This window comes from Chitinophaga rupis (assembly GCF_900109685.1).
Taxonomy (GTDB): Bacteria; Bacteroidota; Bacteroidia; order Chitinophagales; family Chitinophagaceae; genus Chitinophaga; species Chitinophaga rupis.
In genome coordinates this window covers 1,038,084-1,095,754 of the sequence record NZ_FOBB01000001.1, presented here as the reverse complement: position 1 = coordinate 1,095,754, position 57,671 = coordinate 1,038,084, and the positions used below count along the sequence as shown (strand labels likewise).

Below are 57,671 nucleotides of genomic sequence, written 5' to 3'. Positions count from 1 at the left end.
CTGACGCCATTTAATATGCAGCTGCCGCTCCCCTGTTTTATTCATTAACCCGTGCCAGATGGCGTTTTCAAGGAAAGGCTGTATCAGCATGCCGGGCACATAATATTCGCCGGGGTTAATATCTTCATCTACCTCCATAGTATAGGTAAAGGCATGGTCTGTACGCAGGCATTCTATTTTCAGGTAGTACTGCAGCAGGTCCATTTCATCCCGCAGGGAAATAAAATTCTTTTCCGCATGCATTAACACCATGCGCAGCAGGCGTGCAAAGCTGGAAATATAATCTTCGGCCTTTTGCATTTGCCCGGTAAGCAGGCAGTTATATACCCCGTTCAAGCAGTTGAACAGGAAGTGGGGATTCATTTGTGATTTAAGGGTTACCAGCCGGAACTCAGCCAGCTGCCGGTGCAGCTGCTGCACCTCGGCCTCCTGCAGCTGTGCCTTTTGCTCCGCCAATGTTTTGCCTATTTTAATGGCGCCAATGGCGGCTATTTTTTCCAGCACACGCAGGTGCAGGGGCCTGTAAAAGCCGGGGCGGTGATGTTCGGAATCTATTACGCCTATCACCTTTCCTTCATAACAAATGGGTACAGCTATTTCAGACAGGCGGCGTTTATCGTCCTGTATATAACGGGCATCCTTACTGGTGTTGAATATAATTTCCGGTTTACCGGTAATGGCCACAGTACCGGTTATGCCCTGGCCTACGGGAATTTCAAGCGGCTCTTTTATTTCAAAACGTACAGGGTTCTTGGGGCCATAGGCGGCTTTTTGCACCAGCACCTGCCGGTCTGCATCCAGCAGGTATATGACACAATCTTCAAACTGTAAGTGGCGGATGCAGTTCTTGGCGATATCCCACAGGATATCGTCGATCGTATTTTTTCCAAAAAGGGAGGTTGCAAAATAAGTAACCGTTGCTTCTGCCTGATATTTTCGTTTATACCTTAGCAGTAGTAGGACGAGGATAACAATACACACCAGTAGCGCAATTACTGCTCCAATGTTGCCCGCGACAGTCATAGTGGGTATTTGTACCCTAAAAGGTAAGATTTTTTTGGCAAATGTGAATTCTCTTATCTTTGTTGCCCTATGGAGCAGATAGTACAGCAAATAACGGCCTACACACAGGAAATACAGGCCTTTGAACCTAAAACGGCAGATGAGCTGGAACAATACCGCATTAAGTTCCTTGGAACAAAAGGGATTGTAAAAGCCATGTTCGGGGAAATGAAGCAGGTACCCAATGAACGTAAAAAGGAGTTCGGGCAGGTATTGAACAGCTTTAAGCAGATAGCGGAAGAACGCTATACGCAGTTTGAGCACTTAAAGGATGGCGCCGGCCAAACGCAGGCTGCGGTGGACTTTAGCCTGCCTGCAGAAGCGCACCGCCTGGGTACCCGCCACCCTATCAGCATTGTACGCAATAAGATCATCAACATATTTGCACGGCTGGGTTATACAGTAGCCGAAGGCCCGGAAATTGAAGACGACTGGCACAACTTTACGGCGCTGAACCTGCCGGAAAACCACCCGGCGCGTGATATGCAGGATACCTTTTACATCAGCAAGAATCCCGACTGGCTGCTGCGTACCCATACTTCCAGCGTGCAGGTACGCACCATGGAGGCCGGTAAGCTGCCCATACGCGTAATATGCCCGGGCCGGGTGTACCGTAATGAAACCATCAGCGCCCGCGCACACTGCTTCTTTCACCAGGCAGAGGGTTTGTACATTGATGAAAATGTATCTTTTGCCGATCTGAAACAAACGCTGTATCACTTTGTGAAGGAGCTGTTTGGCGAGGAGGTGCGCATCCGCTTCCGCCCTTCTTACTTCCCGTTCACAGAGCCCAGCGCAGAAATGGATATTTCCTGCATTATCTGCGGGGGCGAAGGCTGCTCCGTATGTAAGCATACCGGCTGGGTTGAGATATTGGGCTGTGGTATGGTGCATCCCAAAGTGCTGGAAAACTGCGGCATTGATCCTGAAAAATATACCGGCTTTGCTTTTGGAATGGGTATAGAACGTATTACCATGCTGAAGTACCAGATCAAAGACCTTCGATTATTCTCCGAAAATGATACCCGCTTCCTGGAACAGTTCACGGGCGCGGTATAGCTATAGATAATAAAAGAAAAGGTGAAAGCATGCTTTCACCTTTTCTTTTTTTGACCTTACACCCCCTTCTTCATGATCGCTCTCCACGAAATTAAAACCATTGCCGTGTGCGGCGCCGGTACTATGGGCGCCGGTATAGCACAGGTGGCGGCTGCCAGCGGGTACCAAACGCTTTTGTTTGATATACAGCCTGCCATGCTGGACAAAGCAAAGGCACAGATAACCCAAAACCTGGATACTGCAGTAGCGAAAGGCAAACTCACTGCTGCGGATAAAACCGCTACGCTGCAACGCCTGCAATTTACCTCCCGGCTGCAGGATTGCGTGGCAGCAGTGATCATAGAAGCCATTGCAGAGCAAATAGAAGCTAAAACAGGACTGTTTAACCAGCTGGCGGAACTTAACCACAGCGATGCCATTTTTGCCAGTAATACCTCCTCATTATCCGTTTCCCGTATAGCTGCAGGCGTTATAAATCCATCGCGGGTAGTGGGTATGCATTTCTTTAACCCGGCTCCGCTTATGAAGCTGGTAGAGGTGGTAACCGCAGCAAACACCAACCCTGAAACAGCAGCGCTGGTGTATGAGCTGGCCAAAAGCATGGGCAAAACACCGGTGCATGTAAAAGACGCCCCGGGTTTTATTGTGAACCGGGTGGCCCGGCATTATTACCTGGAGGCCATGAAAGCTGCTGAGCAGGAGCTGGCAGACTTTGCTACCATTGACCGTTTGCTGGAAAGCACAGGTTTCCGTATGGGGCCTTTTGCATTGATGGACCTGATAGGGAATGATGTGAACCTGGCAGTAACCCGATCCTTATACAACGCTTTTGATCAGGCGCCGCGTTTTGCCCCCAATGAGCTGCAGGCCAGCAGAGTGGCGAAGGGAGAGCTGGGGCGGAAGAGCGGAAAGGGGTTTTATAATTATGAGAGATAGCCGGGGAATCAATTACGACCCGCCGAAAACGGCGCATAGCCAGCCCCGCCAAACAGGAAATGCCATTGAAAATAATTATGAATAATTACGAATTGGGTGCATGAGGCATGTACTTCAGTGAAGTATTGCTTTTCCATTGCGAATTTGTTATTTCGTTAGGCAGGATGGTCGGGATAGGGATTATGTATGGGGTAGCTGGGATGCTTATTAGTAAAGGATTTACTGGAAATGGTTTACAAGGTCTAATAATGATTGATCATATAAAATGCCTGAAATCGCTGCATTTAATTCGTAATTCGTAATTGATAATTCGTAATTCTTACTTTTGCGCTCATGATCTTAGTTACCGGCGGAACAGGTTTTTTAGGCAGTAATCTATTACGGGCACTGGTAAAGGCCGGCAAGCCCGTACGCGCTTTATACCGCCAGCAGATACCCGAAACATTACAGGATATACAATCACAGATAACATGGTTCCAGGGCGATGTGCTGGATGTTATAAGCCTGGAAGAAGCCATGCAGGGTATTACACAGGTATACCATTGTGCCGCCGTAGTATCTTTTCTGCCTGCTGCACACCGCAGCATGATGCAGATAAATATTGAAGGTACCGCTAACATAGTGAACCTTGCCCTGGATGCCGGTGTGCAAAAGCTGGTGCATGTGAGCTCTGTTGCTGCCCTGGGCCGTACAAAAGAGGGCGTGCCGGTAAGTGAGGAAAGCGAGTGGGTGGAAAGCCGTAGTAACTCCCAATACGCGGTTAGCAAATACCGCAGTGAAATGGAAGTATGGCGCGGCGTAGCAGAAGGATTACCGGCAGCTATTGTAAACCCATCCATTATCCTGGGCAGCAGCTACTGGCACGATGGTTCCGGTGCGCTGTTTAAGAATGCCTGGAAAGAATTTCCCTTTTATACCAAAGGCATTAACGGCTATGTGGATGTGGAAGATGTGGTGAAGGTAATGTGCGCGCTAATGGATAGTGATATCAGCGGGGAACGTTACCTGCTTTCTTCAGAGAACTGGAGCTATTACGATCTTTTTGCTGAAATGGCTGCACAACTGGGTAAAAAACCGCCGCATATCAATGTGCAGCCCTGGCTGGCGGAAGTGGTGTGGCGTATGGAGAAAGTGAAAGGCTTGTTCTCCGGCAGTAAACCCCTGGTTACAAAAGAAACCGCCCGTACCGCCCAAATGAAAATATACTATAACACGGATAAGATCTTACAGGCATTACCGGAATTCCGGTTCACCCCGTTAAAACAAACCATTGCCCGTGTTTGTAAAGACTTTTTACAAGACGCAGCCGCGGGTAAGCTATCTAAATAACAAGGCGCCTATTGCGGCTGCCAGCACCTTTTCCGTATCGGCCTTCACACGCTTGCTTACCCATACCCGGGGCTGCTCTCCCGGCATCACCGCCGCTACTGCATTGCCCTTTATATGGAACTCATAACACACCTTCTCATAAGAGTTTACAATACCAAAACGGTTATGCGCAGTAACACGGATCTCTGTATCCGGTGAGCGCAGTATGCCAATGGGTTTATTATCATTCAGCTCCAGGTAATGCGGGTTTTTTAACAGCAGCTCCCAGCGTACCAGCGGGTTACTTTGGGTACCGTTAATAAGAATGTAAAAAAGCGGATTGGTGGGAGGCGTTTTTTCCAGCCAGTCGGGTAAAGCACGGCCGGAGAAACTAACGCGCGGCGTGCTTAAAGCCTGTACCAGTATTTGCTCGCTGCTGTCTTTTACCAGGAAATTAAAAGGGTTCTCAACGTTCTTAAAAGTAATGTTGGTGGCGCTGGCCACACTGTTCTTACGGGCGGTAGTGGTATAAGCGCCGTAATGGAATGTTTTGGCAGAGAACCAGCCATCGCTGATCTCTACCTTCCACTCCTGGTCATCAGTATAAAGATCCTGCGCAGCAGCGGGTGTTGTTGTATTAACAGGGCTGGCAAAGCATAGAACAGCAGCAACAAAGCTCTGTAAAAGGGATATATGCATGATATTAGCGGTTGGCTATTATTGGGCTATTAGCTTTTAGCTATTAGCCGTTAGCTGCTAAAAGCTAAAAGCTATTTATTCATTACTTTTTCCCACAGTTCAGGGATACGTTTTATCCAGTTCAGCTCTTTCATTTTATTGCGGGCATCTTCTACCGGTGAGCCAAAGTATGTTTTACCACCTTCCAGTGAGCTGGGTACGCCTGATTGTGCCAGCACTACGGCATCTTTACCGATCACCAGGTCTTTGGATACGCCTACCTGTCCCCAGAGGATCACGTTATCTTCTATACGGGCTTTGCCACCAATGCCTACCTGTGCGGCGAACAGGCAGTTGCGGCCTATTACGGTACCATGGCCAATGTGTATCATGTTATCCAGCTTGGTGCCCTGGCCTATGATGGTATCACCGCTTACACCTTTGTCAATGGTGCAGCCGGCGCCTATTTCCACATCACTTTCAATAATAACCCGGCCGCAGCTTTCCATTTTATCATACATCACGGCGCGTTCCTTCCTTTTTTTAAAGTAAAACGCATCGGCGCCAATAACGGTACCTGCATGAATGATCACGTTATCGCCAATAACAGTATGGTCATAAATAGTAACGTTGGGATGTATGAGGCAATTGCTGCCTATACGCACATGATTACCAATGAATACGTTAGGTTGTATGATGGTGTCTTCACCTATTACGGCGGTATCGCTGATGGGTTTGGAGGAGGGTTCAAACGGACGGAAATGTTTTACCAGGGATACATAGGCACTAAACGGATCGTCGGTAACCAACAGCGCCTTACCTGCCGGGCAGGCTACTTTTTTATTGATGATGATAATGGTGGCTGCAGAATTAAGGGCTTTATCATAGTACTTCTCAAAGTCCACAAATGATATATCTCCTTCCTGTACTTTATGGATCTCATTGATACCGGAGGCCATCAGCTGATGGTTGCCTTCCAGCGCTGCGCCTATCATAGCGGCTATCTCTGTAACGGCAACAGGTGCTTCAAACTTCATAGCATATTGAATTAGTGAGTGATTTTAGGTGAGCAAAGTTAGGTGAAAGTTTGATGCAGATGAAAGGAAGTAAGAAGTACTTCTTTACTTCCATCTTCGTTCAGCAGACTGTTGTTATCCACACTTTTTTTAGTGGTGTGAATAAAATTTTTTGTAAAATTTTTCTTTTGTCATAAAATTCTTTTTAATATTGTGTAGGGAATTTTGTTTCCCTGTACTTACTAACCCATTCACATAACAAGAAAGTCTGATTGTTCGCACGGTCAGACTTTTTTTATTGCCTTTAAAACCCGCTACTACCCAGCGTTTCAGCTTACAGCCATTTTTATCATCTTCAAAAGCATCATCTCCTTACATTGCTTTTTATCCTTTTCATCCGGGTATCATGCACAACAAGCAAAGGGCTGTTTTTTGCTTTTTGGACCTTTAAAGCCCTGCTTTACCCAAAATTTTTTTGTGTAAGCGCATTAAAAATGCGGCGATGATCCATAAAACATCCTTTAACGCATAAAAAAGCAGTAACCCCGGCTTAAAAAGCGGTGAAAAAGAAAGGAAATTATAACGTTGCGGGATACACGTAGTATAAATGAAAACCCTTGTTAATCCTGAAGATTAGCGGCTTTTATAAGGTGGTTCATTTGCAGCAGGCGTATTTTTTTGCCTTCCAGTTCTATGAGGCCGTCTTTCTTAAATTCGGAGAGTAAGCGGATGGCAGATTCTGTAGCGGTACCTACCAGGTTGGCAATTTCTTCTCTTGAAAGGCGAACGTTCAGGGTTTGTCCGTCGCTTTCTACGCCATAGGTTTCATGAATGAATAACAGGGTTTCCGCTAAGCGTTCCCTTACCGGTTTCTGAGCCAGGTGGGTGATCTTTAATTCAGCTTTGCGCAGTTCGCTGGATAGGATGCGCATCATTTCAAAAGAAAGGCCGGGATCTTTTTGCAGTACGTTCAGGAACAGGTCTTTGGGGATAAAACATACCTGTGCATCTTCCAGCGCTACCGCGGTAGCGGTATACCGTTCGCCGCTTAATAAGGCTTTATAACCCATAATATCCCCTTCTTTTACCAGGCGTATGATCTGTTCGCGGCCGTCGTCGCCGCTATGGGTGAGTTTTATTTTTCCGGAGTTAATGCAGTAGATACCAAATGAGTGAGCGCCTTCCTGGAAAATGACCTGTCCTTTTTTGTATAATGAGCATACACGGGCTTCATCAATAGCCGTGATATTTTCTCCCTCCGCTTTGCAAAAGATAGAACCAAAGCGGGCTTGACAATGTTGACAGGTGATCTGTTTAAGAGGTGTGCCCATATGTGATGCTGCAAAATTACTAATTTGCAGGGCGTTCACCAAAGACCATTATCAGCTGTTGTTGTACTATTACGTTATTTATAAGCCTTACCAGGTACTTACACAGTTCAGTAAGGAAGCAAACAAAGCCTGCCTGGCTGATTATTTTGCCGTACCTAAAGATGTGTATCCTGTTGGGCGGCTGGATTATGATAGTGAAGGACTATTGATATTAACCAACGATAAAACGTTGAACCACCGTTTATTAAATCCGCGTTTTGCACATGAAAGAGAATATTGGGTGCAGGTAGACGGCGCCATTACACCTGCTGCAATAACGCAGCTGCAGCAGGGCGTGACAATTAACATTGATGGTAAACCCTATAACACCCAACGCTGCAAAGCAGCTTTATTTGAAACTCCGCCGCCGGTACCGGAACGTAACCCGCCTATACGCTTCCGTAAAGAAATACCGGCTCCCTGGATACAGCTAATGCTTAAAGAAGGCAAGAACCGGCAGGTGCGTAAAATGACGGCGGCTGTTGGTTTCCCGACGTTGAGGCTTATCCGTTACCGGATAGCCGGTCTTACCCTTGACGGCCTGCAGCCCGGAGATATGCTGCAGCTGGAACGGGAAGCGGTGTACAATGCCCTGTTTAAATAAGCCATTGGCCGTTGGCTTTTAGCTGTTAGCAGGAGCCATTAGCTAAGGGCTAAAAGCTAATCGCTAACAGCTAAAAGCTAATCGCTAACAGCTATCCTTTGCGCTTTCCACTAATTTAGCTAGGTTTGTTACCAACAAACATTCCATATGCTGAAATCAATGACCGGGTTTGGAAGGGCAGAAAGCACGCGCGGAGAGACTATTATAACCGTTGAGATAAAATCTTTGAACGGTAAACAGTTTGAGGTGAATCTGAAATTATCCCCCTTATTAAGGCCGTACGAGTTTGACATCCGCAACCAGCTGCAGCAAACCTTGCAGCGCGGCACGCTGGATGCTACCATCAACATACGTCAGAACGGCGCTACCCGGCCGGTTATGGTAAATACGGAGCTGGCCAAGTTCTACTATCAATCCATTACCACCCTGGCAACAGAGCTGAACCTGCCGCAGGATGATATGCTGAATGTGCTGATGAAGCTACCGGAAGTAATAACCCCGGCCACTGAACAGATTGCAGAAGAGGAATGGCTGGCCATTCAGAAGGTATTAAGATCCGCACTGGAAGAACTGGATACCCACCGCCAGAATGAAGGCACCGTACTGGAGGCCGACCTGCTGCTGCGGATAGAGAATATAGAAAGCTATTGTGTAAAGGTACGGGAGCTGGACCCCCTGCGTAAAGACCGTATACGCCAGCGTTTGGAACAGCTGCTGTCAGACTATGTAGGTAAGGAGAATGTGGATGCCAACCGTTTGGAGCAGGAGCTGATCTTTTATTTAGAGAAGCTGGATATCTCTGAGGAGCTAGTGCGCCTGGAAAACCACTGCCGTTACTTTAAGGAGATACTGCGTGAAGCAGATATGGCCAAGGGTAAAAAACTGGGTTTTGTGCTGCAGGAAGTAGGACGTGAAATAAACACCACCGGCTCTAAAGCCAACGATGCCGGCATACAGCAATGGGTGGTATTAATGAAAGACGAACTGGAAAAGGCCAAAGAACAAGTATTAAATGTACTATAGTCAACTTATGAAACAAATGGGGGCAGCCATTGTAATGGGCTGCCTGGGACTGGCATCCTGCCTGCCGGTTAAAATGGATGCCTATGAAAAGAACCAGGAAATACCGGGGCACCAGTGGAGCTATCAATACAAGCCAGTATTTGAAGTAACCATTAAACCGGAAGACACAGCCTACCTGTATAACATTTATGTAAACATCCGCCACCAGGATGCTTACCCCTACAGCAATATATGGGTGCTGGTAAATACCCAGCTCCCGGGCGACAGCAGCCTGCAGCAACCCCGCCGGGTAGAGCTGCCGCTGGCAGATGCCTCCGGCAAATGGTTAGGCAGCGGGCTGGATGATATTTATGAGCACCGCATTCCTATCCAGCAACAGGCCATCCTGAACAAGCCCGGCACCTATCGTTTTACATTTGAACAAAATATGCGGCAAAATCCGCTGCCTTATGTGATGAATGTGGGACTGCGGATAGAGAAAGCCGGCGCACGGCCATGAGACGTTTCTTACATAAACTACAGGATCAGAAGGTAACTTCCTTCATTTACCTTTTTGTATTGGCCTATACCATACTGGCACTGGTATGGTGGGGCGTGCTGCTGTACCTGCAGGGCAGGCAGATCACCGGTTTTGAGCGGCGCAACCTTGAGCTGCGTATTGATAACGTGGCGCACCCCGTGGAATACCAGATGGAGCTGCAGCGCATAGAAAAGGATGAGCGCATGCGCACCTTTAAATTCTTTGGAGAAGGGGGCACCTTCCTGGGTATTATACTGGTAGGCGCCTTTTTTGTATACCGCTCCATATGGAAACATATGAAGCTTACCCAGCAGCAGCAGAATTTTATGATGGCGGTAACACACGAGCTAAAATCGCCCATAGCTGCTGCAAAACTAAACCTGGAGACCATTCGCAAACACAAGCTGGATGAGGAAAAGCGGCAAAAGCTGGTAGAGAATACCATTAAAGAGACCGACCGCCTGGACCAGCTGTGCAACAATATACTGTTAGCCTCCCAGCTGGAAGCAGACCGTTATAAGCTGTTCAGGGAGCCGCTGGATTTTTCAGCCCTGCTGGATGGTAATATCAAAGAGCTGCAGGCGCGCATTACTACCCACACCATTGTAGCTGATATACAGCCCCGTATATGGGTGGAAGGCGATAAATTCATGCTGCAGATGGTATTGAGCAACTTAGTTGAAAATGCGGTAAAATATGTGCCCAAGCAAAGCGTCATCAAGGTACGTTTACACGAAAACGGACATGTATTAAAGTGGCAGGTATCTGACCAGGGGCCGGGCATACCGGTGGAAGAGCGGAAGCGGGTGTTCCTGAAGTTTTACCGTATTGGCAATGAAAATACCCGTAAGGCAAAGGGCTCCGGCCTGGGCCTGTTCCTTACCCAAAAGATCATGGAACAGCATGGGGCTACCATACAGGTAAAGGATAATACCCCTTCAGGCGCCTGCTTTGAGATCAGCTGGCCGTTATATTCCGTGCAAACGGCGTAAATTTGCACCACGGTTTTCAATTCCGACAATCTGTAAAGCGGAAGATGTAACTTAGAAGGATATGAAAGAAGCAACGAAAGCATCTATACTATTGGTAGAAGATGAGGAAAACCTCCAGGAAGCGCTGAAGCTGAACCTGGAGCTGGAAGGTTATGAGGTAACAGCAGCAGATAATGGCACCACTGCGCTAAAGGCAGTGAAGAACGAATATTTTGACCTCATTATACTGGATATTATGCTGCCGGAAATGGATGGCATAGCCGTGTGTGAGAACATCCGTATACAAAATAATGATGTGCCCATCCTGTTCCTGAGCGCCCGCAACAGCAGTGCCGACCGCGTGCTGGGCCTTAAAAAAGGGGGGGATGATTATATGACCAAACCCTTTAACCTGGAAGAGCTGCTGTTAAGGGTGGAAAAGCTGATCGTAAAGAACAAGCGTATACAGGATAAGGATAGTGTGCCCAACGTTTACCGCTTTGGCAATAACACCATTGATTTTGCTGCGCAGGAATGCATAGGGAAGGATGGGAAAAGCTATGAGCTGAGTAAAAAAGAGACCATGCTCCTGAAGCTGCTGATAGAGAACAAGGGGGAGGTAGTAACCCGCGAAAAGATACTGCAGGTAGTATGGGGCTATAACGTGTACCCCACCACCCGCACCATTGATAACTTTATCCTGAACTTCCGCAAATACTTTGAGGAAGACAGCCGTAACTCCAAATACTTCCACTCTGTAAGAGGCGTTGGTTACAAGTTTACGGAACAGTAATTTACCCCGAACCACTTATAATAGTTTTCCCTCCAATTGCAATATAAATACTGCCTTGTAGTAATTGGCACTTTACATTGAGTGCGATTTAGTAGATATTTAATAGGTGTACCAGCTACACTTTGCTATTGATCCTTTTGTAAACCTTATTAGTGTTACTGCAATCCGGGCATATGTTTTCAGCGGGCGATTGGAACTATTGGTTATTCTTCTTATTAAGCATAGCGCTTATCTGCTGCTTATTTTACCGCCGCGAAAGAAGTATCAGGCGTAACTCCACCAGGGAAATAGACCGGCGGCAATCTATGGTGAATCTTGAGCTGCATGCCTTTCAGGCGCAGATGGATCCCCATTTCATCTTCAACAGTTTAAACGCAATTCACCATTACATCCTCAGCACCAGCACGGATATGGCCTCCCTGTACCTGACGCGCTTTTCAAAGCTTATGCGCCTCATGATAGCTAATTTTAACAAAGAATGGATTAGCCTGGAGGAAGATGTGGAAGCCCTGGAGCTGTACATTCAGCTGGAGCAGCTGCGTTTTGAACCGCAGTTCGTGTATAAGCTGCACCTTTCACCGGAAGTAAGCCACCAGTTCACCCTGGTACCCCCTATGATCATACAGCCTTATGTGCAGCAGGCCATCTGGCACCGCATACTACAGCGTCCGCAAAAAAGCGGCGGCCGGCTGGAAGTATTTATTGGCCGCCACCAGGACCAGCTATTTATACAGGTAGAGGATAATGGCGTGCGCGGGGAGCTGCAGCCCGCCTCCTATGCAGCCACGCAGCTGAGCCGCAACGTAGCCATTGCGGCGGAGCGCCTGCAGATAATGAGTGAAAAGTACCACATACACGCCCAGGTAACAGAGCAGGATATTTATGACGAGCCTTCCCAAACCAGTGTTAGCCGTATTACTATTAACCTTCAGCATATTACCAGCCGCCACCAGCAGGCCGGGTGAGCATAGCCACCGGCTGCAGTTAAAAACGCGGTTTACATTTTATTTTCGTAATTTTTAGGTGGGACAGATCCGTAACTGAAGACTAGGCCAACTAACTATCCATCACTATTGCCAATTGCCACCAATGCGTGCCATTATTGTGGATGACGAAAAACACTGTCGTGATGTGTTAATGCTGCTCCTTAGCCGGCATTGCCCGGATATTACCATTGATGCTGTTTGCGTTGACGGGCCAACTGCGCTGGAAGCCATTGAAAGGCAGCCCCCGGAGTTGTTGTTCCTGGATGTGGAAATGCCCGGAATGAATGGTTTTGAGCTGCTGGAAGCCTGCCCTGCCACACCTTTTTCCGTGATCTTTACTACGGCATATGATCAATACGCCATCCGCGCCATTCGCCACAGCGCGCTGGATTATCTTTTAAAACCTATTGATAAGGATGAGCTGTTAAGGGCCGTGGAAAAAGCGGCTGCCCGCCAGCTGCTCCTTACCGGCACCAAGCTTCAGCACCTGTTACAGTTCCTGCATGAGCACCTGCAGGCTAATGAACGCCTGGCCCTGCCCACACTGGAAGGCCTGCGCATGGTGCTGCCCAAAGATGTAATGTACTGTATGGCGGAGGGCGCCTATACCCGGCTGCTGCTGCAGGATGGCCAAAACCCGCCGCTGATATGCCGCACGTTAAAAGAAGTGGAAGCGGTGCTGAAGGACAAAGGATTTTTCAGGGTGCATCACAGCTACCTCATTAACCTTTCCTTTATGGATAAATATATTAAGGGAGACGGAGGAGAGATCATTATGAGCGATGGCGCCAGCATACCGGTATCGCGGCAGCGCAAGCAGGAGTTTATGGCGCGGATCGAGAAGTTATAAACGTTTCACCTCATCGCAGGCTATCCACCCGGTTTTACCATCTGCCAGCTGCACTTTGCAGTAATCCGCAGTGGCATCCAATACCTGCACTTTCATACCTTCATTCAGCTCAAACAGGTCTTTGCCGTTCTGGTCCGGCGCTGCTTTGGCCTTTATGCCGCTGTTCATAACAATGCCGGTATGGTGGCTATGCAGGCTGCTGTAGGTGTAAATGGCCATGAACAGGTATGCAACAAACACTACACCTATAACGCTAACCCCCATACGAACGATACGATTATTAAAACGCGCTGCCAGCAAATAAGCCAGCACCCCGCCGATCAGCAGCCAGAATAACACCAGGCTGCCAACTGCCCAGCCATTGGGTGTATGCAGGTGCTCCCACTGCTGCCACCATTTCTGGAAGAACAGTAAAGGCAGTTCATCGGTAAAGCCCTGTACGCGCTGGTTAGCCAGGTCCAGATTATGAATAACGGATTCATTATACGGGTTAAGCTGTAATGCTTTTTCGTAGTTGTAAATAGCCTGACCGGTGCGGTTGCTTTTGTAGTAGGCGTTGCCTGCGTTGAAGTACAGATCCTCCAGCGGATAACCTTCATTGATCAGCTGCTGATATATGCCGGCAGCCTCTGTGTATTTATTTTGCTGGTACAGGGTATTGGCTTTTTCAAACCGCTGCTGCGGCGTAAGATCCTGCGCCTGCAGGGTATTATAACCCAGCAGCAATAAAAGGATTATATAGCGTACCGGTCTCATACTACTTGTTGCTTCGTTTTCAATTGCTCCTCCAGCTGGCTGATCACTTTTACAGCCTGCTGGTAAGTGCCCTGCATTTTATCGTTGCTTTGTGCCGGTGCATACAGCGCCATTTCACAGTTATCCAGCAGGTCAAAAAGCTGCAGGGTATTCTCCCCGTTGATCCGGCGGCCGGCCAGCTTGTTTTGTACCAGCTGTTTATTCAGATCGGCAAAGGGAATTTCCAGCTTATGGCTCAGGTAACCCCATACGGCGCGGGAAGTTTCTTCATAAAAAGCGCGGTCCTTACCTTCTTTCAGGTAACGGGCAGCCAGCTCCAAACGTTTCAGCGCTGCCTTGTTGGCATAGCGGTGTTTAAGCAGGGCGGCATTATTTTGCTGGTAGTGCTGGCGGCGGCGGTATAAAATGCCTGCTATCAATGCTATAATGGGTATCAGCAATAACAGGTAGTACCATACGCTGCCGAGTAAAAAGCCGGCATCTTTGCTCCAGCGCTGCGGCGCCAGGTGCACAGGTATCAGCACATTTTTATCAACGCTGAAATCTTCCTTATCACGTTTATTCTGTTTGCCCGGCGTTACTTTAATATTAAACGCCTGCGACTTAATGGTTTTATAGGCATGCGCTACGGGATCAAAGTACGAGAACTCAACCGGCGGAATGGTTTGGTCGCCTGCTTCCAGCGGCATTAGCGCAAACTCAAACTGCCGGCTTCCGGAAAGCGGGTTACTGTTCTTTTCAATATTGTCGGTAACCTTGGGATCGTATTTTTCAAAGCTGCCGGGGATCTCAACCTTCGGCTGGTTCAGCAGGTTCACATTACCCTGGCCGGAGATATTCACTTTTAAGGTCAGCGCATCATCGGTAGTAAGCGTGGTTTTATCAATGGTGGCGCTCATGTTAAAGTGCCCTACCGCGCCGTTGTAGCTGGGCGGGCGGGTATCAACCGGTAATGGTTTTACCGTGATCTTTACCGGGGTGCTCTGGATCTTGTACGGCACATCTTCATAAGATACTTCGGGCCGGTTAAAGAAATCATCAAAGAACGGATCATTAAAGGGATCTTTAAAACCGGGATCATTGAAGAAATCTTCAAACGGGTCCCTGGACCGCTTGCGGTTATCGTGTGAAAGCTTTACCAGGCGTACCTGGTTATCCACTTCTACCGGGTCCAGCTCCAGGTTACCGGATTGTAAGGGGAACAGCAGCGTTTTACGGATGGTGAAAACTTTGAACAGCTGCCCGTTTATACGTTCCGTAGTGGCCTGCGGCGGGTTAGGCAGCTCAATATCTTTAGCAGAAAAACCTTTGAATGCCGGTACGCGTGTTACGCTGGAATTAGTGGGCAGGCGGGTATACAGTTTATACGTAGCCGTTAGCTGCTCGCCTTCGTACAGGTTGGTTTTATCTACATCTACTTTCAGAAAAATATTTTTACGCAGCTTGGCATCCACATCTTCGCCCTTACGCAAAATGCCTTCGGCCACATCCTCATCCGGGCCGCGGTGGCTGGGTTGGAAGCCGGGTGGCTGTTGTGTGGGTGCCTGCGGTGGCGCAGCGTTGTGATTAACACTTTTGATCACCTCAATAGTAACAGGATTGGAATGTACCACATTCCCATTTACCCGGGCCATAGCGCCGGATAAGGTAAAGTTACCGGTACGTTTGGGCTGCAGTACATAGATCAGCGCTATGTATTCAGAGCGGCGGCCGTTGTAAATGGATTGACCCTGTACCTGGGAGGGGCCCTGCATTACTTCAAAATCTGTAAACGCCGGTGGTGTAAAGCTGGCTACATTGGATGCATTTTCCAGCATGAACTGTATCTGGAAAGGTTCATCCTGCGCAACACGGGTGCTGCTTACATTGGTAGTAAAACGGAATTCCTGGGCCGTAGCGCAAGCTATAACGCCCAAACAAAAAAAGAGGGACAGTGCCCACTTCCTTATTTTAACCTGACAGACCATATCTCGTTGACAAATTTAACCAAAGCCTATGCTGTGGAGCTGATTTCGCCGTTAAAAGTTAGTTAAAAAAATAATAAAATATGATAGTAGAAACTGTAACCAGCAAGGATTTGGATAATGTGCTGATGTGTTAATATGCTAATGTGCTGGTTTTTGTTGCTTACGTTTTGCATATAACCGCAGATACTAGCACTTTAGCATATCGACACATTATCTCATTATTAACTAATATCCCCCAGCATAGGCCGTAGCACAATTTCTTCCACAACTGTTTGAGCGGCCAGCGTATAGGCTGCCCATACAACGTTGGCAATATCCTCCGGCGGCATCAGGCGGTCCGGCGGCGCTTCAAAACCCTCCCAGGAGGCAGTAAGCGTGGGGCCGGGGCTGAGGGCGGTTACTTTAATGTTATGCGGTTTCAGCTCTTCCCGCAGGTTTTTGGAAAAGCCTAACAAGGCAAATTTAGTAATGCTATACGCGCCGCCGTTAGGGTAGGCTTTGTAGCTGGCAGTGGAGGTAAGGTTAAAAATGTGGCCTTTACGCTGCTCCATCATAGCTGGTAACAGCTGGCGGGTAAGGTGGTAGGCGCTGTACACATTGGTAGCCATCAGGTTTTCAAGCAGGCCCTCTTCCTCCTGGTGCAGGGCGCCAGGTATAAAAAGACCGGCATTATTTACCAGTATATCCACTACCGGGAAAGCTGCTTTTACTTTGGCTGCAAAGCTCAGCACCTGCTGTTTATCACTCATATCCACCGGCAGGGCCAGCACCTGTACATTAGGCGCCAGCTGGCGGATGTGTGCGGCCGTAGCCTCCAATGTGGCGGCATTGCGGGCGCAGAGTGCTATATTAAAACCTTCTTTGGCCAGCCTTTCGGCTATGGCTTTACCTATTCCTTTGCTGGCTCCCGTAATAACTGCGTTCATATTCAGAGGGATTGAAAACGGGAAAATAAGAAAAAAAATGTGCAGATAGGCAGATGTGCAAATATGGAGAGGTGTGAATGTGCAGATGAAATTGCCGCAGGGAAGCTTTGTTCAATTACGTATCTGCCTATTTGCACATTTATACATCTGCCCATTCCTTCGTAACTTTGCGCCGTGATGAAGTATAAGCATATTTTCTTTGACCTGGACCATACACTGTGGGATTTTGAGACCAACTCCTACCAGACTTTAGAGGAACTCTACCATATGTTTAACCTGGGCGCTCGCGGGGTGCCTTCTTTTGAAGCGTTTTACGACAGCTATGTTATTCATAATGAGATACTCTGGGACCGTTTCCGCAAAGGGCTCATTAACCGCAATGACCTGCGCTACAAACGTTTTAGCAGAACGCTGCTGGACTTTAAGATCGGGGATGAAAAACTGTCTAATTCCCTCAGCGAAAAATTTTTGGAAGTACTGCCGTTTAAAACTGCTTTATTCCCTTACACCGTGGAAGTATTGGAATACCTGACGGCTAAGAACTACCCCCTGCACATGATCACCAACGGGTTTGAGGATACCCAGCTGCTGAAAATGCGCAATGCCAAAATTGATCATTTCTTTACGCATATTATTACTTCGGAAGTAGCGGGCAGCCTGAAACCTTACCGGGAAATATTTGATTACGCTATTACCAAAGCCGCTACCAGCGCTACGGAGAGCGTGATGATAGGGGATGCGCTGGAGCTGGATATTATAGGGGCTCACAATGCGGGTATGGATCAGATCTATTTTAATGCAAAAGTTCCGGCTACTACTATGCAGCCTACGTATTGTATTTCCTGCCTGAGTGAGCTGAAAACAATTTTATAAGGCGGTGGAAGAAAAGGGAGTATTTTGCTTGCATAACCGCATGGGATATGTTTTTGTTATCGATTGCGATAAGCAATAGTATTGGTTGCATAGGCTTGGGGGTAGTCTTTAGCAATATCATATAAACGGTTGCTGAGAAAACAGCCAGACCAAAGAGTACGGCGAAGGCTTTGAGGATCACATAAACGACAACAAACCACTACCAGGTAATCGAATAAATAAGAGGGTGTATCAAAAATAAATAAAGGGTCTAAGAATCGCCTAAACGGCCATAGGCCTCCATCAGGTACCTGAATAAAAACAGGGTGTATCAAAAGTATGATACACCCTGTTTTTATTTTATGCCGTATGTGATTACTTACCTGCTGGTTTGGCTGCAGTTGCCGGTTTGGCCGGTTTAGCAGCAGCAGCGCGCAGGCTGGCGGTTTTTGAAGGTTGCATGCAGCAGGCCTTTTTCCCGGCAGTTTGCTCTTTTTTGCTACAGGCCTTGCTGTCTTTATTACAGCAGCTCTTATCCTTTGCTTTGTCCTGGGCCAGGGCTGCACCGCTTAAGAGCAGGGCTGCAGCCAGGGTGAAAAAAGTTTGTTTCATGCTAAATATTTTTAGGTAGCGGTGGTTGTGTTTATACCAGCTGTGCAATAATGGATTGTCCGCCCTTTACTACCTGGTCCAGCTGCACTTTTACGGGGGTGCCTACGGGCAGGTAAATATCCACGCGGGAACCGAACTTGATAAAGCCCAGCTCTTCATTTTGTTTTACCTGCTGGCCTGCCTTCAGGTAGTTTACAATACGGCGGGCCAGGGCGCCGGCAATCTGGCGTACCAGGATATCTGTTTTGCCATTGCCTATAACCACGGTGTGGCGCTCATTTTCCGTAGAAGATTTCGGATGCCAGGCCACCAGGTATTTACCGGCATGGTATTGAGATAATTTCACCTCCCCGCTGATGGGGTTGCGGTTTACGTGTACATTGGCAGGGCTCATGAAAATAGATACCTGCAGGCGTTTATCTTTAAAATATTCGGGTTCAAAAGTTTCTTCGATCACCACTACTTTACCGTCACAGGGAGAGATCACCAGCGTTTCATCCTGCGCCATATCCCGGGCGGGGATGCGGAAAAAGGAAATAATGAACAGGAACAGGATCAGGGATACAATAAAAAAGCCCCAGGTGAGGGAGGGTACCTGTCCCAGGAAATAGAATACGGCCACATTGAGCAATGCCAGCACCAAAGCGGTTAGTACAATAGTGCCCAATCCTTCGCGATGGATCTTCATGTTGTATTTATTGGTTTATTAGTTTAATTGGTAATGCGAAGGTAGAATTAATTACGAATTATCAATTACGAATTACGAATTAGGTAGTGCAAGCGTAAATGTATTAAGCACTTATGCAGGAAACCGCATGGTGATGTGAATTGCATTGTTGTACTTATTGCCCTGAATTGCTCAATTCGTAATTCACATCATAAAGCTGTGCACATAGATCCAGGCAAACGGCGTAGCCAGCAGCAGGGAATCAAAGCGGTCCAGGAAGCCGCCGTGCCCCGGCATAATATTACCGGAATCTTTTACGCCGGCCATGCGTTTCAGCTTGGATTCCAGCAGATCGCCGGCTGTGCCGAAAATAGCGGCAATACCTGCTAAGGCCAGCCAGTGCTGCAGATCCAGCCACTGCTGCCCCCAGTAATGGCCAAAAATGCCGGCAACAGCTACACAAAGTATCATGCCGCCCACAGAGCCCTCTGTAGTTTTCTTAGGGGAAATGGAAGGGAAAAAAGGTGTGCGCCCTATAAGGGAGCCTATAATGTAGGCCATGGTATCATTGATCCAGATGAAGCAGATCAGCAGCAGGGGTATCAGCCAGCCGGGCTGTCCGCCGGTGGTATGGCCAATAAAGGTGATCATGCTGCTGCTCAGGCGCAGGTCTACCAGCAGGCCAAAGGATACGCTGATATATAGCAGGCCCAGGGCGGAGTAGCCAATGTTCTTCAGTGAAAAGTCCTTGCCCAGCAATATTTCGCCCATGGGCAGTACCAGCAGGAAAATAACGGCTGTCCACCAGCCCAGGAATCCCAGGGAGGCAAGGGTGGTGACAAAGGCCTCGCCGGTAAAGGCCATTACAATGGCGCAGCTGGCTACCAGCACGCCGTAGCGGTGCCAGGCAGATACTTCGTTATAATCCTTATCTATGAGGCGAATGAGTTTAAAGTACTCCTGTATGGCAAAAAAATTAACCAGGAAAAAGAGCAGGAAGAAGGTAAAGGGAGTCCATAAAATGCCGCCCAGCATTACTGCCACAAAAACCAGTGCGGAGGCGGTACGGGTAAAAAAAGTCTTCATTCAGTGTTTATTTTGAAATTGCAGAAGTATGAAATAATATGGCTACATCTTACTTCCTGCAGCTTACTTCGTTTCGTTCGTCTGCTGACAATGCGTATAGTTTACATCCTGCTTTTTACTTGGTTTCATTCATCAATTCCAGCGCCTGCGTTACCTGCGAGGTGTGTACATAAATTTCCGCCTGCCCGGGCAGCGCCTGTGTGTAAGATGAATCCTGCCGGTTCAGGAGCACGGCATTCACCCCGTTCTCCAGCAGCATGCCTTTTACCATTTCCGCCTCAAAGGGCCGGTCTGTTGAAAATATTTTAATCCAGTCTTTTTCCATCACTCAAATTTTCAGGTTGTGAGTTTTCAGCTTGTGGTGGCAATTTAGTGCGTTTGTACAACACCCACAAAAGCGACAGGGTTACCAGGGCGCTAATGAGGGCCACATACCAGCTAGTGGTGCCGCTTTTGGAAGGATCATCAGAGATCACCTTTACCTGGTACAGGTAAGCGGCAAATACCTGGATCCCATTTACCAGGAAGTGCCCCAGTATAGACAGCCACAGGTTTCCGCTCAGGTAATAAATGGCGCCCAGTAAAAAACCCAGCAGCACACGCGGCACAAATCCCAGCAGCTGCATATGCACGGCGCTGAATAAAATAGCCGTGATCAATACGCCCAGCCAGGGCAGGCGTACCAGCTGTATAACCAGGCGTTGCATAACCCCGCGAAAGAACACTTCTTCTGCAATGGCAGGCAGCACGGCTATCAGCAGCAGGTTTACGATCAGGTCTTTTACCGTGGGCATTTGCAGCAGGCGTTCTATCAGCAGGTCGGCCTGTTCTTCCATTTGCCGTATGGAGGCTGGTACGTTCCAGTGCTGGTTCCATTCCGCCGTCAAATCTACAGCCCACAAGGAACAATACATAATCAAAAGCGCTAATACTATAGGCAGGGCTTTAGGGCTTTTGTTCATACCCAGCCATGTGGCAGGCTGTGGATCGGAGAGGTAGCCGAACAATAACCCAGGCACTAAATAAACCACCAAAGTGTACAGAAATTGTACTAATTTCAGATAGCCGATAACTTTAGGACCCGTGGCGTTGCCACCTTGTAATTGATCTACAGTATAACCGCTCAGGGCAGGGAAGCCAGTATACAGGAAGGTACCATAAAGCAGCATAAAGCCGATAAAGATCCCGATAAAGGTCACGAATTGTAAAGAAGGGGAAGACTGTTTTAGATAGCCGGTCATAAACGGTAACTGTGTTAATTTTGCGTAAATTTACAGCGCCAAAACCAGTTGGCAATAGCTTTTACTCAACCTGCATACATCCTGCTGCAACTATACAATGTAATAAAAAAAATGGCGAAGATTGGTAATATAAATTTAGAGGAGTTCCCTTTACTGCTGGCACCCATGGAAGATGTAAGCGACCCACCTTTCCGTGCTGTATGTAAAGAGAACGGGGCTGACCTGATGTACACGGAATTTATTTCTTCGGAGGGGCTTATCCGTGATGCTATTAAAAGCCGGCAAAAGCTGGATATTTTCGATTACGAGCGGCCTATAGGCATACAGATCTTCGGGGGCGATGAAGAGCCCATGGCGATGGCGGCCCAGATTGCTGCCGCTACTAACCCCGACCTGGTGGACATTAACTACGGCTGCCCGGTAAAAAAAGTAACCTGCAAGGGCGCCGGCGCCGGTATTTTGAAAGATGTGCCCAAAATGATAAAGCTGACCGCTGCCGTGGTAAAAGCCACCTCGCTGCCGGTAACAGTAAAAACCCGTTTGGGCTGGGACGATGATACGCGTAATATTGAGGAAGTAGCAGAGCGACTGCAGGATGTGGGCATACAGGCCCTTACCATCCACGGCCGCACCCGCACACAAATGTACAAAGGCAATGCCGACTGGAGCCTGATCGGAAAAGTAAAGAACAACCCCCGCATACGTATCCCTATATTTGGTAACGGTGACATATGTACGCCGGAGCAGGCTGTAAGCGCCCGGGAAAAGTACGGGGTAGATGGGATCATGATAGGAAGGGCAGCCATTGGTTACCCCTGGATCTTTAACGAGATCAAGCATTTTATGAAAACCGGTGAACATTTACCGCCCCCAACTGTTTTGGAAAGAGTAAGGGTATGTAAAAAGCACTTGCACCATTCCATTGCCTGGAAAGGAGAGATTGTAGGTATATTGGAAATGCGCCGTCATTACACAAACTACCTGAAAGGATTACCGCATATAAAAGATTTCAGGCAACAATTAGTAACTTACAAGTCACCGGCAGAATTGGAACAGGTTTTAGATGCTATAGCCGCACAATACAAAGATCATGTTTTTGAGAGGGTCGCATCCCCGGTAGCGGACAGCCAATACCTGCCGGCAAACAATGAAAGCATAGATTGTAACGTTTACGGTTAAACCCCAATTTCATTTATTTAAAAATTACTTTCACATGGCCACAATTAAAAACCTTAAAAACGAAGTCTGGAAAGACTTGCAGATCAAAAACAAATCTGCCTTGCGAAAAAGATATGCTGTGTCTAATATGGGGAGAGTGATCAGTTACCATGAAGAAATTGAAGATGGGAAGCTATTATCCGGTTCTACCGTTGAGGGATATACGGTATTGAATGTAAAGCCGGCAGATAGCTACCAGTCCCTGTACCTGCACCGCGAAGTAGCCAAACTGTTCGCTAAAAGGCCGGGACGATCCCACCGATACGTTATTCACCTGGATTACGATAAGAAGAACAATAAAGCCTCCAACCTCCGCTGGGCCACCAAAGAGGAAATGGAAGAGCATCAGCAGAACAGCCCCGCCAAGCTGGCCTACAAGGAAAAACAGCGTAACCGCCTGAAAGGCTTAAAGCTGAATGTAACCAAGGTTAAAAGCATAAAGCGCCTGCTGGCAAAACCCGGCAAACGCACCATGAAACAGATCGCCGAGCAATTCGATATCAGCGAAATGCAGCTGTACCGGATAAAAAGCGGCGAGAACTGGAGTCATGTAAACGCGGATTAAAGCCTGGCTTTCCAGGAATGATCATAAATGATGTTGTCTGACTAAGGCCAGACTGTCCGGCTAGTGTAGCAGGATGGCTGGCCTTAGCTATTTGAGGTGCAGATGAGGAATGCATGAATGTGTGCCAATGTACCGGTTTTTGTTGTTTGTGCCGCACCCACCTATACCTGCCCACCAGCACATTCCTCCATCATCTGTACATTTGCCTGTTTGCATATCTGCACATTGTTTACTTTTGTCCCAATTAAACAAGGGATATGTCTACCAAGAAAATTGCCATTATTGGCGGCGGTAACCTGGGGTCCGCCATTGCACAGGGCGTGTTAAAGAGCGGTTTTGCCAGTGCTCCTGATATTATTATCACCAAACGCAATATTGAAACCCTGGCCGGCCTGCAGGCACAGGGCGTACTAACGGAAACGGATAATGCCAAAGCCATTGCTGCGGCAGATGTGATCATTGTAGCTTTAAAGCCCTACAACATAAAAGAAGTACTTAGCCGGGTAAAAAGCGCTTTTAACCCGGCCAAACATATGCTCATCAGCGTAGTTACCGGCGTAAGCATGGACGAGCTGGAGGAGATAGCCGGCCCGGGAATGCCCGTGGTAAGGGCTATGCCCAATACCGCCATTGCCATCCAGGAATCCATGACCTGTATTTGCCATAAGAACACTACCCCGGAGCAGGCCGCCTGGGTAATGCAGCTGTTTGACCAGCTGGGCGTTACGGTTAGTATTGATGAAAAACTGATGGATGCCGCCACCGTATTAGGCGCCTGCGGTATTGCCTATGCCCTGCGCTTTATACGCGCCAGCATACAGGGAGGCATTGAAATCGGGTTTGATGTACGTACCGCCAACATGATAGCTGCCCAAACGGTAAAGGGCGCTGCCGCCCTGCTCATTAGCGGTAACCGCCACCCGGAGGAAGAAATAGATAAGGTTACTACACCCAAAGGCTGCACCATTGCGGGCTTGAACGAGATGGAGCACCAGGGTTTCAGCTCTTCACTGATCAAAGGCATCACTGTTTCGTATAATAAGATCCTGAAGGGATAGGTAAAGTAAAAAGTAAAAAAGTAAAAGGTAAAAATTAAAAAGGTGTTTTGCTGAAGCTATCAGCGGGGTAAGTAAGATATGGACAGCGGATAAGCGCGGGGCTGGAAGGCTACGGTTATTTTGAGAGGGAGGCATCCATGTTTTAATTTTTGCTTTTTAACTTTTAACTTTTCAAACAACTTCCTGTTTGGGGTAATCAAAAAAGAGGAATTTTTTTGGCGCCCGGTCAAAATCTTTCCAGGAGCTGATGTCCGCCTCTATGGCAAAGATACCGGAGGTAGGCACATTATCTATCCGGATCTCTTCCGTAAGATAGTTGGCAAAATCCGTTATGCCGGGGTTATGGGCGAAAATAGCCACAGTATCAAAATCATCATCGATCTTGGTGATCACTTTCAGGAAGGTGGAGGCGTAGCAGAGGTACAGCTCATCTTCCAGTAAAATGGCCTCTTTAGGATACTTCCACTCACGGGCCATGATCTTGGCTGTGCTGCGTGTGCGTTTAGCAGGACTGGAAATTATAAGCTGGGGCACCATACCCTTTTGCAGCAGGCGGGCAGCCATTTCCGGTGCGTTCTGTTTGCCGCGGCGGTTAAGGGGCCGGTCAAAATCATCCATGTCCGGATCATTCCAGCTGGACTTTGCATGCCGAATAAGGAGTAATGTTTTCATGGGCTGAAAACCATTAATAACCATAACGAAAATACGAATTTTCAGATTCAGCAGAAAGTTAAACCCTTGCTGTTAACCTAAAATCAAGAGCAGGGCGATTTAAAATAAACTTAACACAGATTTGTTGCGGGTAATATTATTAATTAATACTATACTAATTGGGCCACAGGAAAGAAAAAAGGCTGCATCAAAAAGATACAGCCCGGTAGTGTATGTGTTTAGGTATAAATATCAATATTAATATCCTCTTTCATTACGGCCTTCCATGTAGTTCATGAAGGCTTTATTTACCACGCGGTTGCCGCCGGGGGTAGGATAGTTTCCGGTAAAATACCAGTCGCCCAGGTTATTGGGGCAGGCCTTATGCAGGTTCTCTATTGACTGGTAGATCACATCTACCTTGGCGTTAATGCCGGCAGGGGTAATGATCTGTGCTATTTTATCGGAGATCTCTTCTGTGGTGAAAGGTTTATAGATATTCCGCACTACGTTCTGCGCATGCAGGGTATTAGTGCGCTGCAGCTCCTTACACAGGCCGTAGGCTTCCTGTAAGATATGCTCCTTACCCTGTTCTTTCAGCAGGGCAATGGCTGCCTGGAAAGCAACAAAGTCGCCCATTTTGCTCATATCAATGCCATAACAGTCCGGGTAGCGGATCTGCGGGGCAGAGGAAATGATCATAATGCGCTTGGGCCCTAAACGGTCCAGCATTTTAATAATGCTTTCCTTGAGGGTGGTGCCGCGTACAATGGAATCGTCTATCACGGCCAGTGTATCCACACCGGGGCGCACGGTTCCGTATGTGATATCATACACGTGCTGCACCATTTCATTACGGCCGCTGTCTTCCGCAATAAAGGTGCGCATCTTCACATCCTTAATAGGGATCTTATCGATCCTTACCCGGCGGTTCACCATTTCTGCCAGCTTGGCTTCGTCAAAATCCTTACCCCAGGAGAGGATGCGTTCTATCTTAATTTTATTCAGATAATCTTCCAAACCCTTTATCAGGCCGTAGAAAGCTACTTCCGCGGTGTTGGGTACAAAAGAGAAAATGGTGTTGCGAAGGTCGTTGTCAATAGCTTTCAGAATGGTTTCTGAAAGGTTGTAACCCAGGTTGGAACGTTCTTTATAGATCTTTTCATCGTTACCACGGGAAAAATAGATCCTTTCGAAGCTACAGGCTTTACGTTCTTTGGGTTCCAGGATCTGTTCTATGCTGTATTCCCCGTCGTTCTTTACAATAAGGGCATTGCCGGGCATCAGCTCCAGCACTTCGTTTTCGCCAACATTAAAGGCGGTACGAATGGCTGCCCTTTCTGATGCGGCTACGATCACATCCTCATTGATGTAGTAATAAGAGGGGCGAATGCCATGCGCATCGCGGATCACAAAGGCATCGCCGGTGCCCATAAGGCCGCATACATGGTAGCCGCCATCGAACATGGAAAAGGCCTGGCGCAGGATGTTCTTTACATCCAGCCCGTTACGGCGCTCTTCATCTTCCTGACATAAAAAGTGATATACTACTTCCAGCATGGCGGCCAGGTCGCTGTTACGGTGTACTTCGCCGGGATCTACCCCTACGAATTTGAACAGCTCATCGGCATTTACCAGGTTAAAGTTACCGGCAATGCTAAGGTTGCGTGCGGGAATGGTATTGTGGCGTACAAAAGGATGGCAGAGCTCTACATTGTTCTTGCCCTGGGTGGCGTAGCGCAGGTGACCCATCAGCAGCTCGCCCAGGAAGCGGATGTGGCCTTTCATAAGGCCCGGGAACTTGGTAATTTCCGGCTGGTATTTCTCTATCTCCTGGATCTCGTCGCGCACTTTGCCGAAAATATCGCCAATGGCTTGCGGGGCGCTGCTCCGGAGACGGTGCATGAAGGGTACCCCTGGTTCTGTATTGAGTTTTACGGTGGCTATACCCGCACCATCCTGTCCGCGGTTATGCTGCTTTTCCATGAGCAGGTACAGCTTATTAAGCCCAAAGAAAACCGTTCCGTATTTCTGCTGATAATAAGAGAATGGCTTCCTTAATCTTATGAATGCAAGGCCGCATTCATGCTTTATCGCATCACTCATCCCATTTTTGAATTGAAGTCGCAAAGTTACGCTTAAAAAGCATAACAAAAACATAAAGGTTGGAAAGTGGGATTGCCTTAAAACGAAACTCCCCGGTACGGATAGTGTACCAGGGAGTTTTTGTTATAGGATGTAGCTTGCGAACGTTATTGTTTGGCCATGGATGCCAGCCATTTGGAAATGTTTCCGCAGGTCTTGAACTCATCGTCCACGTGAATGTAATACGTGGGAATTCTTTCCATGAGCCATTTATTTACGGCCTCTCCCTGTTTTCCCTGGAGGGTGCGCTGCTGAATGCGGGCATAATCATCTCTCAGGTTCTCGCGGTGCGGCTGGGTACGTGTTTTCAGGTACACCAGGCGTACGCCGGTACGGCCCTGTTCATCGGTGAATGGCGCCGGTGCGGAGATCTGGCCGGGTTTCAGGGTGTCCAGCATCAGCACAATATCGCGGGTGGATGGATCATCCAGCTGGTCAATGGTGATGAGGGAGCTACCGTTCATTTTATTTTGCAGCATACCGCCGTCAAACTTAGCCATCTGGGCATCGCTGTATTTGGTAACTGCTTCGCCAAAAGTGTATTTATGATCCAGGATGGCGGTACGGATAGTATCCAGCTTTTTGTTGACCAGTTCAATGTCAGACTTGGTAATGTTTGGTTTTACCAGGATGTGCTGCACGGTAATGTTATCGCCCTGGCGGCGCAGACACTGAATAAGGTGGTAGCCGAACTGGCTTTTTACCGGGGAAGAGATTTCCCCTTCCTTTAAACGGAAAGAGGCGGCCAGGAAGTCAGGATCCCAGGTACCTTTCTCGTTCCGGTTCAGGATGTAAATGCCTTTATTATCTTTTACTCCCGGATCCTCAGAATACAGAATGGCCAGGGAGCTGAAGTCAGATTCTTTCTTTTCTACGCGGCGGCGGAAGTCCATTAGACGTTCCGTGGCATAGTTTTCCATTTCCTTGGTGGCTTTGGGCAGCAGAATAAGCTGACCTATTTCCAGCTCTGATTCGTAAAAGTGTAAGCTGTCTTTTGGAATGCTTTCAAACTCGCGCTGCACTTCAGAAGGGGTTACTTTAATGGCATCCACGATCTTATCGCGCATGGCCTTGGCCTGTAAACCTTCTTTAATAGGCTGGCGGAAACGCTCGCGCAGCTGGTAAATGGAGTAGCCGGTCACTTCCTTCATTTTCTCACGGGAGCCATACAGGTCCTCAAAGTAACGGATACGGTTCTCGATCTGCCCATCTACATCGGCATCACTCACGGGTAAGCTATCCCGTTCTGCCTGCAGCACCATTACTTTCTGGGCTATGATCTGCTCCATAATAGAGCAGGCGGCATTGGGCGGCAGCTGATTATCCGGCGTATTACGCTGCAGGTTCATCATTTCCCCATCTATATCTGATTTTAAAATGATCTTATCCCCTACAATGGCGGCAATTTTATCTGCTACCATTTTTTGCTGTCCTACGGAGGTTTGCCACAGGAGCAAAGCCCCTGCAGATAATGCCAAAAGTCTGTTCATAGTAAAGAAGGCAGTGAAATTCAAAAATAGCCAATAAAATAAGCCGCATGGAGCGGCCTATGGTTTTTAACAAAAGTTTATCTATGCATAAAGCTAAAAGCATAAAGCTGAAAGCAATGCAGCGGATGTTAATCTGCTTTATGCTTTCAGCTTTACACTTTCTGCTATTATAAAGTACGTTTTACTTCTACTTCTTCAAATCCTTCTACGATATCGCCGGTTTTCAGATCGTTGTAGTTGCGTATGCTCAGGCCGCACTCCATGTTGGATACAACTTCCTTCACATCGTCCTTATAACGTTTCAGGGAGCCCAGCTCACCGGTGAAGATCACGATACCATCGCGTACCAGGTTAATGCGGGTGTTACGGGCCAGCTTACCATCCAGTACAAAACAACCGGCTACGGTTACCTTGTCAAAACGGTAGGTTTCGCGCACTTCCACATTGGCCACCACCTTCTTCTCTATCTTAGGCTCAAGCATGCCTTCCATGGCGCTCTTCAGCTCTTCGATAGCATCGTAAATGATGGAGTAGGTACGGATCTCAATATTTTCTTTCTCAGCCAGCTTGGCGGCGTTGGAAGACGGGCGTACCTGGAAGCCTACGATGATAGCATCGGAGGCGGTAGCCAGCAATACGTCGGATTCTGTGATCTGACCTACGGCCTTGTGCACCACGCTGATGGCTATTTCTTCTGTAGACAGCTTCTGCAGGGAGTCGCTCAATGCTTCTACGGAACCGTCAAAGTCGCCCTTGATGATAATGTTAAGCTGTTTAAAGTTGCCCAGTGCCAGACGGCGGCCAATTTCATCCAGGGTAATGTGTTTCTTGGTGCGGATGCCCTGCTCACGTACGATCTGCGCGCGGCGGTTAGCAACATCCTTGGCTTCCCCTTCATCCACATACATCCGGAATTTTTCACCGGCCTGCGGGGCGCCGTTCAGACCCAGCAGCTGTACCGGGGCCGATGGTCCTGCTTCTTCAATACGCTGTCCGCGTTCATTGAACATGGCTTTGATCTTACCATAGAAGGCGCCGCTCACAATGGTATCGCCCTGGTGCAGGGTACCATTTTGTACCAGCACGGAGGCTACGTAACCGCGGCCTTTATCCAGCGAGGCTTCTATGATGCTGCCGGAGGCTTCGCGGGCAGGATTTGCTTTCAGTTCCAGCAGCTCTGCTTCCAGTAATATTTTTTCCAGCAGCACATCTATGTTCAAACCGCTTTTGGCAGATATTTCCTGGCTTTGGTATTTACCGCCCCAGTCTTCTACCAGCAGGTTCATACCGGCTAATTGTTCTTTGATCTTTTCAGGATTGGCTCCTTCCTTATCAATTTTGTTGATGGCAAATACCATGGGAAGGCCGGCTGCCTGTGAGTGGGAGATGGCTTCACGCGTTTGGGGCATGATGGCGTCATCTGCTGCTATCACGATCACGGCTATATCCGCTGCTTTGGCACCACGGGCACGCATCGCAGTAAAGGCTTCGTGACCAGGTGTATCCAGGAAGGTAAGCTTTTTACCGGTGGCGGTAGTTACCTGGTAGGCGCCTATGTGCTGGGTAATGCCCCCGGCCTCACCGGCTACTACGTTAGCGCTGCGGATGTAATCCAGCAGGGAGGTTTTACCATGGTCTACGTGACCCATGATGGTCACAATAGGCGCTCTTGGCGACAGATCCTCTTCTGCATCCACTTCTTCTTCTTCCTCATCCGCATCTACATCGTCTATACCAATAAATTCTACTTCATAACCAAATTCGCCGGCTACCAGCTCAATTACTTCCGCATCCAGGCGCTGGTTGATGGATACCATGATACCCAGGCTCATACACTTGGAGATCACTTCTGCGAAGCTTACATCCATCAGGTTGGCCAGCTCACTTACGGAAATAAATTCCGTTACCTGCAGCTTATTATTCTCTGCATTCTGGTTGGCCATTTCTTCGGCCCTTGCATCGCGTTTGTCGCGGCGCTGTTTGGCCTTGATGTTCTTGCCACGGCCGCCACCCAGCTTGGCCATGGTTTCCTTGATCTTATTCTGGATCTCGTTCTTGTCAATTTCTTTGTCTTCCGGACGCCTGTTCGGATCCCCTGGTCCACGGTTAAAGCCGCCGCGGTTATCGCGGTTGCCACCCGGGCCGCGGTTACCACCACCGGGGCCACGGTTACCCCCACCTGGACCACCGGGTCCGCGGTTAGGTGCTGCGTGGGGCCGGCTGGGTCCCTGACCGGGTTGGTGCGGACGGCTGCCGCCACCCTGGCCACCCTGACCCTGGCCTCCACCGCTGTGCGGGCGGTTACCACCACCACCCTGGTGATGACGGTTATCGCCACCGGGCCGGTTATCGCGGTTGCCAAAGCGGTTGTTATTATCGCCGGTGCGGTTGGTAGGTGCACCTGCGCCTTCACGTTTTTCGCCGGAAAATTCTTTCGGCTGTATGGGTTCCGGTTTCTTTTCAACAATAATGCGTTTGCGCTTACGCTTTTCATCATTACTGTTGTTGTTGTTATTATTGTTCCGGTTGTTGAAGGTGCTTTTGTTATTATCGCGCCTGTCAGACTGGATCGGCAGGTTTATTTTCCCGATTACCTTGGGACCGGTTAATTTTTCTGCCTGTATGTTTTCAATCACAGCGCTGCTATTATCATCCTGTTCGGAATCCTGTATATTTCTTTCTGCGGGAGCGGTTTCCGGCTCTTTTTGTTGAGCGGCTACCGGTGCGGGTTCCTTTACTTCCCTTGCTGCCGGTGGTGCTTCCTGTGGTTTTTTCTCTTCTTTTTCTTTGGGAGGAGCGGGTTGCTCTGCGGCGGGAGCTGCCGGTTTTTCCTTTTCCACGGCTTTGGGCGTTTCTGCCTGCGGCTGCGGTGTGGGTGGTGCGGCGGTTACTTCCGGTTTTTCCGCTACGGGCGCTGGTTTTTCCTCTTTCACGGGTGCGGGTGGTGTTTCCTGCACTTTTTCTTCCTTCACTTCCGGCGGAGGTGTTTTGGCTACCGGTGTTGTTACCACAACCGTTTCCGGCTGTTTGGCCGGCGCTTTCTCCTCTACGGGAGGTTCCTCTTTACGTGCGGCAGGTTTTTTACCCTGCAGGGCGTTCAAATCAATGGTTGCCACAACTTTAGGTCCGTTTAGGCGTGGGGATTCTGTTTTGGTTACTTCTGAGACAGGAGGGGGGGTGGCGGCTTCCGTTTTAGGCGGAGGCGCCACAGGTGTTACCGGCGCTTCCGGTTGCTGCGGGGCTGTAGCTTGTACAGGCGCAGGTTCCGGGGCAGGCTCCTGTTTAGGCTTTTCGGCCTGGGGCGGTGTTTCTATTGCCGTCGCGGGCTCCTCTTTCGTTCCACTCTTCTTCCCTGCTGCTTCCGCGGCTTCCTTCTCCTTTTTCTTCATTGCATCTAACACGCTTCCTTTAGGCAGGGCTATCTGGTCGCTTTTGCGCTTGTTAGCCTTGTCCTGCTGGAATTCTGACTGCAGGGCTGAGTACATTTCAGCCGTCAGACGGGCATTTGGTGATTCAAATCCGTCCGTCGAGTAGCCCTTATTGGCAAGAAAATCGATCAACGTTCCTTTACCAATATTGAACTCCTTGGCGGCAGCCAGCAATCGTGGTGTGTTGTTTGTTACTTCGGGCATATGTGTTATATCTCGGGCCTCCCCTTTTTCCCATTGTGCTGCAACGGGACTCCATTTTTACATTTAAAAATAATTCAAATATATTCCATTCCAAGCGAACCCAAATCCTGGGAAGGTTTCCAGACGGGGGAACGCTATTCTTTGTCAAACTCTTCCTGTAATATTCTTCTTACGTCATTCACGGTTTCCTCTTCGAGGTCGGAACGGCGTACCAGCTCTTCTGCGGTAAGATCCAGCACGCTGCGTGCGGTATCACAACCTATGCGTTTGAGCTCATCGATCACCCATTCTTCTATTTCATCTGAGAATTCTTCCAGATCCACGTCAAATTCGGTCTGTTCCTGCTCTTCATCGCGGAACACATCAATTTCGTAACCTGTCAATTCGCAGGCCAACTTTATGTTCACACCTTTTTTACCGATGGCCAGGGAAACCTGGTCAGGTTTCAGGTATACCGCTGCGTATTTGTTATCGTTATCTACTTCCTGGCGGCTGATCTTGGCGGGAGTTAAAGCACGCTGAATAAGCAATTGGATATTGGCCGTATAGTTTATAATGTCAATATTCTCATTTCTTAATTCCCTAACTATGCCATGGATGCGGCTACCTTTCATACCAACGCAGGCGCCTACGGGGTCTATCCGGTCATCGTAGGATTCTACAGCCACCTTGGCTCTTTCGCCTGGTTCGCGTACGATCCTTTTTATTACTATCAATCCGTCAAAGATCTCCGGCACCTCAATTTCCAACAATTTAGCAAGGAAGGAAGGATGTGTGCGGGAAAGAATGATGAGCGGAGCGTTGTTCTTAAGTTCTACTTTCTTAACAACAGCACGTACGTTCTCTCCTTTTTTGAAATAATCGGTTGGTATTTGTTCAGATTTAGGCAATATTAGTTCATTCCCTTCATCATCCAATAATAAAACTTCTTTTTTCCATACCTGGTAAACCTCGCCGGTTACGATCTCGCCTACGCGATCTGCGTATTTTTTCACCAGTATGTTCTTTTTGAGGTCACCGATACGGGCGGAGAGGGTTTGTTTGGCGGCCAGGATAGCCCTGCGGCCAAAGTCCTGGATCTCTACTTCCTCGTACAGGTCTTCCCCTACCTGGTAATCAGGTTCTATTTTAATGGCTTCAGAATAGGCGATCTGTGCGTTCTCATCCTCTACTTCTCCGTCCGTTACAATAGTACGGCGGCGTAATATCTCCAGGTCACCTTTTTCTGTATTTACAATTACGTCAAAGTTCTCATCGGAGCCATACTTCTTACGTAAGAGTGTTTTGAACACATCTTCCAATACCTTCATCAACGTTGGGCGGTCAATATTTTCCGCCTCCTTAAACTCCGTAAATGACTCAATCAGGTTAATACTAGCCATTGTTTTGGTAATTATATTTTAAAACACGATGCACACGACGGTGTGCTTAATTTCAGTAAAATGTATGTTTAGCTGTTTAGATAATTTCGGATCCGGTTTTACGCCTTTTTTCCGCGGCGGTGTTTCTTCCAGGGTAAGCTGGTCTTCCGTTACTGCCAACAGGGTCCCTTCTTTAATGGCGCCGTCCAGCAGGGTTACTTCTACCTTGCGGCCAATATTTTTAAGATACTGCCGGTGCATTTTCAGCGGCTCATCCAGGCCGGGAGAGGATACTTCCAGGGAAAAATCGCCATCCGGGAACAGGGCGGCTGCTTCCAGCTGGGCATATAATGCACGATTAAGCTGCACCAGCTTTTCAACCGGGATACCTTTATCCCCGTCTACAAAGACCTTAACATTATTGGTGGGTTTGATCCTCACTTCTACCAGAAAAAACTCCGGTTCGGGAGCCAGTTGCGCTTCTATAATCTGCCGGATCGATGCGATCACTTGTTCATTTGCCATACTTGCTAACGGGAAAAACGAGAAGGGGACCGTTGCCGTCCCCTTCGTTTGAATCAATTTCCTTTTGCAAAATTAGGATTTTATTTTGATCCAAAAACTATTTCTTTAACTTGTATCAAATATTTACAGCAGCGGCAAGGCCCCAGGAGTACGGATTATTAAATGTTTTAATACATTTACATGTTGACCTGCGTATGCATCTTAATACTTATATAAAGCACCTTAACATAGAACTCTTTATATGGCCGTTGGCGTTAGGGCTATTATTTTTTATGGACCCGCACAAAGGCACTACCCTTTGCCCGCTGCAATGGATGGGGCTTAAATGGTGCCCGGGCTGTGGGTTGGGACACGCCATTCATTATGTATTGCATGGGCAATGGGCATTGGCCTGGCACAGCCACCCGCTGGGTTTTTTTGCGGTGCCCATGTTACTGTACCGCAGCTTTCAACTGGGAAAACAACAAGTACAAATATTCCATTACCTTAAAAACAATCCCGCATGAACGACCTTTCATTTGCCATTTTACCCGGCATACAGCATGAAGAGCTGTTATGGCTGCAGGAGCTGACCCGCAATTATACCGACGAACAGAAACAGCGGTTCATGGCTGTTTACCAGGGCCGCCGTAAGGACCCGCAGACTATATTGATCTGTTGCCTGATAGGGCTGATAGGGCCTGCCGGCATTCACCGCTTTTTGCTGAACCAGGTAGGTATGGGTATCCTGTACCTGTTCACCATAGGCTTATGCTGGGTTGGAACTATTGTGGATGCGGTGAACTACAACAAGCTGACCTGGGAGTTTAATAAGAAAGCGGCGATGGAAAGTGCAGCCTTACTGGGATTTAATTAGTTAAAGAAACCTTAAAGAAAGCCGATTGGTTTATACAGGTAGCAGATATTCTGCTACCTTTGTTTTACTATGATCAAATTAATAGCCCTCATATTCCTGCTGTGGTTGTTCTATAAGATCGTTTTTGATTTTATAGTGCCGGTATACCAGTCTACCAAACAGGTAAGGCGGCAGATGAGCGATATCCAGGACCGCATGCGTCAACAATATCAGCAGCAACAACAGGCGCAGCAGGCTGCAGAACAGCAGCATCAGCGTGCCAGCACCCAACAGCGCCCGGCTGATAAGGGTGATTATATAGACTTTGAGGAAGTGAAATAAGGTGGTACTGCAACCTTCAATAATAGTAATTACCTAAAGAAGATAATACTAAAGGATATTCCCTGGCCCTCAGGGAATTTAGCTTGCGGGAATTGAGTTGGCCCCTCTGTGCTATAAGCTAGCGGCCGGTTTAAAAATATCTGCAATGGTTTTGGGCGCCTGTAAATGAATGGTTTGTAACCCCACTGCCCTGGCGCCTTCAATGTTCTGCAACAGATCATCAATAAATAATGTTTCTGCGGGGTTGAGCTGATGCTCATCTATAATTACCTGGTAGGCTTCTTTGTCCGGCTTGCGGTAACCGATCAGGTGCGAGTAATAGGCTTTATTAAAAAAGGCTGCCAGGGAAGGAATGCCCCTGCTTTCCTGCAGGATCTGGTTGAACCTTTCCAGGTGAATCGCATTGGTATTGCTTAACAGGTAGGTATTATAGTGTAGCTGTAGCTGTTGTAACAGCTGCAGGCGTTGCAGCGGAAAGTCCAGCAGCATGGCATTCCAGGCATCTATGATCTGCTGGTCGGTGACCCCGGGCGTTACATATTTCTGCATTTCCTGCAGAAAAACATTTTCTGATACATGGCCGGTTTCCAGCTCATCGAACAGGCGGGAGCCTTTGAACTGGTTGTATAAACTGGTGAAATCCTTAACGCCTAATGCTTCAAAAGCTGTGAAGGTGCGCTGGTAATCCAGGTTGAGGATAACACCTCCCAGGTCGAAAATAATATGTTTGATACCTTGCATGCTGATTAAAATATTTGCAAAGCTGCAAATTAAAGCTGTATTTTAGAAATGTACCGGTACACGTTATGCAACAATTGCCTAATTACTTGTTATTCAAAGGCCCGCTCCCGCGAGGGATGATGTGGCGGAAATATTCGTGTATGCTTTGCCGGTATTTACTGCCTATGAAATTGAAATGCCTGTTATTTAATGGTTGGTTGAAAGGAAGGGGATTGGACCGTAGACCTTCTTTAGACCCCGGATGGGGTTTGTTACCTGTAAACTTATTATTTGGTGGGTTACTGTTGGGAAAGATGATGCAGCGAAAATATTCGTATAGTCCTGGTTTGTTAATTAGAAAACTGGCAAAGTACCTGCTATTTAATGACCCGCTCCCCAAGTATAATAAATACCTGTTTAACCTTGGTTGTAGTCTTTTACCAGCATTATTGCTACTAGCCTGCAATAATGATATGGACCGCATTAACCGGGTAAAACGGGGGAGTGAACTGGCGCAGCAATATTGTGCCTCGTGCCACGCTTTTCCCGAACCCCGTCTGCTGGACAAAACCACCTGGGAAAAAGATGTGTTACCGGCCATGGGAGAACGTTTAGGCATTAACACCTTTAACGGCAGCTATTACAGAAAGCCGGTGCTGTCTGATAAACCCGGCGCCACAGCTAACCAGATCAGTACAGAAGACTGGGACCTGCTGGTGGAATATTATACTACGGTAGCGCCCTGGCAGCCATTACGCCAGCACAGGGATGAACCTTTTAAAAGTCCTGCCCCGCCACTATTCACCACCCACGAACCGGATGAACAAATGGGCGAAGCCCCGCTGGCCAGCTATGTAGGAATGGATACTCTGCATCAGCGTATATGGGTAGCCGATGGACAGGATAGCACGCTGCATATTTATAATAACCAGCTGGAACCTTTACAGCAGCTACGTACGGCGAGCATTGTATCGGATATAATATTACCCGGCGCCTTTACCGGCAACCGTGCCTATGTTACCTGCCTGGGCACCCTGTACCCTTCTGATGCGCTGCGGGGAAGTATACAAACTTTGCAGGATGGTTTGCCCGGGTTGTTAAATGGTCCTGTGAAAGCCGTGGGTGTGCTGGGTTCTTCTAAATTGTTAAAGGCCGGAGCGATGCCGCCTGTTTCGCCAGGTGGTTTAAAAGATAATGCTCAAAATACCCTGCAATGGCTGCCTGAGGTGCTGAAAGATCATTTACCACGGCCCGTACAATTGCAATATGCAGACTTTAACCAGGATGGGATTTCGGACCTGCTGGTATGCGGGTTTGGTTATAATAACGGTGCTTTGAGCTGGCTGGAACTGGATACTACCCGGAAGGTGGCAGTAAAAGAGCATATCATATTTCCCCGCCCCGGCGCTATCAAAGCCTGGATACGCGATGATAACCATGACGGCCGGCCGGATATCTGGGTGCTGTTTGCCCAGGGCGATGAAAGCATCTGGTATTTTGAAAATACCGGTAACGGCAATTTTACACCGCAGCGGATCTTACAATTCCCGCCGGTGTACGGCTCCAGCAGCTTTACCCTGCAGGATATAGACCACGACGGGCTGGAAGATATTATTTATACCTGCGGCGATAACGCAGACCTTTCCCGCATACTAAAGCCTTACCACGGCGTATATATTTATAAGAATAAGGGACACCATAAATTTGCGCAACAATACTTTTACCCGGTGAATGGCTGCTATAAAGCCATTGTTAAAGACTTTGACCTGGATGGTGATGAAGATATGCTGACGATTTCTTTTTTTGGAGATTACGGCCTTCAACCCCAGGAAGGGCTGCTGTACTTTGAAAACCAGGGAGGCTTTAACTATACCGTATATACTTTACCCGCCAGCCGGCTGGGGCATTGGATCTGCATGGATGCAGGCGATATTGACGGTGATGGGGATATTGATGTAGTGCTGGGGAATTTTTCGCAGGGGCCTGCTAACTTTCCGGGTATGGGTAGTCAATGGCGGAATGGGCCGGGGTTTATATTACTGGAAAATAATACCCGTGCTGCCCGAAAAAAGAATTAAAAAATTTATGGCTAATTGAATAAAAAATAATTAATTTTGCCGTCCCTGAAAAACGGGACACCCAGAGAAGTTTAGATATATTTTGTCCGTGAGGACAACGGTCCTATAGCTCAGTTGGTTAGAGCACCTGACTCATAATCAGGGGGTCCCAGGATCATGCCCTGGTGGGACCACTTAAATTGCGAAAGCGCTGATTTTATCGGCGCTTTTTCTTTTTGCAGATGGTGGTTACATTGCTTTCCGCAGATCCTATCTACCTGAAAAAAGGTATAGTGATCTACCCATTTTCCGGTATATGATGCAGCTATTGAATACTCTAATTTTGCATCGCCAGATAAATTATCAGAACTATGCCTTTTCAATTTCGTAACCCGATCCTCATTGCTGCTGTTTCATTGTTACTTGCGGCCAATACTCAGGCTCAGGGTAAATTCGACAGCAAGCTGCTGAAGCCCGGAAGTTATACATTGGCCTGCTATAGCGTAAATGGTGGCAGCGAGTCGGAGATCGGTACATTTACGATCGGGGTTAATACCACAAATGATAAATTATCACTGACCACCATCACCGCCCTTGCCGGGCTGGAGGAGTGGAAAGATACCAGCATATCAGATCTGAGCACCTTCAAACCCATCTACCGTGCATCCCACAATAGCATGAAAGATATGGTGCTGCACTTCGGAAGCGATGTTACCGGATATTATGTTGATAAGAAAACAGGTAAGAAGAATCAGATCAAAGAAGCCGGTGATCAGTATTTCGTTGACAGCTATACCTATCCTTTTATTTTATCGCTGCTTCCGCTGACCTCCGGTTACAGTACCGATCTGTCAGTGTATGAATACAAGCCTACCAACAATAGTAATGTGAAAAAAGCTATTGTGGAGGAAGTGAAGAACAACACCTACATCAGCAAATTCACTGGAAAGCATGATGTATGGGAAGTGGCCGTGGTAGAGCCTTCCACGGATGAAAAGTCTGTTTCTTATATCGACAAAAAGACCCGACGCCTCTGGCAGGTTGATATGTTTACCAATGGCCAGCAGATAAGAATGGTAGATATGGAAACAGACTTCAACTCCATCAAAGCGCCTTTCGATAAAGAGGCTACCATGAAAATGGTGAAAGGAGGCAATGCTATTATTTCAGGACAGGTATTTGCCCGCGACTTCGATGGAGGCAACAGGATGCAGGTGATGAATATCAAGGCCAAGCAGGTAGCTCCCCGTGGTACACAGGTGGTGCTGATCCCGTACAACGACTACTTTAAGGAATGGGTGAAGGTAAACGAAGCCCAGCGGAAAAAAGGCAGGGAAGGCATTGCCATTTCAGATGATGCAGCCCAGTGCATCAAAAGTACCAGCGTTTATGATGATGCCGGACACTTTGAATTTGTAAATCTTATGCCGGGAGAGTACCTGCTGTATACTGAATTTAGATTTAAGCACGGCTATACCCAGAGTGAAGTGGTGGGATATACAGATCATTACATTAACGGTATGTTCCAGGGTACCACTGCCAATACTGTGAACAGGGATTACAGTGTGGGAACCAGTGCCACCGTGAAGAAGGTGGTAACCGTGAGTAAAGCCGGGGAAAAAGTGGAGGTGAAGCTGAAGAAGACGCATGCGTGAGGATAAGTGAGCCAGGGAGTGTATGCGGCTTTTTGAAATATTGGGTATATAATTTTATAAATACATTCATTTTACACATGCCATCCATCTCCCTGATCGTAATTAAAACCGACCAGCTACAGGAACAGGCTGCATTTTACACGAAGCTCGGTTTCACGTTTGACTATCATAAACATGGCAATGGGCCTTATCATTATGCCAGCACAGGCCGTGAGCCGGTACTGGAAATATATCCCTTGCCTAAAGGTGTAGCAACACCGGACAGCACAACCAGACTGGGATTTGTAGTTGAGCAATTAGATATTTTGGTCAAAGAACTCCGGGAGCAAGGCATTACCATAGTAGCTGCACCTGCAACAACTGAATGGGGATATACGGCCATTGTACAAGACCTTGATGGAAGGAAGATAGAACTAACAGAACATTAAAGTCATTCCGAAGAAGATGGCCTTTTGTTACCGCAAGCCGCACAAAACGAAGCTAGTGGCGTTCTATAGGGCTTACCGCATTTTTCACAAGGCGGGCCATATTGTGCAATCCGATGATGCATGATGGCATTCGGTATTGTTTTGGTAAATCCTGTTACCTCCTCATAGTAATCCATTAATTCCTTAAAGCGTTCTTCGTATGTACCCTCTCTTGATCTAATGCTTTTACCATAAAGCTCATAAGCCTTTTTATATTCGGCTTCGTCAAGCATGGGTAACTCCATTCTGCAACGCCAACACCAGAGAATTTTCATAGTTGTTTATTTAACTTACAAATACCTCCCCACTTCCATACACTCCACTCCTTCCACCTTCCTAAAAGAATCCGTCGTATACACCGCATCCACAAACTCAATCTTAGTCCCCTTACTAAAGATCCCATGGCTTACAATTAAATTCACTTTTACCGCGCCTTTCTCTTTCAACATCTTCGCAGTGCCGGCAAACGTACCACCACCATCACAAATATCATCTACAATAAAACAGGTCTGTCCCTGCAGGTTATCGGTAGTGGTTTTAAAATTTGTGAGCGCGCCGGTTTTAACATCTCGCTCTTTCATACATTCTACCACGTTATCTGTTTGTAAGAACTGCGCCAGCTTGTGGATCTTTTTCAGCGCACCAGCATCCGGGGAAACCAGGCAGTAGGCAGTAGTGGGGTATTTCTTAAAATAATCTGCCAGCGCATCTTTTACAAACTGGTGATTAGGCACGGTATAGGAGCGATCGATCAGTGCAGTGGCTACCTCTGAATGCGGATCAAATATTTTAACCTTTTTGAACTGCGCCTGGTTCAGTATAGCAGCAATGATCTTTAACGAGAACGGCTCTCCATCCAGCATTACGCGGTCCATGCGAGCCGCCATGAGGTATGAGATATAAAGCTCCACTGTTTCAAATTCCAGGTAGTCCAATGTGTTTTTGATGAACAGCGCCAGCATCAGGTCATTGGCATTGTCAATCCGGGTAATAAGCTGTACCGGCTCCTGTCGGCTGATGCCCTGCAGGCTGTCCATATCTATTTTGATGTGGGGCTGCCCATCAGGGAATACCATTGTCTTGAAACGGATATCAGATCTTTCCGGGTAAATGAGATTGAGTGTGCTCATAATATTTTGCTGTTATTACTGAAATAATACCTTCTATAGTGGTTACCTGCGGTATGCCGAACCGCTCACAAACAATATCCACGTTGCCTTTACGCCAAAAGCCTTCCGGGCAGCAAACGATCAGCTTTTTAGAATGGGCATGCAAACCTAGCTCCAGTAAGGTAATGGGTGATTGGGTGCCGGGTGCCAGGTACATCACAATTAAATCGGCTGCATCCAATGCGTTCAACTCCCAAGTTACCTGCTCATTAAATGCAGGGTTGGTTATTTCCTGTTTCCACGAGCTGTCCCAATCATCCCGCCTGGGGTTATACAAAATAATATTTTCATCATCCCGGAAGGCATTGCATATCTGTTGCTGCCAGTGAACGGCGCTACCCATTTCAATGCTGCCTGCAAGGAATACGCTATAAGTACCAGTTAATAAGGGATCTGGTGATTGAATGATCATACACGCACATTTAAAATTCAATGTACTTAGCAGGTACCGTGTCTGTTAGCCACACGCCATTTTCTGAAAGATAGAAAGAGATACCGTCCCGGAACATTTGGCCGCTGCGTACAGTCAGGATCACAGGCACACCACGGCGGCTGCCTACTTTCTCTGCCGTTGCTCTCTCCTTACTCAGGTGTACATGCTGCCGGCTCATTTTCAACAATCCCTCCTGCTGAATGTTGTTCAGGAATTTGGCGACGGTACCGTGGTACAATACTTCCGGCGGTTCCTGTGCCACCAGGTTTAATTCAACATTTATGGAATGTCCCTGGTTGGCTCTTATCCTGGTATGATCTTCATTAAAGGCAAAACGCTGCTTATCATTTCCGGCTACTACCATTTCCAGTGTTGCCCTGTCAAATACCTGCCGGTGTGCGGCTGCTTTCGTGATTAGCTCCGCTACATCTGCCCACCCGTTTTCATCCAGCTGCAAACCAATGGTTTCCGGGCTATGGCGGAGTATGAGGCTTAAGAATTTACTGATGTTTTTAATTTGTTTCTCGTCCATGTTATTGGAGTTTGTCCCGTACTTCCATTAAGGCGTAGCCTAACAGATTCTCACCTTTCCATAATAATGGGTTGGTTATGTCTGGATGGTCTGCTGCCATACCAATACCCCAGATTGCATCCAGCGGACTGGCTTCTACCAATACCCTGTCGCCAGTATTGAGCAGAAAGGTTTTTAGCTCTTTGTGCTGTGAAAATTTATGCCAGTTACCGGTAACGACTATACTGAATTTATGTTCGTCCCAAACGGAAGGATCAAAGTTTTTGATTTCCCGCCCCAATTGTTTCACCGCTCCGGGCGCACCGGCCTGCAGTATCTTTTCAATGATGGATGTATCATTGAACAGGCAGGCTTTCCCGGCCATCATCCAATGTTCTGCGGTGGGATAGGTAATGCCATCTACCTTAAACGGCGCCGGCCACCATTGACTGAAACATGTTTTTGTAATACTGCCATCCTTTGATGGCTGATGCCCCCAGAAGAAAATATATTTTAGCTGTTCTCCTGTGTTGTATTTATCCCTTAACCAATCGTTATTATATTTCATGGGGTGTAAATTTAGTAGCAAAAGCGGCTGCTATTAAACACCGGCGCTCACTGCTTTTTGTGTTGTACTGTTTTCATTTTCTTCCAGCATTCCTTTTAAACGTTCCCTGATCTCAGCCAGTGTCCAGTCTACCACTACTTTACCATCTTTGAATACAGTTTTCAATTCACCCTGTGCTTCCTCTTCCCAGGTACACTGGTCTTTTACTTCCAGCTTACCGGTGATGGTGTTGCGGTATACCTGCATTAAACCTTTGGCTGATTTCTTGGTGCCGTCGTCTGTTTTAGGATCTTTAAATATATCCCGGCCTATGCCATTCACTTCACCATAGGTGGCTTTCATGGCAAAGCCAAACGTATCTCGGGTTACATATTCATAAGTGTAAGAGCCAATACCCAGTACTACGTTGTAGCTGGCAAAGCCTTTTTGTTTCAGCCCTTCCAGTATGGCCAGCTGGCGTTCAGTGGTGATGCTATCGCCATAGATAAGCCCAATGTGGCCATCCAGCAGCTTGTAACCCTGCTCTGTAATAATACCGCCAAATGTTTCCCACATACATTCAATGGCGCCTTTGTAAGCGGGACTACCTACGGGAGCATCCTTATCGCCCACAATAATTTTTACCGGGTCGCCGCTGTCGGGACGGATGACTACTTTACCGTTACGGGCCAGGATCCTGCTTTTCAGCGCGGGTAAAAACTCGGTGATCACCTGCCAGAAATCCCAGGTATCGCTTACAATAGATACAATGCCTGCGGGATAAACTTCACTGATGAGCCGTTCAAAGGTTTTGATCTCATCATCCTGCGTACCCATACACATTACGCTGTGTTCTGTTGCAGGTACAGAGCCACCGATCAGCTCTTTTTCGGCATCTGCGTTATAATATGTTTCCAGGAAATCAATAGCGGGAATAGTGTCTGTACCTGCAAAAGATAACAGGTGACCGGCGCCGCTGATCAGCGCATCTTCCACACCGCTCATACCACGGAAAGAGAAGTCGTGCCCCTGCCAGGGTATAAAGCTCAGGTCATTACCTACGGTTTCTTTTGCATACCTGGTAAAAGTTTTCAGGTATTGAAAAGCCGTGGTGGCAGAAGTACAAGGCTTCCACAGAATGGCGCTGAGAATAGTTTCCAGCATATTGGTGAGCCAGAAGAATTCCGGTATAGTATTCTTAATAGTAAAGATCGGCACACGCATGGGCACCAGGCTACCTTCCGGCAGGGCCTTAATTTCCAGTGGCAGGTAACCCAGGTCATGCAGGGCTGCTATGTGATCGTAGGTAATACTATCCTTGCCCAGGTAATTATCCATGCGGCGGGCATATTGTTTCAGCACCTGTTCTCTAGGCTGACTGAAAAAAGATTCATTGAACTCGCGTATCAGGTATTCCTTAATAAAATACTGCAAACCAAAAAACACGATCTCCTGTACATCACCGTTCCTGGATTTGCGCGGTGTAAGGTTAGAGTACACCAGGCTGGTACCTTCGGGATATTGGAATTTGTGGCCTACTTTGTAGCCGTCTTTTAAGAGAATGGGATTGATACGCATAGTTAGCTAATATTAAGTTGGAAATTGTTTTGTTTTAGTTTCTTGTTGAACTTAAATAATTCGGGCCGGCGGTTCTGTGAGCCTTCGCGTTTAATGCCGGTATTGATCACGTATTCTGCATCCAGGATCTTGCGGCTGAAATTCCTGCGGTCTATTTCAACGCCAAGTATGCATTCATATAATTCGTGCAGCTCGGACATAGTGAACATTTCATCCAGCAGCTGAAAACCTACAGGGAAATACTGGATCTTGGACTGCAGGCGCTGTAAGGCTTTGGTAAAGATCTCTTTGTGGTCAAAGCCCAGGGCCGGGATCTTTTTTACGGGGAACCATTGTACATCATTCGCCATTTTACCGGCAGCTACTGCAAACTTCTTTGGGTTAATGAGCGCATAGTGCGCTACTGCAATCACACGTCCACGCGGGTCACGGTCTGGCGCATCAAAGGTGTACAGCTGCTCCAGGTATACATTATCCATACCCAGCTTGGTTTGTAATATGCGGGAACAGAGCTGCTGAAAACTTTCCTCCATCTGTAAAAAGGCGCCGGGTAAGGTCCAGCGGTCTTTAAAAGGCTCCTCATTCCTGTTCAGCAACAGCACGGATAATGTTTTCTCATGATAACCAAATACTACCAGGTCTACAGCCAGGGCAGGATTCTTATATGCGGAGAAAGCTTTCATTCTTTTTGTTTGTGTTAATTTGACACAAAGAAAGGAAGTTATTTTTATTTGTACAAATTTTTCCAGGGATTTTATTGAAATAAGTACTTATACGTAACCGTTAGTGCTGGTTCCAAAGGCGGCCGGAAAGCGCTAACCTATTAAGAAAGATAGGGTTAATTGAAATAACAACATAGTGCTGGCCGGATGGTTAGGGTTACGAACTTTCCTTTAAAGCGGGAGGTGTGCCCCGGGTTGCGGCCGGGTGGTAGCCGGGATGCACCAGAGATGTACCTGAGTTACAGCTACATACCATAAGGAGCGAACCCGGGTTGAATCCGACCAGTAGCTGGATTGTATCCGGGATACACCAGATATGTGCCTGTACCACATGTACCTGTCATAAGGGCTGTACCCAGGTTGAATCCGGGCAATAGCTAGATTGTATCCGGGTGGCATAAGAGATGCACCTGCACTGTACCTGGAATATATCTGGAATTTACCCGGGATGCATCTGGGCTACATATAAACGGCACCCGGGTAATACACGGGTCGCAGCCGGGTTGTAATGCTATGATACTCAAATACGAGGTGGGCATAACGTGGATTTGATATGGACTTGACGTGGACTTGATCTGCAGTTGTTGCTGATTTTCAGAGAGTTGCGAAAAGACAAAAAACGGCTGTTTTGGGGGTAAAATAAGGATCATAAAGAAAGGGCGTTGCATGGGTGTTTAGCGGAATAAAATGGTGGCACTAGCAATAAACGGAGGCACTAATTCGCTGAAAGGCAGGCGCTTTCAAACAGGCAACTAAATGAAAGCAGATGTGCATATAAAATAGGAAGACGTTGGATTACAAGGCACCGGAATAAAAAGGGCTCTACCAATAAGCGAAGTGAAAGGCAAGCGTTTTTAAACAAGCAACTGGATGAATATAAAGTGAGCAAGCGTTGGGAGTACAAAGGTACCGGAATAAATGGCTGCACCAATAAACGAAGTGAAAGGTAAACACTTTCCAACAGGCAACTGAATGTATAAATCGGGCATGCGTTGGGATTAAAAGGTACTGGAAGAACATGACTACCAATCACCAAAATAAAAATAGACTGTACCTTAACGATACAGTCTACAAATAAATAATACAGCAGCATTAATTCCGGAAAAAGCTCCCGGCTGTTCCCGTTTGCTCTACCCAAATACCGGAGCTGGCCTGCAGCTTATATTCGCTTAACCCCACTTCCTTTCCATCAGGCGCCCAATCGTAAGTATAACCTAAACGGGTCCAGGGATAATAATAATCAGTGTTAGAGCTTAATGGCCGGTAGTAAGAATAAATAATATTGTTATCAAACCAGGTAGCGTAATCCGGTGAAACACCATTCACCAGCACAGCACCGGTAGTAGTAGTATTTATAGCAGGATTACCGGCCGGACGCACCAGCCTATCAGCCGGCACCCACATTTGTGAGATGTGCGTATTACTGCGGTCATTAGCAGGCGGTAATCCCAGCAGCTGGCAGATACGCATAATAGTATCAGAGCCAGGCTTGAAGGCCGCTGCCAGCCTGCGTTTCATTTGTGCCGGTATAAACACCCAGGCATCGCCCCAGGTATTGGTAATAGAATCGCCGGCCGGGTAGCTGGATGGATACTTCATAAAAGTGGCCATCAGTACATACTGTTTGCCATGAATAGTTTTCCATTGCAGGTTTGGGTTGTCGGCCGTAATAGGCCATAAAGTGTCTACTACTTCTGAATTGTCAGCTATGGTTGCATCTGTAATGGAGTTAGCGTACAGCTGATCTACGGTGTACTGGGGCGGTGGTACATCATCATCATCTTTTTTACAGGCTACAAATAAAAAGCTAACAGCAAGAGCCATGCGGATCATGGATCCGAAACGAGGGGAAAAAGGGTTCATAGTGGTTTTCTTTTGGTTATTCGGTTATAAGAGATCGGCTAAGTACGTAATTTTCAGTGATATACGCAACTTTTTCCGTACACCGGAGCCTGCTTCATAACGTAAGCATAACAATTGCATAATGCTCACTTAACCATTCCATAATAGTGGATGATTCTCTTTGCAAACGCTTTAGGGTAAAGAGGGATCCAATCATACAACTTTTAATTACGGACAACCACATCATCGATACCTGTTGCTTACAGGATCAACTGCCATGCATATAAACCAAAGGTGAGCATATGAAATTAATTGTAGCTGTCGTGATCCTCTCCGGTGGATTATTGTCTTTTTTTCGTGTGAACGTAGGTGTGAAAATTCAACACTCTTTAACAGTTGATTCCCTGGGAGCCTGCCAGGGCGCTCACTATGAGCAGGGTAAGCTATACCTGTACGGCGACCGTGAAACGGGCATGATGCGGGAGTATATACCGGGCACCGATTCGCTGTTATATACCGGCCGTGAATATGCATTTACGGAGAATGGAAAAGATGTGATCAACCATCCTACCGGTATTGCACGCCATGGTGCGTTGCCTGTTTTTATTGGCAACAGCATCCGCTTAAACAAAGAAGGTACGGCCTGGAAAGCAGTGATCTACTGCATTAACTGGGAAGGTTTTTTGCAAACACATACGCTGGACGGCAACATTAAAAAAGTAATAGACGATGATGCCTGCATACAAGGCACCCGCCCGGAGTACGTGGAGTACAATGGTCAATGGTATGTAGCCACTGCCGATTATGGTAATCATGGCAATGAAGTAAGATTGTACCATCCCGGCCGTCTGCAAAACGTATCCAACACAAAAGAAGATGGCGTGCTGTTTAAAAAGTTCACCTGCGGGCCCTGGGTGCAAAACCTGCATTGGATACCGGAAAAGAAAGTGCTGGTATTGATACAAAACCAGGTGGAGGGCCGCAAGTGGCGCTTTACTTTCGTGAACCTGGAAACCTCCATTGCCGCAGGCAAAGCAGACATTATTAAGGAAATAGATATTGATAAACCCGATGAGCTGGAAGGCTTCACCTTTTTAAACAGCAGCCAAGAAGGAGTTGCTGTCACCTCCTCCGCAAAGAACAATGTTCATTTTATAAATGTCAACTGGTAGAGTTATGCAAAGAACGTTACAAGATCTCAAACGTGGATGTAAGTTTGTATTGGCGGCATGTGGCCTGATGGCTGTAATGCCCGCCGGTGCTGCCACAACAGGCAGGGAGTTATCCATAGTATGGCAGCAGCCGGGCACCGTTGAAGTAACCGGTACCATTACGGATGAAAAGAACCAACCCTTACCTGGTGTGAATGTAGTAGAAAAAGGTACCCGCAAGGGCACGGTTACAAATGGCAATGGCCAGTACACGCTGCGTGTAAGTGCGGGCGCTACGCTGGTGTTTTCCTTTACCGGTTATATTCCGCAGGAAGCTGCCGCCAACCAATCCGTATTGAATATACTGCTGCGCGAAGATGTAAAACAGCTGAACGAAGTGGTATCTGTAGGTTATCAGAAAATGCGCAAGAGCGATGTTACGGGCGCTATATCCAGTGTAAAGGCCAAAGAGCTGAACCTTACTACCCCTTCTGTAGGACAGGCGCTGGTGGGTAAAGTAGCCGGTGTGCAGGTATCGCAGGTAAGCGGCGCGCCGTATATGAGCACCAAGATCCGTGTGCGCGGTGTGGGCTCTGTAAACGCCAGCTCTGACCCGCTGTATGTAATAGATGGTTACCCGGCCGGTAATGATGTATTCATCAACCCTAATGATATAGAATCCATCGACATCCTGAAAGATGCTGCTTCTGCTGCTATTTACGGTTCCCGTGCAGCCGGCGGCGTAGTGCTTATTACCACCAAACATGGTAAGGAAGGCAAGGGTCAGCTGGAATATGATTACCAGTTCGGCATAAACCAGCTGAGTAAAAAAGTAGACCTGCTGAATGCCGACCAGTTTGCACAGCTGGTAATAGACGGCCGTAATAACACCTACCACGACCTGGTTGTAAATGGTGGCGGCGTCTGGAATGATGCTATGTTCTCTGACGATAACGCTACCCGTGTTGCCAAAGTAGGTAATGCCAGCAGCGTAAGCATTCCCACTGAAATTTATGACCGCGCCAGCCAGAAAATGATCAAGCCGAAATATAATACCGACTGGCAGGATGAGCTATATCGCAATGCGCCGGTACAGCGGCATAATCTGGCATTTTCCGGCGGCAAGAATGGCGTGCGGTATGCGTTGAGCGGCGGTTACCAGGATCAGCAGGGTATTGTGGTAAGCACATATCAACGGAGGCTGAACCTGCGCGCCAATATAGATGCAGATGTAAATGCAAAATTAAAAGTAGGCGCTAACCTGTCCTTCACTTCCAATGATAACCGGGAGATAGAAGAAGGCCGTTTTGATCACGGTCCTATCCTGGGTGCATTAATATACATGCCTTACTTCCGTGCACGTAATGATGATGGTACCCTGCGTAAGAATGAAGCGGCCTCACAGTCGGCAGCATATGGTTACCAGACCATAGAAAACCCGGTAGCCATTGCAGAAGAAACCAACATTACCCGTAAGGGACGCCGTGCTACTTACAATGGTTTTGCGGTGTATGAGATCATTCCCGGTCTTAGCTTTAAAGCCAACCTGGGCTTGCAGACCTATAATGAGAAGTACGAGTTTTACCGCCCTGGCAGCTTAAGCTCGGATGCTAACCCGCCTTACTCTCCCCAGGCGCTGGCAGCAGCCAGGGATACGGCCAGAACCTTATCTACCACCGATCAACTGGGTGAGTTTACGCTGAACTATAAAAAACAATTCGGCAAACATAATATTGATGTACTGGCAGGTTATACCGCGCAACAGTATACCAGCGACGCCGTAAGCGTACTGGCAAGAGGTTACCAGAACGACCGTATACAGGAGATCACCGGTAAAGGTGCAGACCCTACCAACTTTGCATTAAACCCGGCTACGGGCAAAGCTACCTGGACCATGCTCTCTTACCTGGCGCGCGTAGTGTACAATTATGAGAACAAATATTTCTTAACCGGCTCTTTCCGTACAGATGGCTCATCCCGTTTTGGACCGGCCAACCGCTGGGGTAATTTCCCCTCCGTATCTGCCGGCTGGAATATTTCAAAAGAGCAGTTCTATGCTGATCTGGTAGGCACATCCAGCTCTCTGAAGCTGCGGGCCAGCTGGGGTTTGAGTGGTAATAACAACATTGGTAACTATAATTACCAGCAGGTAATGACCTCACCGGGCGGCGTGGTGTATGGCAATGGCACCATTGCTACCGCTATATGGTCCGGCGATCTGCGGGATCAGAAACTGGGATGGGAATCAACCTCGCAGTTCAACTTTGGCGCGGACCTTGGCCTGTTTAATGACCGGGTGTTTGTGATTGCCAACTACTACATCAGCCGGTCTTACAACCTGCTGTTTAACCAGTCGGTATCCGCGGTGGCCGGCACAGCTTCCGTATTAACCAACCTGCGTAATTCCAAAGTGCAGAACAGGGGTTTTGATATACAGATAGACAGCAGGATCGTATCTACCAAAGATTTCAATTTTAACTTCAGCGGCAATATATCCCTTAACCGTAACAAGGTGCTGGATATGGGCGGCGCCAGCACCATTATTACCAATGGTGCAGAGCGTTCCTATAAAACGCATATCACAGAAGAAGGACAGCCCATTGGCATGTTCTACGGCTTTAAGGTAAAGGGCATGGTAAAGGAAAGTGATCTAGCCAACATTGCAGCGGATGATGCTTTTTATAATTCCGCTACACAGTCGTTCCCGAAAGGGTATGTGCTGAAAGGGCCTGCCCGCTCTACCGCATCCAGCAATGGCTTAAAACCCGGTGATCTTTATTTTGAAGATACCAATGGCGATGGTGTGGTAACGGATGCAGATAAAACCGTGATCGGATCTCCCTATCCTAAATTCATATATGGGTTCGGGTTAAACTTCAGCTACCGGTCTATAGACCTGAGCGCTTCCTTTAACGGCTCTTATGGCAACCAGGTACTGGACGGGCAGGATTATTACCTGTTTAACATGGAGGGGTCCGGCAACCAGTACGCCAAGGTGGCTAACCGCTACCGTTCTGCAACAGAACCCGGTGATGGCAGTGTGTACCGCGCCTCCCGCGGCGGTACGCAAAGTAACAGCACCCGTCTTTCCACCTTCTATTTACAGGATGGTTCTTACTTCCGCTGTACCAACATTACCCTGGGATATAACATTCCGCAGGCATTGCTGAAACCCGTGAAAGGCTTAAGCAATATACGCGTGTATGCCAGCGTGGATAATGCTTTTACCATTACCAAATACCTGGGTTACAACCCGGAAGTGGATTATAACAACGGCGTAAACCTTACGCCCGGCGTGGATTACGGCATGTACCCACTGGTACGCGCTTACAATTTTGGAGTGAAAGCTACATTCTGATAAGGACCTAAAAACTCAGCAAACAATGACTAACAGATATTTCATAATAGGTTGTATAGCAGCTGTCTCTTTACTGAGCGCGTGCAGCAAAACTTTTCTGGAGCAAAGCAATCCCAATGCTATTCCTACTGCAGTGTACTATCAGACTGAAGGGGATATTGCGCTGGCAGTGAACGGGGTATACCAGTCCCTGAGAACCGGCGACGGTATTGGTGAGAACAGCGGTTTGTATACCGATGAACGCTCGGACGATGCGGGCCGTAACGATAATCAGTCGAACGCCGGAGAGCCTTTCCAGTTCAACGATTTTTCCCTGCTGCCCAGCAACACATACCTTAAAACGCACTGGCTGGCGTTGTTCCAGACCATTACCCGCTGTAACCAGGTATTGTCTAACATAGATAATATTACTTTCGGCAGCGCGGATACTAAAGCACAATACTCAGCAGAAACAAAATTCATACGTGCGCTTATTTACTTTCACCTGGTGCGCCAATGGGGCGATGTGCCTTTGGTAACCAAACAGCTTACCACGCTGGAAGAAGTAACGGCCAATACTTTCCGCGAAAAGAAAGAAAAAGTATATGAGCAGATAGTGGCTGACCTGAAAGACGCACTGAACAGCCCTTTGCCTAACCAGCAAACCGGCGCCAACAAAGGCCGCGTAAGCAAAGCTGCTGCCAATGCATTATTAGGCCAGGTATACCTGACCATGGCCACTACGCTGGATGCCGGCAGCCGCACGCAGAACCTGAACAATGCAAAAACTTACCTGGGCGCTGCCTGGGATATGCGCAGCTTCAGCGCATTAAAGGATATTCCTTATACGGATGTATTTGATGTAAATAAAAAATCAACCTGCCCGGAGCTGATCTTCCAGATCGTGAACAAGCAGGGTGATATTAACTACTCATCGTCCATTGCTGCTAACAACCAGGCAAAAGGAGAAAAGATTAATTCCCTGAAACCTTCTTCCAGCGTAGGCGGCAACGTAAAGCTGGACCTGGTGAAAGAGTATGAAGAGGGTGATCCGCGCAAAGATTTTTCCGTAAAATTTGCCAATGACGCTACGGTAAAAGACTGGTACATTACCAAGTTCAGGGACACCAGCGCAGTTGCCGGTACCAATGGTTACGGCGGCAATGACTGGATACTGATCCGGTATGCGGATGTAGCGCTGATGCTGGCAGAGGTGAATATGTACCTGGGCGATAATACTACTGCCATTACCTACCTGGATATGGTGCGTGAAAGGGCGGGTATGCCATTATACAATGTGGTAAAGGCTGATCCTAACTACAGCAGTAAATTCCCTACACTGAAGCTGGCCATTTTGCATGAAAGACGTGTGGAGCTGGCATTTGAGCACCACCGCTGGTTTGATCTGCTGCGCTTTTTCACCATTGACGAACTGGTGACCTATATACATGCCAAGAACCAGGCTGATTATGGCAAAGCCAAGATCTCCAACTTTGGTTTAAAGGACCTGTATTATCCCATTCCGTTTGATGAGTATAAGCTGGACCCGGTGAAGATGTACCAGAACCCGTATTATCAGTAAAAAAGGAGAAGATCCTATCCTAATAAGGGGGAGCTGGCGTACGCGCCGCTCCTCCTTTTTTCATTTCCCTTTCTCCGATTTTATTTTAATCTTTATGCCTATTATGAAGAAGAACAGGGGACAATTTAGCATTATCTGCGCGCTGCTTTTTTGCTACAGCAGTTTGCAGGCGCAGGATCAGTATGAGCTCAATACTGGCTGGCAATGCGCCAACATTGCCAAAGTTACAGACAAAGGTGAAGCGCTTTCCGACCCTACCCATACCTTAACCGGCTGGATGCCGGCCACTGTACCGGGTACCGTACTTACTACCTTATTAAATAACAAAGAGGTGCCGGATCCTTTTTACGGGATGAACAATGAAAAGATCCCGGACATTTTCCATACCGGCAACGACCATTATACTTATTGGTTTGTAAAAGATTTTGAAGAGGCGCAGCCAACGGCTGATGGCCAGGTATGGCTGAATTTCCGCGGCGTGAATTACAGCAGCGATATTTTCCTGAATGGTAAAAAGGTGAACCCGGAAACCCATCATGGCATGTTCCTGCGCCAAACATATAACATTACCAGTCTGCTGGCTAAGGACGGGCATAACCGCCTGGCGGTGATCATTTACCCCGCGCCTTTTGCGGGCAATCCTAATGGGGGCCAGGGCGGCGATGGCACCATTGCCAAAAACGTAGCGCACCAATACACCGCAGGCTGGGACTGGATACAACCCATCCGCGACCGCAATACCGGTATATGGGATAAAGTGACTATTGAAAGAACAGGTGTGGTGAATGTAAAGAACCCGCATGTTATTACACTGGTACCAGGTGTGCGTAAACCGCAGGGCGTGCAGGCTCCGGCCACCATACAGGTAGGCGCTGAGCTGGAAAATACTTCCGGCGAAAGCATCAGCGGTACGCTTAAATATTCACTGGACGGCAAAACAGCCGTTTCCCAGAAAGTAACGCTGGCGCCGCATGCCACCACCACCGTGAAGCTGCCGGATTATACCTTGCAAAAGCCCCGCCTATGGTGGCCTAACGGCTATGGCCCGCAGGCAATGTATAAGCTGCAGCTGCAGTTTGTAACTGCCGCCAATACCATTAGCGATAAGGAAGATGTGGAAGTAGGTGTACGCGAAATACAAACTTCCTGGAATGCTGTTACCGGCAGCCGGCAGATAGCAGTGAACGGGCAAAAGATCTTTATTAAAGGCGGTAACTGGATTATTTCCGATGCCATGCTGCGCTTTTCCAAAGCGCGTTATGATGCAGAGGTGCGTTTTCACCGCGACATGAACCTGAACCTCATCCGCATATGGGGCGGGGCTTTAACAGAGCGTCCTGAATTTTATGAGGCTTGTGATAAATATGGTATGCTGGTGTTCCAGGACTTCTGGTTCTCCGGCGACTGTAACGGCCGTTGGGTAGATCCCATGAAAAAAGAAGACCAGGCCACACGCCGCAAATACCCGGATGATCATGGTCTGGCCATCCGTTCTGTAGCAGACCAGGTGAAAATGATCCGCAACTACGCCTCCCTGGCATTGTATTGCGGTGGTAATGAAATAGTGCCCCCGGCCGACATTCTGAAAGCCATGAAGGATTCTATTTTGCCTTCTCTGGATGGCACGCGTTATTTCTTTGATTACTCCAATTCGGATAGTATGTCGCACAACACGCTGGGCGGCAATGGCGACGGGCCTTACGGCATACAGTCCCTGGCTACTTTCTGGTCGCACAGGACCTTTCCGTTCAACTCAGAGATTGGTTCTGTAGGCGTGGGCGACTACGCTTCACTGGAAAGATTTATTCCTAAGGAAAATATGATACCGCCGGTGTATAATGGAAGCAAAAAGCCTATGACGGAAGATTCCGTATGGCATTACCATAAATACATTGGGTATGATGAATACATTGATCCATATGGTAAAGCAAAGGATGCGAAGGATTTTGCCAACAAGGCGCAACTGGTGAACTATGACCAGTACCGCGGTTTGATGGAAGGTTTCAGCGCACATATGTGGGAATGGTATACAGGTGTAATTATCTGGAAAACGCAAAACCCATGGACGGCCATGCGCGGACAGATGTACGATTATTACCTGGATCCTAATGCCTGCCTGTACGGCCTGCACAATGGCAGCGAGCCGCTGCACGCTATGTATAATCCCATTGATGGTATTGTAATGGTAGCTAACAACACATTTGCTGCCTATAATAACCTGCAGCTGGAAATACAGACGGTGGACATGAATGGCAGATCCGAAATGCTGCGCGAAATACCGGTTGAAATTAAAGCAACTACTACCAAGAAATTTGCAGCGCTGAAAGATGATATAGATGCAAAACGTAAAGGACAGGGCACTTTCCTGCGCCTGCGCTTACTGGACGCCCATAAGAAAATAGTGAGCGAAAACTTTTACTGGCTGCCGGATGAAAAGGGTAACTACTCCGGCCTGCAGCAAATGGCGGCTGCCAATGTGCAGGTAACGGCTAAGCGGGCTGCTAAGGATAGCATTACAGTAACTCTTAGTAATCCTGCTAACGGACCGGTAGCTTTCTTTAACCGTGTAGCTGTGGTAGATGCAAAAACTAAGGAGCGCATTTTACCGGCGTTTTACAATGATAACTATGTTTCTGTAATGCCTGGTGAAAAGAAGACGGTAACCATCAGCTACCCGTCGGCTAATAGTAATGTAGCGATAGAGCTGTATGGCTGGAATGTGAAGGAGCAGTATTTGAGCGTACAATAGGATAGTTGGCAGTGGGCAGTGTGCAGTTGGCAGTCAGGGGCGGGTTCATGCGCCAACTGCTAACTGTACACTGCCAATTTTTTTTATGGTATCGCAATTTGCGATACCTTCCGACTGCCGACTGCACACTGCTGACTGCCAACTATTTACACTCCCATTGCATACATAATAATATTCACCCCGAACTTGGTATTATCCTCTGCCAGGAAACGTTTATTCCGGAAATCATAATCCCACTCACAGCCATAATCCTTATTACTATACAGTACGGCTATACGCCCGTTGATCTCAATGGCTTTCAGGTAATCATGCACCAGGTCATCGCCCCAGCCGTTTAGCTCAAAGGAAGTGGTGGGCGGGCCTTTCTCGAATTGGAAAAAAGAGCGGTAAATATCGTGGGTAGATGGGATTTTGCGTAAGGCATCCGGGCCAAACAGGCTGCTCATCTGTGCTTCAAAAGATTTGGCAAACAACCCGTCAATATCGTGATTGCAGTCGTCTACAAAAATGAATCCGCCGTTCTGTACATATTTTTTAAAAAAGGCGCTTTCCTGCGCATCAAATTGCACCAGCTTATGACCGCTCAGGTAGCAGAAGGGGGCGTTGAACAAGTCATTACTGCTAAGGTCAATTACTTTTTCCTGCGGATGCACGGGCACCGTGGTATATTCTATAAGGGAGTTTAACAGGTTGGCAGGCATGCGCTGGTCTGTGTCCCAGTCGCCGGAACGGTAACGCAAGCGGGTGAAGGTGAATTTTGATGAATTACGAATTATCAATTACGAATTGCGAATTAAGTAGTTCGAGAATGAAGTTTCGTTAACCAGGAAGAAACTAATTAAAATTACGAATTAAGTGGATCAAGAGTGAAGTATTCGTTATCGAGGAAAGAAATTTAGTGATAGCCAATTGCTATTATTACCAATAAGAAGCACCTGATCGCTAAGCCCAATTCGTAATTATTCTCAATGGCATTCCCTGCCAGAGCGGGGCATACTATAAATACTTCGTGTTTTCGTAATTATCAATAAAACCCGCCAGATCGCTAAACTCCATTCGTAATTCGTAATTGACAATTCGTAATTAGTATTCCCCGGTCTTCAATCGCTGCATTCTAATTCGCATTTCGTAATTGATAATTCGTAATTTAAACAATCATTCATCGATAATAAGCGGGCCATGTCGGACATTACAGCTAACACCGTGCAACAGTTACAACAGCAGCTGGCACAACTGAAACAGGAGATCCAGAAGATTATTATCGGGCAGGATGCCATTGTAGAAGAAATACTGGTGGCATTACTGGCCGGCGGGCATTGTTTGCTGGAAGGGGTGCCGGGACTGGCTAAAACCCTGATGGTAAGAACGTTGTCACAGGCGCTGGACCTGGCTTTCCGCCGTATACAATTTACCCCGGACCTGATGCCCACGGATATTATTGGTACGGAAATACTGGAAGAGGACCATGCCACCGGCAAGCGTTTCTTTAAGTTTAACCGCGGGCCTTTGTTTGCCAATATTATCCTGGCAGATGAGATTAACCGTACTCCGCCTAAAACTCAGTCCGCCCTGCTGGAAGCTATGCAGGAGTTTGAGATCACCTACGGCGGGCAAACTTATTCGCTGGACCGCCCCTTTTTCATACTCGCCACCCAGAACCCGATTGAGCAGGCAGGTACCTACCCGCTGCCGGAAGCCCAGCTGGACCGTTTCCTGTTATATATAAAGATAGGCTACCCCACAGCCGAAGAAGAAACCGCCATTTTAAACGCTACCACCGGCAGCAAAAAGGTAACGGTAACGCCTGTACTGGCCGCCGCTGAAATACAACAATTACAGCAGCTGGTGCGGGAGGTAAGCATTAATGAGGACCTGGTGCAGTATGTAGCAGACCTGATACGCGCCACCCGCCCGGATACCAGCACCGTGCCCTATGTAAAAGAGTGGGTGCGCTGGGGCGCCGGGCCAAGGGCCGGGCAGGCATTAATTTTGACAGCCAAGGCCAGGGCCTTGTTCAAAGGCCGTTATGCGGTGGTAATGGAGGAT

Annotated in this window: 53 protein-coding genes and 1 tRNA gene (2 of these 54 cut by a window edge); 26 read left to right on the top strand and 28 right to left on the bottom strand. The window is 47.7% G+C overall.

The window, feature by feature from the left end; all coding sequences use genetic code 11:
* Positions 1-1,023 carry the 5' portion of a histidine kinase gene (locus BMZ54_RS04345; RefSeq protein ID WP_089906895.1) on the bottom strand. The gene continues 276 nt to the left of window position 1, outside the view, so the window shows 1,023 of its 1,299 coding nt (coding positions 1-1,023); it begins with the start codon at positions 1,021-1,023; the stop codon falls past the left edge of the window.
* Between the two features lie 69 nt (positions 1,024-1,092).
* On the opposite strand from BMZ54_RS04345, the gene pheS reads away from it, so the two are divergent.
* The 3 genes from pheS to BMZ54_RS04330 all read left to right on the top strand — a co-directional run bounded on the left by pheS (position 1,093) and on the right by BMZ54_RS04330 (position 4,386).
* Positions 1,093-2,121 (top strand): phenylalanine--tRNA ligase subunit alpha, encoded by a 1,029-nt coding sequence (pheS, locus tag BMZ54_RS04340; protein WP_089906894.1) that lies wholly within the window; start codon positions 1,093-1,095, stop codon positions 2,119-2,121.
* A gap of 72 nt (positions 2,122-2,193) precedes the next feature.
* Entirely contained in the window at positions 2,194-3,057 is an 864-nt protein-coding gene (locus BMZ54_RS04335; protein ID WP_089906893.1) for a 3-hydroxyacyl-CoA dehydrogenase NAD-binding domain-containing protein, read from the top strand.
* A 333-nt stretch (positions 3,058-3,390) separates the two neighbouring features.
* Positions 3,391-4,386 (top strand): NAD-dependent epimerase/dehydratase family protein, encoded by a 996-nt coding sequence (locus tag BMZ54_RS04330; RefSeq protein WP_089906892.1) that lies wholly within the window; start codon positions 3,391-3,393, stop codon positions 4,384-4,386.
* Here BMZ54_RS04330 and BMZ54_RS04325 read toward each other — a convergent pair.
* From BMZ54_RS04325 to BMZ54_RS04315, 3 genes are all read right to left on the bottom strand, one after another.
* A complete protein-coding gene (locus BMZ54_RS04325; protein WP_089906891.1) occupies positions 4,375-5,064 on the bottom strand; it encodes a hypothetical protein in 690 nt (229 codons plus the stop codon). The two genes, BMZ54_RS04330 and BMZ54_RS04325, sit on opposite strands and share 12 nt — an antisense overlap.
* A 71-nt stretch (positions 5,065-5,135) precedes the next feature.
* Positions 5,136-6,080, bottom strand: a complete 945-nt coding sequence (locus BMZ54_RS04320) for a UDP-3-O-(3-hydroxymyristoyl)glucosamine N-acyltransferase (RefSeq protein WP_089906890.1) — start codon at positions 6,078-6,080, stop codon at positions 5,136-5,138.
* Between the two features lie 599 nt (positions 6,081-6,679).
* Entirely contained in the window at positions 6,680-7,390 is a 711-nt protein-coding gene (locus tag BMZ54_RS04315) for a Crp/Fnr family transcriptional regulator (RefSeq protein ID WP_089906889.1), read from the bottom strand.
* Here BMZ54_RS04315 and BMZ54_RS04310 point away from each other — a divergent pair.
* The 7 genes from BMZ54_RS04310 to BMZ54_RS04280 all read left to right on the top strand — a co-directional run bounded on the left by BMZ54_RS04310 (position 7,365) and on the right by BMZ54_RS04280 (position 13,176).
* Positions 7,365-8,033 carry a pseudouridine synthase gene (locus tag BMZ54_RS04310; RefSeq protein ID WP_238386488.1) on the top strand — a complete coding sequence of 223 codons (669 nt, stop codon included), beginning with the start codon at positions 7,365-7,367 and terminating at the stop codon, positions 8,031-8,033. The genes BMZ54_RS04315 and BMZ54_RS04310 overlap by 26 nt on opposite strands.
* Before the next feature lie 147 nt (positions 8,034-8,180).
* Complete coding sequence (locus BMZ54_RS04305) at positions 8,181-9,056, top strand: YicC/YloC family endoribonuclease (protein ID WP_089906888.1); 876 nt, start codon at positions 8,181-8,183, stop codon at positions 9,054-9,056.
* A 7-nt stretch (positions 9,057-9,063) separates the two neighbouring features.
* Positions 9,064-9,555 (top strand): gliding motility lipoprotein GldH, encoded by a 492-nt coding sequence (locus tag BMZ54_RS04300; RefSeq protein WP_162277469.1) that lies wholly within the window; start codon positions 9,064-9,066, stop codon positions 9,553-9,555.
* Positions 9,552-10,568: a sensor histidine kinase gene (locus BMZ54_RS04295; RefSeq protein ID WP_089906886.1), complete on the top strand. Its 1,017-nt coding sequence runs from the start codon at positions 9,552-9,554 to the stop codon at positions 10,566-10,568. Before BMZ54_RS04300 ends, BMZ54_RS04295 begins: the two co-directional genes overlap by 4 nt.
* 61 nt (positions 10,569-10,629) lie before the next feature.
* Positions 10,630-11,340: a response regulator transcription factor gene (locus BMZ54_RS04290; protein WP_089906885.1), complete on the top strand. Its 711-nt coding sequence runs from the start codon at positions 10,630-10,632 to the stop codon at positions 11,338-11,340.
* 152 nt (positions 11,341-11,492) lie between these two features.
* Complete coding sequence (locus BMZ54_RS04285) at positions 11,493-12,305, top strand: histidine kinase (RefSeq protein ID WP_143080903.1); 813 nt, start codon at positions 11,493-11,495, stop codon at positions 12,303-12,305.
* 124 nt (positions 12,306-12,429) lie between these two features.
* Entirely contained in the window at positions 12,430-13,176 is a 747-nt protein-coding gene (locus BMZ54_RS04280; RefSeq protein ID WP_089906883.1) for a LytR/AlgR family response regulator transcription factor, read from the top strand.
* Here the strand turns inward: BMZ54_RS04280 and BMZ54_RS04275 are convergent.
* From BMZ54_RS04275 to BMZ54_RS04265, 3 genes are all read right to left on the bottom strand, one after another.
* Positions 13,171-13,932, bottom strand: coding sequence for an SH3 domain-containing protein (locus BMZ54_RS04275; protein ID WP_089906882.1), 762 nt, complete (start codon positions 13,930-13,932; stop codon positions 13,171-13,173). The genes BMZ54_RS04280 and BMZ54_RS04275 overlap by 6 nt on opposite strands.
* Positions 13,929-15,899: a BatD family protein gene (locus BMZ54_RS04270; RefSeq protein WP_089906881.1), complete on the bottom strand. Its 1,971-nt coding sequence runs from the start codon at positions 15,897-15,899 to the stop codon at positions 13,929-13,931. Before BMZ54_RS04270 ends, BMZ54_RS04275 begins: the two co-directional genes overlap by 4 nt.
* Before the next feature lie 221 nt (positions 15,900-16,120).
* On the bottom strand, positions 16,121-16,825 hold the full coding sequence (locus tag BMZ54_RS04265) for an SDR family oxidoreductase (RefSeq protein WP_202909133.1): 705 nt from the start codon (positions 16,823-16,825) through the stop codon (positions 16,121-16,123).
* A gap of 177 nt (positions 16,826-17,002) precedes the next feature.
* Here BMZ54_RS04265 and BMZ54_RS04260 point away from each other — a divergent pair, with 177 nt between their 5' ends.
* Positions 17,003-17,698, top strand: coding sequence for a YjjG family noncanonical pyrimidine nucleotidase (locus tag BMZ54_RS04260; protein ID WP_089906879.1), 696 nt, complete (start codon positions 17,003-17,005; stop codon positions 17,696-17,698).
* Between the two features lie 354 nt (positions 17,699-18,052).
* Here BMZ54_RS04260 and BMZ54_RS04255 read toward each other — a convergent pair whose 3' ends face one another.
* From BMZ54_RS04255 to BMZ54_RS04235, 5 genes are all read right to left on the bottom strand, one after another.
* Positions 18,053-18,289: a hypothetical protein gene (locus BMZ54_RS04255; RefSeq protein WP_089906878.1), complete on the bottom strand. Its 237-nt coding sequence runs from the start codon at positions 18,287-18,289 to the stop codon at positions 18,053-18,055.
* Between the two features lie 31 nt (positions 18,290-18,320).
* Positions 18,321-18,977 (bottom strand): phosphatidylserine decarboxylase family protein, encoded by a 657-nt coding sequence (locus BMZ54_RS04250; protein ID WP_089906877.1) that lies wholly within the window; start codon positions 18,975-18,977, stop codon positions 18,321-18,323.
* Between the two features lie 183 nt (positions 18,978-19,160).
* Positions 19,161-20,042, bottom strand: a complete 882-nt coding sequence (locus BMZ54_RS04245; RefSeq protein ID WP_089906876.1) for a phosphatidate cytidylyltransferase — start codon at positions 20,040-20,042, stop codon at positions 19,161-19,163.
* A 115-nt stretch (positions 20,043-20,157) separates the two neighbouring features.
* On the bottom strand, positions 20,158-20,367 hold the full coding sequence (locus BMZ54_RS04240) for a putative signal transducing protein (protein ID WP_089906875.1): 210 nt from the start codon (positions 20,365-20,367) through the stop codon (positions 20,158-20,160).
* Positions 20,348-21,283: a CPBP family intramembrane glutamic endopeptidase gene (locus BMZ54_RS04235; RefSeq protein ID WP_089906874.1), complete on the bottom strand. Its 936-nt coding sequence runs from the start codon at positions 21,281-21,283 to the stop codon at positions 20,348-20,350. Before BMZ54_RS04235 ends, BMZ54_RS04240 begins: the two co-directional genes overlap by 20 nt.
* A 111-nt stretch (positions 21,284-21,394) precedes the next feature.
* Between BMZ54_RS04235 and dusB the strand changes: the two genes are divergently transcribed.
* The 3 genes from dusB (at position 21,395) to proC (ending at position 24,124) form a co-directional block, all read left to right on the top strand.
* Complete coding sequence (gene dusB / locus BMZ54_RS04230) at positions 21,395-22,462, top strand: tRNA dihydrouridine synthase DusB (protein WP_089908345.1); 1,068 nt, start codon at positions 21,395-21,397, stop codon at positions 22,460-22,462.
* A 34-nt stretch (positions 22,463-22,496) separates the two neighbouring features.
* Positions 22,497-23,066, top strand: a complete 570-nt coding sequence (locus BMZ54_RS04225) for an NUMOD4 domain-containing protein (RefSeq protein WP_089906873.1) — start codon at positions 22,497-22,499, stop codon at positions 23,064-23,066.
* A gap of 257 nt (positions 23,067-23,323) precedes the next feature.
* A complete protein-coding gene (gene proC / locus BMZ54_RS04220; RefSeq protein ID WP_089906872.1) occupies positions 23,324-24,124 on the top strand; it encodes a pyrroline-5-carboxylate reductase in 801 nt (266 codons plus the stop codon).
* Between the two features lie 171 nt (positions 24,125-24,295).
* Here proC and BMZ54_RS04215 read toward each other — a convergent pair whose 3' ends face one another.
* The 6 genes from BMZ54_RS04215 to BMZ54_RS04190 form a co-directional block, all read right to left on the bottom strand.
* Positions 24,296-24,796 (bottom strand): SixA phosphatase family protein, encoded by a 501-nt coding sequence (locus BMZ54_RS04215; RefSeq protein ID WP_089908342.1) that lies wholly within the window; start codon positions 24,794-24,796, stop codon positions 24,296-24,298.
* 237 nt (positions 24,797-25,033) lie between these two features.
* Positions 25,034-26,881 carry an amidophosphoribosyltransferase gene (locus BMZ54_RS04210; protein ID WP_089906871.1) on the bottom strand — a complete coding sequence of 616 codons (1,848 nt, stop codon included), beginning with the start codon at positions 26,879-26,881 and terminating at the stop codon, positions 25,034-25,036.
* Between the two features lie 146 nt (positions 26,882-27,027).
* Complete coding sequence (locus BMZ54_RS04205) at positions 27,028-28,410, bottom strand: peptidylprolyl isomerase (RefSeq protein ID WP_089906870.1); 1,383 nt, start codon at positions 28,408-28,410, stop codon at positions 27,028-27,030.
* A gap of 167 nt (positions 28,411-28,577) precedes the next feature.
* Positions 28,578-32,042, bottom strand: a complete 3,465-nt coding sequence (infB, locus tag BMZ54_RS04200; RefSeq protein WP_089906869.1) for a translation initiation factor IF-2 — start codon at positions 32,040-32,042, stop codon at positions 28,578-28,580.
* Positions 32,043-32,176: 134 nt separating this feature from the next.
* Positions 32,177-33,424 (bottom strand): transcription termination factor NusA, encoded by a 1,248-nt coding sequence (nusA, locus tag BMZ54_RS04195; protein ID WP_089906868.1) that lies wholly within the window; start codon positions 33,422-33,424, stop codon positions 32,177-32,179.
* Between the two features lie 18 nt (positions 33,425-33,442).
* Entirely contained in the window at positions 33,443-33,928 is a 486-nt protein-coding gene (locus tag BMZ54_RS04190) for a ribosome maturation factor RimP (RefSeq protein WP_089906867.1), read from the bottom strand.
* Positions 33,929-34,200: 272 nt separating this feature from the next.
* Here BMZ54_RS04190 and BMZ54_RS04185 point away from each other — a divergent pair, with 272 nt between their 5' ends.
* The 3 genes from BMZ54_RS04185 to BMZ54_RS04175 all read left to right on the top strand — a co-directional run bounded on the left by BMZ54_RS04185 (position 34,201) and on the right by BMZ54_RS04175 (position 35,105).
* Positions 34,201-34,434 (top strand): DUF2752 domain-containing protein, encoded by a 234-nt coding sequence (locus BMZ54_RS04185; protein ID WP_162277468.1) that lies wholly within the window; start codon positions 34,201-34,203, stop codon positions 34,432-34,434.
* Positions 34,431-34,784: a TM2 domain-containing protein gene (locus BMZ54_RS04180; protein ID WP_089906865.1), complete on the top strand. Its 354-nt coding sequence runs from the start codon at positions 34,431-34,433 to the stop codon at positions 34,782-34,784. The genes BMZ54_RS04185 and BMZ54_RS04180 overlap by 4 nt, the downstream gene beginning before the upstream one ends.
* A gap of 69 nt (positions 34,785-34,853) precedes the next feature.
* Positions 34,854-35,105 carry a DUF4834 family protein gene (locus BMZ54_RS04175; RefSeq protein WP_089906864.1) on the top strand — a complete coding sequence of 84 codons (252 nt, stop codon included), beginning with the start codon at positions 34,854-34,856 and terminating at the stop codon, positions 35,103-35,105.
* A gap of 111 nt (positions 35,106-35,216) precedes the next feature.
* Here BMZ54_RS04175 and BMZ54_RS04170 read toward each other — a convergent pair whose 3' ends face one another.
* On the bottom strand, positions 35,217-35,846 hold the full coding sequence (locus BMZ54_RS04170) for an HAD family hydrolase (protein ID WP_089906863.1): 630 nt from the start codon (positions 35,844-35,846) through the stop codon (positions 35,217-35,219).
* Between the two features lie 452 nt (positions 35,847-36,298).
* Here BMZ54_RS04170 and BMZ54_RS04165 point away from each other — a divergent pair, with 452 nt between their 5' ends.
* From BMZ54_RS04165 to BMZ54_RS04150, 4 genes are all read left to right on the top strand, one after another.
* Entirely contained in the window at positions 36,299-37,903 is a 1,605-nt protein-coding gene (locus BMZ54_RS04165; RefSeq protein WP_162277467.1) for an FG-GAP repeat domain-containing protein, read from the top strand.
* Between the two features lie 99 nt (positions 37,904-38,002).
* Positions 38,003-38,076: transfer RNA gene (locus BMZ54_RS04160), tRNA-Ile, on the top strand.
* A gap of 177 nt (positions 38,077-38,253) precedes the next feature.
* Positions 38,254-39,537, top strand: a complete 1,284-nt coding sequence (locus tag BMZ54_RS04155) for a DUF3108 domain-containing protein (protein ID WP_089906861.1) — start codon at positions 38,254-38,256, stop codon at positions 39,535-39,537.
* 77 nt (positions 39,538-39,614) lie between these two features.
* Positions 39,615-39,965: a VOC family protein gene (locus BMZ54_RS04150; RefSeq protein ID WP_089908338.1), complete on the top strand. Its 351-nt coding sequence runs from the start codon at positions 39,615-39,617 to the stop codon at positions 39,963-39,965.
* A gap of 2 nt (positions 39,966-39,967) precedes the next feature.
* On the opposite strand, the gene BMZ54_RS04145 is transcribed toward BMZ54_RS04150, so the two are convergent.
* The 8 genes from BMZ54_RS04145 to BMZ54_RS04110 form a co-directional block, all read right to left on the bottom strand.
* On the bottom strand, positions 39,968-40,279 hold the full coding sequence (locus BMZ54_RS04145; protein WP_089906860.1) for a hypothetical protein: 312 nt from the start codon (positions 40,277-40,279) through the stop codon (positions 39,968-39,970).
* Between the two features lie 15 nt (positions 40,280-40,294).
* Complete coding sequence (prs, locus tag BMZ54_RS04140; RefSeq protein WP_089906859.1) at positions 40,295-41,134, bottom strand: ribose-phosphate diphosphokinase; 840 nt, start codon at positions 41,132-41,134, stop codon at positions 40,295-40,297.
* Positions 41,097-41,585 (bottom strand): nucleoside 2-deoxyribosyltransferase domain-containing protein, encoded by a 489-nt coding sequence (locus BMZ54_RS04135; RefSeq protein ID WP_089906858.1) that lies wholly within the window; start codon positions 41,583-41,585, stop codon positions 41,097-41,099. The genes prs and BMZ54_RS04135 overlap by 38 nt, the downstream gene beginning before the upstream one ends.
* Positions 41,586-41,595: 10 nt before the next feature.
* Complete coding sequence (locus BMZ54_RS04130; RefSeq protein WP_089906857.1) at positions 41,596-42,138, bottom strand: RNA 2'-phosphotransferase; 543 nt, start codon at positions 42,136-42,138, stop codon at positions 41,596-41,598.
* A gap of 1 nt (position 42,139) precedes the next feature.
* Positions 42,140-42,685: an NADAR family protein gene (locus BMZ54_RS04125; RefSeq protein ID WP_089906856.1), complete on the bottom strand. Its 546-nt coding sequence runs from the start codon at positions 42,683-42,685 to the stop codon at positions 42,140-42,142.
* 33 nt (positions 42,686-42,718) lie between these two features.
* Positions 42,719-44,242, bottom strand: a complete 1,524-nt coding sequence (locus BMZ54_RS04120) for a nicotinate phosphoribosyltransferase (protein WP_089906855.1) — start codon at positions 44,240-44,242, stop codon at positions 42,719-42,721.
* 2 nt (positions 44,243-44,244) lie between these two features.
* The gene (locus tag BMZ54_RS04115; protein WP_089906854.1) at positions 44,245-44,925 is read right to left on the bottom strand and encodes an NUDIX hydrolase; all 681 of its coding nucleotides are present in this window, start codon (positions 44,923-44,925) and stop codon (positions 44,245-44,247) included.
* A 1,131-nt stretch (positions 44,926-46,056) separates the two neighbouring features.
* Positions 46,057-46,827, bottom strand: a complete 771-nt coding sequence (locus tag BMZ54_RS04110; RefSeq protein ID WP_238386487.1) for a hypothetical protein — start codon at positions 46,825-46,827, stop codon at positions 46,057-46,059.
* A 281-nt stretch (positions 46,828-47,108) separates the two neighbouring features.
* Here BMZ54_RS04110 and BMZ54_RS04105 point away from each other — a divergent pair, with 281 nt between their 5' ends.
* The 4 genes from BMZ54_RS04105 (at position 47,109) to BMZ54_RS04090 (ending at position 55,625) form a co-directional block, all read left to right on the top strand.
* Positions 47,109-47,978, top strand: a complete 870-nt coding sequence (locus BMZ54_RS04105; protein ID WP_089906852.1) for a hypothetical protein — start codon at positions 47,109-47,111, stop codon at positions 47,976-47,978.
* 4 nt (positions 47,979-47,982) lie between these two features.
* A complete protein-coding gene (locus tag BMZ54_RS04100) occupies positions 47,983-51,315 on the top strand; it encodes a SusC/RagA family TonB-linked outer membrane protein (protein WP_089906851.1) in 3,333 nt (1,110 codons plus the stop codon).
* A gap of 25 nt (positions 51,316-51,340) precedes the next feature.
* A complete protein-coding gene (locus BMZ54_RS04095) occupies positions 51,341-52,876 on the top strand; it encodes a RagB/SusD family nutrient uptake outer membrane protein (RefSeq protein WP_089906850.1) in 1,536 nt (511 codons plus the stop codon).
* A 103-nt stretch (positions 52,877-52,979) separates the two neighbouring features.
* On the top strand, positions 52,980-55,625 hold the full coding sequence (locus BMZ54_RS04090) for a glycoside hydrolase family 2 protein (RefSeq protein ID WP_089908333.1): 2,646 nt from the start codon (positions 52,980-52,982) through the stop codon (positions 55,623-55,625).
* 146 nt (positions 55,626-55,771) lie between these two features.
* Here the strand turns inward: BMZ54_RS04090 and BMZ54_RS04085 are convergent, their stop codons facing one another.
* On the bottom strand, positions 55,772-56,365 hold the full coding sequence (locus tag BMZ54_RS04085; RefSeq protein WP_202909132.1) for a DUF4159 domain-containing protein: 594 nt from the start codon (positions 56,363-56,365) through the stop codon (positions 55,772-55,774).
* Positions 56,366-56,804: 439 nt separating this feature from the next.
* Between BMZ54_RS04085 and BMZ54_RS04080 the strand changes: the two genes are divergently transcribed.
* A protein-coding gene (locus tag BMZ54_RS04080) for an AAA family ATPase (RefSeq protein ID WP_089906849.1) crosses the window boundary here: on the top strand, positions 56,805-57,671 show its 5' portion. It continues 141 nt past the right edge of the window; 867 of the gene's 1,008 nt are visible here — the first part of the coding sequence; the start codon lies at positions 56,805-56,807; its stop codon lies beyond the right edge, outside the window.

What these genes read in the sequence shown, in the direction of transcription:
- BMZ54_RS04155 (WP_089906861.1), top strand. Translation starts at nt 38,254, where the DNA reads ATGCCTTTTCAATTTCGTAACCCGATCCTCATTGCTGCTGTTTCATTG.
- BMZ54_RS04150 (WP_089908338.1), top strand. Translation starts at nt 39,615, where the DNA reads ATGCCATCCATCTCCCTGATCGTAATTAAAACCGACCAGCTACAGGAA.
- BMZ54_RS04165 (WP_162277467.1), top strand. Translation starts at nt 36,299, where the DNA reads ATGGACCGCATTAACCGGGTAAAACGGGGGAGTGAACTGGCGCAGCAA.
- BMZ54_RS04300 (WP_162277469.1), top strand. Translation starts at nt 9,064, where the DNA reads ATGAAACAAATGGGGGCAGCCATTGTAATGGGCTGCCTGGGACTGGCA.
- BMZ54_RS04260 (WP_089906879.1), top strand. Translation starts at nt 17,003, where the DNA reads ATGAAGTATAAGCATATTTTCTTTGACCTGGACCATACACTGTGGGAT.
- BMZ54_RS04095 (WP_089906850.1), top strand. Translation starts at nt 51,341, where the DNA reads ATGACTAACAGATATTTCATAATAGGTTGTATAGCAGCTGTCTCTTTA.
- BMZ54_RS04120 (WP_089906855.1), bottom strand. Translation starts at nt 44,242, where the DNA reads ATGCGTATCAATCCCATTCTCTTAAAAGACGGCTACAAAGTAGGCCAC.
- pheS (WP_089906894.1), top strand. Translation starts at nt 1,093, where the DNA reads ATGGAGCAGATAGTACAGCAAATAACGGCCTACACACAGGAAATACAG.
- nusA (WP_089906868.1), bottom strand. Translation starts at nt 33,424, where the DNA reads ATGGCTAGTATTAACCTGATTGAGTCATTTACGGAGTTTAAGGAGGCG.
- BMZ54_RS04110 (WP_238386487.1), bottom strand. Translation starts at nt 46,827, where the DNA reads ATGAACCCTTTTTCCCCTCGTTTCGGATCCATGATCCGCATGGCTCTT.
- BMZ54_RS04325 (WP_089906891.1), bottom strand. Translation starts at nt 5,064, where the DNA reads ATGCATATATCCCTTTTACAGAGCTTTGTTGCTGCTGTTCTATGCTTT.
- BMZ54_RS04270 (WP_089906881.1), bottom strand. Translation starts at nt 15,899, where the DNA reads ATGGTCTGTCAGGTTAAAATAAGGAAGTGGGCACTGTCCCTCTTTTTT.
- BMZ54_RS04235 (WP_089906874.1), bottom strand. Translation starts at nt 21,283, where the DNA reads ATGACCGGCTATCTAAAACAGTCTTCCCCTTCTTTACAATTCGTGACC.
- BMZ54_RS04210 (WP_089906871.1), bottom strand. Translation starts at nt 26,881, where the DNA reads ATGAGTGATGCGATAAAGCATGAATGCGGCCTTGCATTCATAAGATTA.
- BMZ54_RS04190 (WP_089906867.1), bottom strand. Translation starts at nt 33,928, where the DNA reads ATGGCAAATGAACAAGTGATCGCATCGATCCGGCAGATTATAGAAGCG.
- proC (WP_089906872.1), top strand. Translation starts at nt 23,324, where the DNA reads ATGTCTACCAAGAAAATTGCCATTATTGGCGGCGGTAACCTGGGGTCC.
- BMZ54_RS04130 (WP_089906857.1), bottom strand. Translation starts at nt 42,138, where the DNA reads ATGGACGAGAAACAAATTAAAAACATCAGTAAATTCTTAAGCCTCATA.
- BMZ54_RS04320 (WP_089906890.1), bottom strand. Translation starts at nt 6,080, where the DNA reads ATGAAGTTTGAAGCACCTGTTGCCGTTACAGAGATAGCCGCTATGATA.
- BMZ54_RS04145 (WP_089906860.1), bottom strand. Translation starts at nt 40,279, where the DNA reads ATGAAAATTCTCTGGTGTTGGCGTTGCAGAATGGAGTTACCCATGCTT.
- BMZ54_RS04275 (WP_089906882.1), bottom strand. Translation starts at nt 13,932, where the DNA reads ATGAGACCGGTACGCTATATAATCCTTTTATTGCTGCTGGGTTATAAT.
- BMZ54_RS04175 (WP_089906864.1), top strand. Translation starts at nt 34,854, where the DNA reads ATGATCAAATTAATAGCCCTCATATTCCTGCTGTGGTTGTTCTATAAG.
- BMZ54_RS04280 (WP_089906883.1), top strand. Translation starts at nt 12,430, where the DNA reads ATGCGTGCCATTATTGTGGATGACGAAAAACACTGTCGTGATGTGTTA.
- BMZ54_RS04090 (WP_089908333.1), top strand. Translation starts at nt 52,980, where the DNA reads ATGAAGAAGAACAGGGGACAATTTAGCATTATCTGCGCGCTGCTTTTT.
- BMZ54_RS04100 (WP_089906851.1), top strand. Translation starts at nt 47,983, where the DNA reads ATGCAAAGAACGTTACAAGATCTCAAACGTGGATGTAAGTTTGTATTG.
- BMZ54_RS04125 (WP_089906856.1), bottom strand. Translation starts at nt 42,685, where the DNA reads ATGAAATATAATAACGATTGGTTAAGGGATAAATACAACACAGGAGAA.
- BMZ54_RS04135 (WP_089906858.1), bottom strand. Translation starts at nt 41,585, where the DNA reads ATGATCATTCAATCACCAGATCCCTTATTAACTGGTACTTATAGCGTA.
- BMZ54_RS04115 (WP_089906854.1), bottom strand. Translation starts at nt 44,925, where the DNA reads ATGAAAGCTTTCTCCGCATATAAGAATCCTGCCCTGGCTGTAGACCTG.
- BMZ54_RS04265 (WP_202909133.1), bottom strand. Translation starts at nt 16,825, where the DNA reads ATGAACGCAGTTATTACGGGAGCCAGCAAAGGAATAGGTAAAGCCATA.
- BMZ54_RS04245 (WP_089906876.1), bottom strand. Translation starts at nt 20,042, where the DNA reads ATGAAGACTTTTTTTACCCGTACCGCCTCCGCACTGGTTTTTGTGGCA.
- BMZ54_RS04250 (WP_089906877.1), bottom strand. Translation starts at nt 18,977, where the DNA reads ATGAAGATCCATCGCGAAGGATTGGGCACTATTGTACTAACCGCTTTG.
- BMZ54_RS04180 (WP_089906865.1), top strand. Translation starts at nt 34,431, where the DNA reads ATGAACGACCTTTCATTTGCCATTTTACCCGGCATACAGCATGAAGAG.
- BMZ54_RS04205 (WP_089906870.1), bottom strand. Translation starts at nt 28,410, where the DNA reads ATGAACAGACTTTTGGCATTATCTGCAGGGGCTTTGCTCCTGTGGCAA.
- prs (WP_089906859.1), bottom strand. Translation starts at nt 41,134, where the DNA reads ATGAGCACACTCAATCTCATTTACCCGGAAAGATCTGATATCCGTTTC.
- BMZ54_RS04240 (WP_089906875.1), bottom strand. Translation starts at nt 20,367, where the DNA reads ATGGAAAAAGACTGGATTAAAATATTTTCAACAGACCGGCCCTTTGAG.
- BMZ54_RS04290 (WP_089906885.1), top strand. Translation starts at nt 10,630, where the DNA reads ATGAAAGAAGCAACGAAAGCATCTATACTATTGGTAGAAGATGAGGAA.
- BMZ54_RS04295 (WP_089906886.1), top strand. Translation starts at nt 9,552, where the DNA reads ATGAGACGTTTCTTACATAAACTACAGGATCAGAAGGTAACTTCCTTC.
- dusB (WP_089908345.1), top strand. Translation starts at nt 21,395, where the DNA reads ATGGCGAAGATTGGTAATATAAATTTAGAGGAGTTCCCTTTACTGCTG.
- BMZ54_RS04330 (WP_089906892.1), top strand. Translation starts at nt 3,391, where the DNA reads ATGATCTTAGTTACCGGCGGAACAGGTTTTTTAGGCAGTAATCTATTA.
- BMZ54_RS04170 (WP_089906863.1), bottom strand. Translation starts at nt 35,846, where the DNA reads ATGCAAGGTATCAAACATATTATTTTCGACCTGGGAGGTGTTATCCTC.
- BMZ54_RS04225 (WP_089906873.1), top strand. Translation starts at nt 22,497, where the DNA reads ATGGCCACAATTAAAAACCTTAAAAACGAAGTCTGGAAAGACTTGCAG.
- BMZ54_RS04255 (WP_089906878.1), bottom strand. Translation starts at nt 18,289, where the DNA reads ATGAAACAAACTTTTTTCACCCTGGCTGCAGCCCTGCTCTTAAGCGGT.
- BMZ54_RS04305 (WP_089906888.1), top strand. Translation starts at nt 8,181, where the DNA reads ATGCTGAAATCAATGACCGGGTTTGGAAGGGCAGAAAGCACGCGCGGA.
- BMZ54_RS04215 (WP_089908342.1), bottom strand. Translation starts at nt 24,796, where the DNA reads ATGAAAACATTACTCCTTATTCGGCATGCAAAGTCCAGCTGGAATGAT.
- BMZ54_RS04185 (WP_162277468.1), top strand. Translation starts at nt 34,201, where the DNA reads ATGGACCCGCACAAAGGCACTACCCTTTGCCCGCTGCAATGGATGGGG.
- infB (WP_089906869.1), bottom strand. Translation starts at nt 32,042, where the DNA reads ATGCCCGAAGTAACAAACAACACACCACGATTGCTGGCTGCCGCCAAG.
- BMZ54_RS04335 (WP_089906893.1), top strand. Translation starts at nt 2,194, where the DNA reads ATGATCGCTCTCCACGAAATTAAAACCATTGCCGTGTGCGGCGCCGGT.
- BMZ54_RS04105 (WP_089906852.1), top strand. Translation starts at nt 47,109, where the DNA reads ATGAAATTAATTGTAGCTGTCGTGATCCTCTCCGGTGGATTATTGTCT.
- BMZ54_RS04315 (WP_089906889.1), bottom strand. Translation starts at nt 7,390, where the DNA reads ATGGGCACACCTCTTAAACAGATCACCTGTCAACATTGTCAAGCCCGC.